The sequence below is a fragment of the Candidatus Dormiibacterota bacterium genome, from assembly GCA_035635555.1.
In the GTDB taxonomy this organism is placed as follows: domain Bacteria; phylum Acidobacteriota; class Polarisedimenticolia; order Gp22-AA2; family Gp22-AA2; genus Gp22-AA3.
The window spans coordinates 1-56,582 of the sequence record DASQAT010000044.1 but is presented as its reverse complement, the minus strand read 5'-3'; the positions used below and the strand labels follow the sequence as shown (position 1 = coordinate 56,582).

Here is a 56,582-nt window from a genome sequence, read left to right as displayed (position 1 = left end):
CCGTGGGAGATGAACTGCTCCTCCCTGGGGCTGCGGGTCTTGAGGGGCGAAGGGGTGCGGCCATGCCGGGACGCCGGGACCGCCCCGACCGGGCGCCAATACCTGGCGGACTATCTCCTTCCTCTGGCGAAGAGCCGCCCCCTGCGCGGCGCCGTGCGGGAGCGCACCCGGGTTCTGGCCATCAGCCGCGACGCGACTCTCAAAGAGGACCTGCCCGGCAACGACGCGCGCGCCGTCCGGCCGTTCCGCATTCTCGCCGAGCGAGGAGGACGACAGGAGGTCCACGCGGCGGACGTCGTGATCGATGCCTCCGGCACGTGGGGGCAGATGAGACCGCTGGGCGACGGCGGCATTCCCGTCCCGGGAGAGAGCCAGGCGGCGTCGTTCATCGATCGCGGAATCCCGAACTTAGCGAGCCCCCGGGTCGCCGCCCTTTTCGCCGGCCGGACGACTCTCCTTGTGGGAGCCGGTCACTCGGCGGCCACATCCGCGGTCGCCCTGTCGGCGCTCGCCGCGCGGCATCCGCGCACCCGGGTCATCTGGGTCTTCAGGAGCACGCGGCGTCCGCTGTATGCGGGTGTTCCCGGCGAGCTCCTGCCCGCGCGCGGAGCCCTTTGCGCCGAGGCAAGCCGGCTGGCCGCGGGGCGCAACCCGCGATTCGAGGCGTGCCCGGGAAGCGTGGTCGAATCGATCCTCGTGAAGGGCGGGCGGGACCGGGGGCGCCTCGAGGTGTCTCTGCGGGGAGGAGGACGTCGGCGGCGGAAGATCGTCGATCGGATCATCGCCAACGTCGGGTCTACACCGGACTCGTCGATCCACTCCGAGCTCCAGGTCCACCTGTGCTACGCCACCTGCGGGCCAATCAAGCTCGCGGCCGTACTTCTGGGGAAGGGGGACGACTGCCTGGCGCAGCCCGCGCCTTCCGCCGACCTGCTCTCCCATCCCGAGCCGGATTTCTACATCATCGGCAGCAAGAGCTACGGTCGGAATGCGACCTTCCTGCTGCGCGCCGGCCTGGAGCAGGTCGACGCCGTGTTCGCGGGCCTTGCCCGTGGAGCGCGCCCCCTGCAGGACGCCGTCCCGTCGCCCGGGAGGCGTCGGACGGGCAGCTCCGGCGTTTCGGCGACCGGGCCGCGGAATTCGGGCCACCTCCCGGAGACGCGAGCGTGAACGGGGCGCCCGTCCCGGACGGGGGCGTTCCCTCCCACCCGCACGCCCCGATGCTCGCCCTGGACACGCTCTGGCTCTATGTGGCCGGCACGATCTGCAACCTGCGCTGCACGCATTGCTTCATCTCCTGCGCCCCCGACAATCACAGCCACGGCATGATGACGGTCGAGGAGACTCGCCGGCACCTGGACGATGCCAGAGCGCTCGGCGTCCGCGAGTACTACCTCACGGGAGGGGAGCCGTTCATGAATCGCGAGCTCCTGCCCATCCTCGAGGCGACGCTGCGCCAGGGGCCGGCGAACGTGCTGACCAACGGGCTGTTTCTCGATGCGAGCACCTGCCGGGCTCTGCGAGCGATCGCCGACGCTTCGGAATACTCGCTCGACGTCAGGGTGAGCCTGGACGGGTGGGGCCCCGAGGATCACGACCGGATCCGCGGCTCCGGGACGTTCAGGAGGGCCGTCCAGGGGATCCAGACTCTGGCCGCGCACCGTTTCCTTCCGGTCGTGACGGTCACCGAGGCGGCCGTCGGCGTCGGAGGGGGTGAGGGCCGGGCGCGGATGCTGGAGCTGTTGCGTTCTCTGGGTCTGGCGCGGCCCCGTGTCAAGGTGCTGCCGCTCTGGCGGATCGGCGCCGAGGCCGCGAGAGCGCGAGGCTACGAGATGTGGGAGCGTCTGTCGCCGGACACTGTGACACGCGAGGGTCTGGAGGCCCTGCAATGCAGCACGGGGAGGGCGGTGACGACGCGTGGAGTCTACGTCTGCCCGATCCTGGTCGAGGAACCCGGCGCCCGCCTCGGTGCCGGCTTGCGCGAAGCGATCCGGCCCTTCCCGCTCACGCACGGCGCCTGCCACACCTGCTACCTCACGGGCGTCACCTGTCGCACATGACTCAGTCCGGCCTGACCTCGTTCCCGGACAGGGCGGCCTTTTTCGGGGGCGTCTACAACAACTCCCCGGCGCTCGAGGCGGCGATACAGGACGCGCGTCACCGCGGTGCCGAGGTCCTCTTCTGTCTCGGCGATCTGGGAGGATTCGGTCCGCATCCGGAGAGGGTCCCGGCCCTTCTCCGGGAGCACGGCGTGACGGTGATCCAGGGAAATTACGAGGAGTCCGTCGGCCATGACAGAGACGATTGTCAGTGCGGGTACACGGACCCGCGCGACAACCGGTTCGCCCAGATCGCCTACGACTATACCCGGGCGAACACGCCGCGCGCGTTCAAGGAATGGTACCGGGAGCTCCCGCCCACCCACCGGATCGAGATGGGCGGTCGCAGAGTGCTGCTGTGCCACGGGTCGCCCCGCCGCCAGAACGAATTTCTGTGGCAGTCGACGTCCCCCGTGCCGTTTCTCGAGAAGCTGCTTCGCGATCACGGGGCGGACGTCATTCTGTGCACGCACACCGGGCTGCATTGGAGCCGGACCCTGCCCGGGGGTGGGCAGGTGATCAACGTCGGCGCTCTGGGACGGCCGGCCAACGACGGGGCGACGCACGTCTGGTACACCCTCCTGACGGCGGCCCGCACCGGAGCGACCGGCCGGTCGGGTCCCCTGGGCGTCGAGTTCGTCCCGGTCGTGTACGACCACGAACGACTGGCGCGCGACATGCGTGGGGAAGGACTCCCCGAGGAATTCGTGGAGACAATCCTCACGGGGTGGTGGACCACCTGCCTGGAGGTCCTGCCCGCCCGCGAGCGCGAATCCGGGCGCTTCTAATATAGAATCCGCCCCGCCGAACATCAGGGCACCTGAACGGAGGAGATGGATGGCAGAGGCAGCGCGCGCCGGCGGTCACCTCGTCGGATTCGCGCAGACGGCGCGCACGGATCGCTTCTGGGTCGGACCGCTCCTGACGATCCTCGGCCTGGGCGGCTTCGCGGTGTATGCGACGTGGGCCGCGTTCCAGGGGTCGTATTACTCGTACGCTTCGTATATCTCGCCGTTCTATTCACCCCCGCTGTTCATCGATCCGGCCGCCCCCGGCTCCGCCCCTCTCATGCATGCCTGGTTCGGCGCGTGGCCGGGGTGGTGGCCGTCGTTCCTTCCCGCCTCCCCCGCCTTCCTGATCCTCATCTTCCCGGGGGCGTTCCGGGCCACCTGCTACTATTATCGCAAGGCGTACTACCGCTCGTTCTTCGGAACGCCCCCGGGCTGCGCCGTCGGTCCGGTCCGGCGTGGTCGCTACCGGGGGGAGACCGGGCTCCTGGTGGTCCAGAACCTGCACCGCTACGCGCTTTATTTCGCCATCGCGTTCATCTTCATCCTGTACGTCGACGCCTACCAGGCCTTCTTCCGCGACGGGCGGATCGGAGTCGGGGTGGGAAGCGTGGTCCTGCTCGTGAACCCGACGCTCCTGGCGGCCTATACGTTTGGATGCCATTCCTGGCGCCACCTCGTGGGGGGGAGGCTCGACTGCTTCTCCTGCGAACGCGGCGGCCCCGTGCGCCACGGGATCTGGCGGGGCGCGTCGGCGCTCAACGCCCATCACATGCAGTGGGCATGGGTGAGTCTCTTCTGGGTCGCGTTCTCCGACCTGTACGTCCGCCTGCTCTCGATGGGCCTCATTCACGACATCAGCACCTGGGGCTAGCCGATGCTCGACGTGGCCGAGATACAGACCTTCGAGCACGACGTTCTGGTCATCGGCGCCGGCGGGGCGGGTCTGCGCGCCGCGATCGAATGCTCCGCGCGCGGCCTCAGCACCGGCCTGATGTGCAAGTCGCTCCTGGGCAAGGCCCACACCGTCATGGCCGAGGGGGGCGTGGCGGCGGCCCTCGGCAACGTCGACGGACGCGACAACTGGAAGGTGCACTTCCGAGACACCATGCGGGGCGGCAAGTTCCTCAACCAATGGCGCATGGCGGAGCTGCACGCCCGGGAAGCTCCCGACCGGGTGCGCGAGCTGGAGGAATGGGGAGCCGTGTTCGATCGCACCCGGGACGGCCTGATCAGCCAGCGGAATTTCGGCGGGCACCGCTATCCGCGCCTGGCGCACGTCGGTGACCGGACCGGCCTCGAAATCATCCGCACGCTCCAGGACCACGCGGTCCACAAGGGGTTCGGCGTCTACATGGAGTGCGCGGCCCTGCGGCTCCTGCTGGACGGAGGGCGTATCGCCGGTGTCCTGGGCTACTGGCGCGAATCCGGACGCTTCGTCCTGTTCAGGACCCGGGCGATCGTCCTGGCGACCGGCGGGGGAGGGCGGGCCTGGCGGATCACGTCCAACTCCTGGGAGTACTCCGGTGACGGCTATGCCATGGCCTACGAGGCGGGCGCCGATTTGATGGACATGGAGTTCACGCAGTTCCATCCCACCGGCATGGTGTGGCCGCCCTCGGTGCGCGGCATTCTCGTGACCGAGGGCGTGCGCGGGGACGGCGGCGTCCTTCTGAACAGCGCCAGGAAGCGCTTCATGTTCGATTACATCCCGGAGAAATTCGCCTCCGAGACCGCCGCCAGCGAAGAGGAGGCGAACCGCTGGCTCAAGGGAGACAAGACCGCGCGCCGGCCGCCCGAGCTCCTGACGCGCGACGTCGTGGCGCGTGCCATCACGAGGGAGGTCAATGAAGGCCGCGGCTCGCCGCACGGTGGTGTGTTCCTGGACATCGCCTCGCGCGTGCGGGGGGAGACGATCAAGAAGAAGCTCCCCTCCATGTACCATCAGTTCAAGGAGCTCGCCGAGGTGGACATCACGCGCGAGCCGATGGAAGTCGGGCCGACGCTGCACTACTTCATGGGGGGCATCCGTGTCGATTCCGACACCCAGATGTCCACCGTGCCGGGTCTGTTCGCCGCCGGAGAGGCCGCGGCGGGGATGCACGGCGCCAACCGGCTGGGGGGCAACTCGCTCTCCGACCTCCTCGTGTTCGGAAGGCTGTCGGGCATCGGCGCGGCGCAGTATGTCAAGGGTCTCGGGGCCGTGCCGCGGGTCCACGAAGACGAGGTGCGGGCAGCGGTGCGCGGGGCCACGGACATTCTGAATCGCGAGAGCGGCACGAATCCGTACGTCGTGCACGAGCAACTCCAGGAGATCATGGGTCGATACGTCGGGATCGTCCGCGCGGAAAGCGAGCTCCGGACCGCGCTCGAGGAGCTCGAAAAGCTGAAGGCCGAGGCCGCGAAAGTGAAGGCTGCCGGCGCGGCCCAGTACAACGCCGGATGGCACGAGGCGCTCGACCTGAAGTCGCTCCTGATCACCGCGGAGGCGGTCACTCGCGCCGCGCTCGTGAGGCAGGAGAGCAGGGGGGCGCATACCCGCGTCGATTATCCCGGCGAGCGCGACGAGTGGCAGAAGGCGAATGTCGTCGTGCTGAGGGGCGGCGACGGACGCATGGAGACGCGGGTCGTGGACCGGCAGGAGCCGCCGAAGGAGCTGGCCGCGATCGCCTTCGCCAAGATCGAGGACCTGGAGGCCGGACGTGCCTGAGCGCACCTTTCGAGTCTGGCGCGGCACGGCGGCGGGCGGTGCGTTCGTCGAGTATGGCGTGGACGTCGATCCCGGCATGGTCGTCCTGGACGTCCTGCACCGGATCCAGGCGAGACTCGCCAACGACCTGGCAGTGCGGTGGAACTGCAAGGCGGGGAAGTGCGGGTCCTGCAGCATGGAGATCAACGGGAAGCCGAAGCTCGCCTGCATGACGCGCATGAACCAGTACTCCGCCACCGAGATCATCACCGTGCAGCCGATGAAGACCTTCCCGGTCGTCAAGGATCTGGTGACGGACGTCTCCTGGAATTACGAGCAGAACAAGCGGATCCCGCCGTTCCGGCCGCGGCCGGGAGCCACCTCGGGGCCGTACCGCATGATGCAGGAGGACGTGGACCGGGTGCAGGAGTTCCGCAAGTGCATCGAGTGCTACCTGTGCCAGGACGTCTGCCATGTCCTGCGCGACCAGTCGTGCAAGGACGCCTTCGTCGGGCCGCGCTTCATGATTCGACTGGCGTCTCTCGAGATGCACCCGCTCGACACGGACGACAGGATCCCCGCGATCCGACGGGAGTTCGGGTCGGGCCTCTGCAACATCACGCGCTGCTGCACCGAGGTCTGCCCCGAGCACATCCAGATCACCGACAATGGCATCATCCCGCTCAAGGAACGGGTGGCGGACCGCTATTTCGATCCGCTCCTTGGGCTGGTCCGAAAGCTCCTCAGGAGGTAGAGACATGCCGCGAGCCAAGCAGTTGACCGTCCAACTCGCCAACAAGCCCGGGACCCTCTCCCAGGTCGCCCAGTCCCTCGGCAAGGCCCGGGTGAACATGCGCGCCCTGGCGGTTTTCGAGGGACGCGCCAAGATCATCGCCGACGATCCGGCGAAGGGCAGGGAGGCGCTGCAGAAAGAGGGGTTGTACGCTTCGATCGAAGACTGCCTGACCGTGGACATGGCGGACCAGCCCGGCTCGCTCGGAGACATCTGCTCCCGCCTCTCGGGAGCCGGAATCAACATCGACTACGCCTACACCGGCATCACCCAGACGCCCGGCAAGGCGATCGTCGTCATGGTCGTGAGCGATCTGGACAAGGCGGCGAAGATCGTCGGCTGACGGGAAGCCGTCGCGACCCTGCGGCCCTTCGCGGTGAGGCGCCGCCGGATGGTCGCTCAGTCTTCCTGGTATCTCTGCTTCAGCGCCTGGATGACGGCGGGATCGGCGAGGGTCGTCGTGTCGCCGAGGGCGCGGCCCTCGGCGATGTCCTTGAGAAGCCGGCGCATGATCTTCCCCGAACGTGTCTTGGGAAGCTCGGCGGCAAACACGATGTCGTCGGGGCGCGCCAGGGCGCCGATCTTGTGCACGACGTGGGCCTTCAGCTCGGCCACCAGACCGGCCTCGGCGGCGATTCCTTCCTTCAGAGTGACGAACGCGGCCAGCGCCTGGCCCTTGAGGTCGTGGGTCTTGCCCACGACGGCCGCCTCCGCCACCGCGGGATGGTCGACCAGGGCGCTCTCCACCTCCATGGTGCCGATGCGATGACCCGCGACGTTCAGGACATCATCCACGCGTCCGAGGAGCCAGAAGTAGCCCTGACGGTCCCGCTTCGCGCCGTCTCCCGGGAAGTAGGTCTTCGTATTCCACTTGGACCAGTATTGACTCACATAGCGGTCCGGATCCCCGAAAATCGTCTGCAGCATCGCCGGCCAGGGGCGGGTGATCGCCAGATAACCCCCTCCATTCCTCACGACCCGGCCGCGATCATCCAGGACCTCGGCCGAGACGCCGGGGAAGGGGTGGGTCGCGGAGCCGGGCTTGGTCACGGTGATCCCGGGAAGCGGCGTGATCATGATCATGCCGGTCTCCGTCTGCCACCAGGTGTCGACGATCGGGCAGCGCCCGCCGCCGATGGATCTGTGGTACCAGATCCAGGCCTCCGGGTTGATCGGCTCGCCCACGGTGCCGAGAAGCCGCAGCGAGGCAAGATTGAACTTCTCCGGCCACTCGACGCCCCAGCGCATGAAGGCGCGGATCGCCGTCGGCGCCGTGTAGAGGATGGTGACGCCGTATTTCTCGCAGATTTGCCAGAACCGTCCGCGATCAGGCCAGTCCGGGGCGCCCTCGTACATCAGGACCGTCGCGCCGTTGGACAGAGGGCCGTAGACCACGTAAGAGTGCCCGGTGACCCAGCCGATATCCGCCGTGCACCAGTAGACGTCCTCCGGCTTCAGGTCGAAGACCATGCGCGTCGTGGTGTGCACGCCGACCATGTATCCGCCGGTGGCGTGCACGATCCCCTTCGGCTTGCCTGTGGTCCCCGAGGTATAGAGAATGTACAGCATGTCCTCGGAGTCCATCGGCTCCGGAGGACAGACGGCGGAGCGACCGCGCATCAGGTCGTGCCACCACTGATCCCGCCCCTCCTTCATCAGCACCGGGAAGCCGCCGCGTCGTACGACCACCACGTGTCGGATGCTGGGCGTGCCGAGGAGCGCCTGATCCGCGAATGTCTTGAGCGGTACCTCGGTGCCGCGGCGGAAGCCGCCGTCGGCCGTCACCAGGACCGTGGCCTTCGCGTCGTTGATGCGTTCCTTGAGGGACTCGGCCGAGAATCCGCCGAACACGACGCTGTGAACCGCTCCGATCCGCGCGCAGGCCAGCATCGCGATCGCCAGCTCCGGCACGAGCGGCATGTAGAGCGTGACCCTGTCCCCCTTCTTCACGCCGAGGTCCTTGAGGACGTTCGCGAAACGGCAGGTCTCGCGGAAGAGTTGCGCATACGTCAGGGTGCGCTCCTCGCCCGGCTCGCCTTCCCAGAGGATCGCGGCCTTGTTCCCTACAGCCGTGCCGATGTGGCGATCGAGGCAATTGACGCTGGCGTTCAGCTTCCCCCCGACGAACCAGCGGGCGCGCGGGGGATTCCAGGCCAGGACCTTCTTCCAGGGTTTGAGCCAGACGATGTCCCTGGCGCAGGCGGCCCAGAATGCCTCGGGATCGCGGTCCGCCTTGCTGTAGAGGGACTTGTCCCGGACGACAGCACTCCGCCTGAATGCGGCGGCGGGACGGAACACCCTCTCCTCGCGGAGCAGGACGTCGATGCTGGACTCGGCCCTGGAATCCGGGGTCTTGCGCGGCACCGTGCACCTCGCCGTGGGAGTGTCGAAGCAGGGGCGAGACTATAGCCAATGCGGATCCGGAGTGTCAAACCCGCGCGGCGCTCGCCGAAGCCGGGTCGCCGCGCATTTGGTAGGATCACGCGCCGGAAGAGGACGATCATTCCGTCGCGGGAGGTCACGTGACCGTGCTGAACTACCTGATCTCGCGGGCGCTGCCGTTCGTGCCGCGCCCCGTCGTGAGGACCTTCTCCCTGCGCTACATCGCCGGCGATTCCCTCGAGGAGGCGGTGCGCGTGCTGCGCGTGCTGAACGGCGCGGGCTGCATGGCGACGCTGGACGTCCTCGGCGAGGAGGTGGACCGGCGCGATCTCGCGGATGCGGCGGTGAGAGAGTACCAGCGCGCCCTGAGCGTCATCCATCATGAAAGGCTCGACTCGAACGTCTCGATCAAGCTGACCCAGCTGGGCCTCAAGATTGATTTCGAGTTCTGCCTCGCGAATGTCCGTGCGCTCGTCCGGGCGGCAAGCGATCAGGGGAACTTCGTGCGGATCGACATGGAGGACTCGAGCTGCACGACACCGACGCTCGATCTGTATCGGAGGTTGAGGGGGGAGGGGCTCGACAACGTGGGGGTGGTCCTGCAGGCGTGCCTGCGACGAACTCTCGAGGACGCCCGGAGTCTGCCGGGGGGCTCCAATGTCCGGCTCTGCAAGGGGATCTACGTCGAGCCCAGGACGATCGCCTATCGAAACCGGGGGGTCGTCAACAAGAATTACGCGCGCGTTCTCGAGGACATGATCGAGCGCGGGCATTATGTGGGAATCGCCACGCATGACGAGGATCTGGTCTGGGAGGCCATCCGTCTCATCGACGAGAAGCGTCTGGCGCGCGACCGCTACGAATTCCAGATGCTCCTGGGGGTGGACGAAGAGCTGCGCGGTCTCATCCGAAAAGCCGGCCACCGCATGCGCGTGTACGTTCCCTACGGTCCGCACTGGTATGCCTACTCGGTGCGGCGCCTGAAGGAGAACCCGAGCATCGCGGGTTACGTCGTCGCCAACCTGCTCGGACGGCGCGCCGGGGCCCCCTGAGACCCCGGGTGCCGCCACGCGGGACGCGGGCGACCCCGATCCCGCCCGGACCTCACGCGATCCGGCGATCGCGGTCGTCGGTGGTGTTCTTCCCGAGCTCGGGTGGGTGGGTGGTCCCTTCGCGTCCCGGACGCAGCGGGGCCGCCTGCGCGAAGGTGATGGTGACTTCGGTCCCCTGGTGCGGCGCGCTCTTGATCGTGATGTCGGCCCCGATGATGTCGAGCATCTGCCGGGCGGCCCAGAGTCCGAGCCCCACGCCCTTCTTCTCCGGCTTGGTCGTGAAGAACGGCTCGAACACCTGCTTCATGTGCTCCGGGCGTATGCCGATCCCCGAATCCCGCACACGCGCGATCACACGCTCCCCCTGGTGCGCCGTCTCGACGACGATCGTGCCCCCCCCGAAGGGCATCGCCTCCACCGCGTTGACGATGATGTTGAACAGAGCCTGGTGCACGCGCATCGCCGACCCCATCACCGGCGGCACCACGGCATAGCGTTCCTCGAAGACGATCTTCTTCTCGGAGGCGCGTCGCCGGCAGAGCAGGATCGATTCATGCAGCAGGATATTGGCGCTGAACGGGGCCCGCCCCGGCTTGGTGAGAGCATAACCGGCCAGGTGGCGCAGGGTTTCGTGGAGGGTCTCGCCCCTGCTCCCGAGCCCCGCCACCCGCTCCCGCAGCGCGTCCGGGAGACCGCTGTCGACGGCGAGCGTCTTGAGTCCGTCCAGGAGACCCTGGAGCGGCTCCCTCATCTGGTGCGCGACGATCTCGAGGTAGGCGCTCAGGGATCGGTAGGTTTCGTTCGCCATGATATGGTCCTGGCTGAACCGGAGCTCCTCCTGCACATCCAGGAGGAGCCGAACATGCTCTTTGTCGCGGCGGCGATAGGCGACGAGGACGCCGAGCGCGTAGGCGGCGATCAGCACGGTGGCGCAGGCCAGCTGTTTCAGCGCCGGCGATTCGGACGAGGGGAGGATCCGGACGGCCAGGGCCAGGACTGCGCCGGCCAAAGCACCGCCGAGCGCCGCGCCGGAGATCCAGGGGGACCGGTTTCTGGGCATGCTCGGTTCAGTCCGTGCCCGACCCGGTCGGCTTGAGCGCCGCCCTGGCGGCGTTGATGGCGGCCATGCGCGCGCCGTTCTTGTTGGGTCCGGGGAGCGCCTCGTACTTCAGATCGACCACCGGCCGGCCGCCCGCGATGTGCTCCTCGAGGATGCGCAGCGCCTTGTCCGGCGTCACGCCGCCGTACCAGACATTCTCGGGGTACACGACGACCATCGGGCCGTTGCCGCACTGGTTGAAGCAGCCCGCCTTGTTGACTCTGATCTTCCCCTTCAGGCCGCGCGCGGCGACCCCCTCCTTGAGCAGGCGGTGCACCTCCGCGGATCCATCGAACGGACAATACTCCCCGTGGGTGCAGACAAACACGTGACACTCGTATGGAGGCATGCGCGCTTTCTCCCGCCAGGCCGCAAAGTACCACATCGGGCGCGGGGGAAACAATCCGCCCGGCCCGCAGGGTAAGGCGGTAAACTGCGCCGGGACGGAGAGCGGGCCCTCCGCTGCACGTCCGGGAGGTGGACGGTGGACGTGCGGACGCGGGCGCTCGAGACCCTGAGGACGCGGGGGACAGTCCCCGTCTTCCCTCTGCCGGATCTCGTCTTCTTCCCGCACGCCTCCCTGCCGCTGCACATCTTCGAGCCGCGCTACAGGCAGATGACCGAGGACGCCCTCGGGGGGGACCGGCTGATCGCCATGGCGCTCCTGAAGCCGGGCTGGGAGCGGGGATTTGACGGAAGCCCCGAAATCTTCCCGATGGCGTGCGCGGGTATCATCGAGGAGGAGGCGCGACTGCCGGACGGAAGGTTCAACATCCGCCTGCGCGGAGTGGCTCGGGTCGAGGTCCTGTCCTTCGAGAGGGACAGCCCCTACCGCGTCGCGCGAGTGCGTGTCCTCGACGACCGGAACGAGGTGGACGGTCCCGGTGTCGTGGAAGACAAGAAACGTCTGTTCGCCTCGTGCGCCGGACTCCTCCAGGAGATCTCCGGGCGCGTTTCCCAGCCCCTGGCCTTCGACAGCGATATCCCCTTCGCGGCGGTGGTCAACACGCTCTGCCAGAGTCTGGCCATGGAACTGCCGCTCAAGATGGCGCTGCTCGGCCTCGACGATGTGCGGGAGCGCTGCCGGCTGCTGATCCGGGTGCTGGAGGAGCGCTGGCGCGATATCGCGCTGAGTCAGGCCGCCCGCCGGGATCCGGACGGCGAAGACGTTCACTGACGGCATGCGTCCGGGCGGCAGTCGCCCGGTCGTCGCCTGCGTCCGTCTGGGGAGACTCAGATCTCCGTCACGCCCCGAAGGGCGGCGATGGTCAAGACGACCTCTCCGATCTTGTTGTTCGGCGTGGAGGCGCCCGCGGTGAGACCGAGCACGACCGGCCCGTTCGGGAGCCAGTCGCGGGTGGTGACCTCGGACGGGCTGCCGAAGGGCTTGTGACGGATCATCCCGGTCCCGAGGATGCAGGACGCGTCCTGGATGTGGTAGGTCGGGACGGTCCTGGACGCGAGAGCGGCGAGGTGGGTGGTATTGCTGCTGTTGTACCCGCCGATCACCACCATGAGGTCGGGGTTTCCGGCGATCAGCTCGAGGACGGAATCCTGGCGGTCCTGCGTGGCGCTGCAGATCGTGTCGAAGGCGCGGAAGCGCTCCGGAATCTCCCCCGCGCCGTGGCGGTCCGCGAGCGCCGCCCGGATCATCTCCTGGATTTCGAGGGATTCCGAGGAGAGCATGGTCGTCTGGTTCGCGAGGCCGATGCGACCCAGATGAACGTCGGGGTCGAACCCGGGGGAACAGGCGGCGGAGAAACGGGCGAGAAACGCGGATCGATCCCCCCCGTTCCGGATGTAGTCGCAGACGAGCGACGCCTCGGCGCGGTCGCGGACCACCAGGTGACGCCCCCCCGGGTACTGGGTCGTGCGGGAGGCTGTGGCCCGGGTCTCCTCGTGCGCGTACTTGCCGTGGATCACGGCCGTGAATCCCGTGGCCGAAAAGCGGTCGACGTTCTTCCAGACGTTCAGCACCGATCCGCAGGTCGTGTCGACCAGGACACAGCCGGTCGCCTTGAGACGGGCCATCTCCTCGACGGTCACGCCGAACGCGGGCAGGATGACGACGTCCTCGGAACGGACGGCTTCGAACCCGGGGCCGCCCCCTTCCGGGTCCCGCAGGAACCGGATCCCCATCTCCTTCAGGCGGGCGTTGACGTGCGGGTTGTGGATGATCTCTCCGACCAGGTAGATTGCTCGATCGGGAAACCGCCTGCGGGTCTCGTAGGCGTATTCGACGGCGCGATCGACCCCGTAACAGAAGCCGAACTCGCGGGCCAGGAGGAAGGTCACGGCGCCGGTCTGCAGGCGGTAACCCGAGGCCTTGAGCTTCTCCACGATGCCGCTGTGGTAGTCGGCCCGCAACTCGGGGCGAATCGCCTCCTTGAGGCCGAATCCACGCTGGTAATATTCCATCTCGTCCATCCGTCGCATCCTCGATTCTACACGATACACGGGTCCGTCAATTTTCGGCGATTCTCTCCGGGCAGGAGGCGACGTTCATATCGCTGCCGCGCAGGAAATTCACCAGGGTGATATGGAAGGCGCGCGCCGTTTCGATGGCCAGCGTGGTCGGCCCGGAAATGGCGCAGACGATCGGAATGCCCGCGACCGCCGCCTTCTGGAGGATCTCGAAGGACGTCCGTCCCGAGACCATGAGGATGGCGTCGTCCGCGCGCGATCCGTCGAGCGCGGTGCGCCCGACAACCTTGTCCACCGCGTTGTGCCGCCCGACGTCCTCGCGGCACACCCGCAGTCGGCCGTCCGGGGCGAACAGACCCGACGCGTGCAAGGCGCCGGTGCGCCCGAAGCTCTCCTGGGCGGCGAGAAGGCGATCCGGGAGCGATTCCAGGACCTCGCGCCGCACACGCAGATCGGTGGCCAGGGGCGTGGCCCGGGTGGCCAGCGCTTCGATGGACGCCTTGCCGCACAGGCCGCAGGCGGCGCTCGCCACGAGATTGCGCCGGAGCCTATGGGCGTCGAAGACGACCCCCGGGGCCAGGGAGATCTCGACGATGTTCAGCTCCATGTCCCCCTCGGCGCGGCACTGCCGCATCGTCCCGATGGCGTCGATCGAACGCACCACCCCTTCCGTCAGGCAGAAGCCGGCCGCCAGCTCCAGGTCGTGACCGGGGGTCCGCATGATCACAGCCAGGCTCTCGCCGTCGATGCGGATCTCCAGGGGCTCCTCGACCACGACCCAGTCGGAGGCTTCGCGTGTTAGTCCCCCCCGGATCTTCCAGAGCGTGCTGCGTTCGACCGCGCCGCGTGACATGCCCACATTCTAGGTGCCGGGCGGGGGATTGGGAAGGGCGGGCCCCGCAGGGCATGCCGGTCCGGGGCGGCGCTGCGGCCGCGCCGCGCCCCCTCGCGCAGGCCGCACTTTGATCTTGACAGGGACAAGGGCTTCTGCAAAGGTATGCCGTCTTTTCCAAGTCTCTCAGTTCCGGAGGGCGGCACGGCGTAGGCGGCGCGGGCCGCGCTGTGCGTGGGGGGAGCGATGCGAAGTCCGTTCATGTGGAGAGGGGGGCTCGTCGCGTGCGCGGCGGCCGCGATCCTGGCGGCACCTGCCTGGGCGCAGAATCGCGAGAAGTCCTGGGAGGTGACCCCCGAGCTGGGATGGATCTTCTATGGGAACCCGCATCTGGGCGATGGCACGACGGACCAGACCCTCACCTCGGGGGCGACCATCACGAGGACAGTGGACGTCGTGACCTCGGACATCCAGGACAGCCTCTCCTACGGGTTTCGCTTCGGCTACAACTGGACCAAGAAGCAGATGGTCGAGTTCGGCTTCGGCGGAACCGCGACCACCGGAACGTTCTTCGTGCACAAGAGGGTCTACGACGTCACCGCCGGACCGCCCGGCACACTGACGACCGATCAGCGCAAGCAGGAGGACGTCAGCATCGATCTCATCGTCGCTCACGTCAACTACGTCCACAACTTCTTCCTGCAGCACCGCGGCAAGGTCGTGGCCTTCGCCACCGGCGGCGTCGGTCTGATCAACTCGAGCATCTTCGGCCAGACGGCCGATCCCGATCTCCAGCAGCCGCTCGATCAGCTGGTCGGGGACGAAAACACCTTCATGTACAACTACGGCGGCGGCATGCGTTTCTTCGGGGGTGAGAAGGCGGCATTCCGCATCGACGCGCGCCAGGTGCGCTACAGCTCGGGTTCCCGCGGCAACCAGGACCACATCGAGATCGGCCTCGCGCTGACGATCATCCTCGGCGGAGCCTAGACCCGCGCCTCAGTCCGCCGCCGTCTCAGGCAGGGCGGCGTCGATCTCCTCGATCAGCACGATGTTGTCCGAGATACAGACGACGGCCACGACCGCCGTGATCAGGTTCATCGCCAGGGCGATCAGGGCCAGGAGGGCGTGCATCCAGCGCGGGAGGGCGTGTGTGTGGGCGCCCCCCCCCACGATGAAGGCGGCCATGGTGACCAGGGGCGTGAACGTCAGCCAGGGAAACAGGCGCGCCTTCAAGCGCCGGGTGCGCTCCACCAGCGACGCGGCGAGCCCGTAGCGCTGCACGACCTTCTTGATGCGGCTGCCGGTCCCGACGAAGTAGAAGAGGGTCATGGTCTGGGTGAACAGGACGACGACGATTCCGAACAGCGCGAAGCGGATGTGAGCGGAGGCCGCCAGGCTCCCCATGGAGGTGCGGTATCCCTCGTACGTCACGAATCCGATCAGAATCACGCTCCCCAGGAACAGGAATCCGAGGATGCGCGCGATCGGCACGTTGTGCAGCATGGATCACGCCACCCAGCGCGGCAGCCGGTGCTTCAGCAGCGCATCGATCCCGAGGGCGCGCCCCGCGGCGGTCGCGTAGATCGTGACGAGCAGCAGGGTGAACACCGCCGGCTGCTCGGTGCTCAGGATCGGCGCGCCGCTCGCGAACAGAAAATTGAGGCACAGAAAGAGGCCGCCCAGGGCCGCCAGCCGGCAGGCGCAGCCGAGCAGGAGCAGGCTCCCGACGACGATCTCCCCCAGCGTGACGAAGTGCGCGAACAGGGAGGCGTGGGGGATCGCCACCTTCTGCAGAAAGGGGACGTAGAAGTGGTAGGCAGGCCCCTCGGCCCACTTGCTCAGGGTTTCGTGAAGGCCCGCTCCGCCGAACCCGCCCGTGAACTTCGCCAGGCCGTACTTCAGGAAGAAGTACCCTGTGTACAGCCTGACAGGGAGAGCGGCCAGGGGCGAGCTGTAGTCCTCGATCCGTCCCTTCAGGAATCCCATCGTCCTCCCTCAGGCCGTCGCGGCCGCCGTAAGAGACAGCCATCCTACAATGAAGCCTGCTGCATGGATGCACCGGAGGTTGCAGGGAGAAGTGGACCGCCCGGAGGGGGCGTGGGACAATTCAACTATTGGAGACGGGCAGACGGGTGCCCGCCTCCGATTCCCCCGCCGTGCGGGCCGAAGGCTCGCACGGCTTCCTTGTTCATGGAGACACGCGCCTCCCTTCCCGGCGGGGGGCGGGAGAAGCGGCCGCGCCCGGGGCCGCGAAGACCCGCGGATGGAGCCGCCGGGCGACCTCTTCGATGCCGGACACGACCTCGGGACCCGGCTGCTCGATCGACTCACTCACCACGAACAACCTTCCGGATCTCACCGCCGGCACCCTTGACCAGGCCGGCTCCGCGCGCAGTCGATCGAGGACGGCCCGATTCTGCTGCGTGGTCAGGATGGCTTCGGGGGCGCGCATGATCGCCGATTCGACGTCGAACGTGGGGTAGGCAGCCGCGGCGTCGGACGTGATCGACGTACCGCCGGCGCGCGCCAGCGCGTCGGTCAGGAAGGACGAACGCCCGGGGACGACCAGCGGATCGCCCCAGACCACGAACAGCACCCTGACGGGCCGGTCCAAGGCGATGCCGGACGCGACGGTCGAAAGCCGCGACCTGAGATCGGCTACGAGGACCCGTCCACGCTCCGGTTCATCGATGAGGCGCCCGAGATCGAGGAGGGAGCGGAGCACGCTCTCGACATCGGGTGTGTGAATCGTGTAGAGCGGCAGGCCTATCGAGGCCGCCTCCCGGGCCAAGGAGGGGTCGTTCCCGCTCGTGGTGGCGACCAGGACATCGGGACCGAGACCGCGGATCGTCTCGAGGCTTGGATTCAGCATGCCTCCGATGCGAGCGACCGGCGCGTCACCGGCCGGCAGGACGCAAAAGTCGGTCACGCCCACGAGACGATCCCGCGCGCCCAGCGCCAGTAGCGAGCTGGTCACGCTCGGCGCCAGAGACACGATGCGCCGTGGGCGCGGGGGCAGCCGGACCGTGCGCCCCAGCCCGTCCGTGAGGATGCGTGTCTCCGCCCCGGGCTGCCTTCGATCGCACCCGGGAAGAAGTCCGCCGGCGAGCACGGCGCACAGGAGGACAACAGGCGGAACGTGCCGGTGCGGGCAGTCGGATCGACGCTCGAGCATGTCAGGACGTTCTCCGCGGGGCCTCCCGCCGCCCTCCGAAACGCAAGGCCGGCCACTCTAGAGCGCCGACCGGCGGCTGTCAAGAAACCTCCTCGCCGGTCCAGATGAAAATGCGCTCGGCCTGCCACGGCGCGGCCGCCCGTCGGAAAATTGACACCTTCGTCCGAGACGACCGATCGACAGGCCTCCCCCGTGTCGCGGCGACCGTCCGGCGGCGGCCGGCGCCTTGAATTGCCCATCTCAGGACCTTAAGTTTGCGCGGGTGAACGCAGGTCATGCCTCCTTCCAGGAGGTCCGACGGGGAGTCGGAACCAGATGGATTCCGTCAGCGCGGCTTTGGCGACCCTCCGCGGGGTGCCGCCATGGGGATGGGGCTGCGGCATCCTGGGGGCCATCTTCCTCGGCTGGCTCCTGGGACGGATGGGCGGGGGATCGCGATCCGTGCGCCGCCCCGTCCGTTCCGATGGAGACGTCTCGGCGCTGCGCGACTTGAAATCCACCGCGGCCCGCCTGGAGGCCGAGAACACCGCGCTGTCGAGCTTCTTCCTCCTGCTCCCCGACTTCACCAAGGAGATCAATTCGCACATGGAGCGGCGCGCGATCGCCCCGCTGCTCACCAAGATCTCCGAGCGCCTGTTCGCCCCAGGTCAGGTCCTGCTCTTCCTCTTGGACGAGCGCGTCGATACGCTGATCCTGCACCAGCAGCGGGGTCTGGCGGAGGACGTCAAGCTCGGTTTCCAGGTGAAGTTGGGCGAGGGTCGCATCGGATGGGTGGCGCAGCACAAGGTCCCCATGGACACCAACGATTTCATCAGGGAGATGCGCCAGTCGGGGGCGAGCCTCGATGTCCCGGCCCACTTCCGTTTCAAGACCGAGCTGTGCGCGCCGATGGTGCACGAAGGACGCGTGTCCGGCGTCATCAGTGTCGGCGGGATCACGAAGCACTACAAGTACGAGAAGACCCTGCTGAACCTCATCGCCGACCTGGGCAGCATCGCGCTGCACAACAACGCGCTGTTCTCGCAGGTCCAGGAGATGGCGAACTCGGACGGTCTGACCAAGCTCTTCAACAAGCGTTTCTTCATGAGCCGCCTGTCGGACGAAATTCTCAAGGCGGAGAAGGGGCACTATCCGTTTTCGCTGTTCATCTTCGACCTGGATCACTTCAAGCATTACAACGACACGCAGGGGCACCAGGCGGGGGACGAGGTCCTCAAGTTCACGGGGCAGATCCTGCGCGACATGGTTCGGCCGGACGATACGCCGGCGCGCTACGGCGGCGAGGAGTTCATCGTCATCCTGCCGCAGACGCCCAAGGACGGGGCTATGGTCGCGGCGGAACGGATCCGCGCCAGGGTCGCCGAACACCCGTACGCCAACCGGGAGAGCCAGCCGCTCAAGATCGTGTCCCTGAGCGGCGGGGTCGCCACGTTCCCCGACGACGGTCGCAACGGCCCGGACCTCATCGCGGCCGCCGACGCAGCGCTGTACCGCGCCAAGCAGGCGGGACGGAACCGGGTCCTCCGCGCGGAGACGAAATACTTCTCCGACGGTTCCGAAGACGCGTACTACAACGTGAACAACGGCTGAGACCGCCCCCCCCATGCAGAGTCGCCGCAGGAAACTGGTGAAGGACCTCAAGCAGAGAGGGGAGCTCGCGGGCAGGAGCACCGCCGGGGCCCTCACGGACCTGCTGTACGACGAGCTGACCGATCTGCCGACGGTCCCGCTCCTCCTCGGTCGCATCCGCCGTCTGCTGAAGGAGTCGCACCATCTCGGCCTGCTCTCCATCAGCGTGCTCCAGAACGAGCGCGGAGAGCAGACGCTGGGCTGGCAGGGATACGAATCGCTGGTACGCAGCGTCGCGGCCTTCCTGCTCGAGATCAAGAAGGTTGCGCTCCGGCGGGACGACTACGTGTCCGAGGTGATGATCAGCGGCAACGCGTTCGTGATTCTCCTGTCGCCGCCGCGCGGCAGGCAGGGAGTCGCGTACCCGGACATCGACAAGGTGCGCCGCCGCGTCGCGGCCAGGCTGGAGCGCTTCGTGCGGGATGGCCTTCCGGCCGACGTGCAGGAAACGTTTGGACTCTACGTCGGCTGCACCGTCCTGGTGCAGAACGCCACGGTGCGCTTCGAGCGCCTGGTGTACTCGGCCCTGGAGCAGGCGTTCACCGATTCGCTCCAGCAGCGCAAGAAGGAGCAGCACGACGCCTCCCTGAAGCTGAAGATGATTCTGAAGACGGAGGCGATCCACCCGGTGTACCAGCCGGTCGTCGACCTGCTGGAGAAGCGAATCGTCGGGTTCGAGGCGCTGACCCGTGTCTCGCCTGAGGCCTTCGCCGGGCCGGACCAGCTGTTCAAGGCGGCCTATGACAACGACTCGGTGTGGAAGCTCGAGCGGCTCTGCCGTGAGCGGGCTATCCGCTCGGCGCGCGGCCTCGACGACGAGCAGCTCCTGTTCCTGAACATGGAGCCCGACTCGATTCACGATCCCGCGCTGCGCTCGGAAGCCACCTTCGCGCTCCTGCGCGACTCGAATCTCAAGCCGTCGCAGGTCGTGCTGGAGATGACCGAGCATTCCGCCGTCCGCGATTTCACCTCACTGCGCCAGCTCCTGAGCTATCTCCAGTTCCACGGATTCCGGCTGGCCGTGGACGACGTGGGCTCGGGATACTCGGGGCTGAAATCGATCGCCGAGATCAAACCAGACTTCATCAAGATCGACATGGCGCTGATCCGCGACATCCACCTGCACCCGATCAAGCAGGACCTCACCGGGACGATCGCCCGATTCTCGACCAGCTCCGGGATCACGTTGATCGCCGAGGGCGTCGAGACGGTCGAGGAGCTGCGCTGTCTCCAATCGATCGGGGTGCGCTACGCGCAGGGGTACCTGTTCGCACGGCCGGGCGCGCCCTTCCCGAAGGCCGACCTCAGCGCCCTCGAGGATTAGGACCCCGAAAGAAGGAGAGCCGCTTCATGATTACCGAAGCGGCTCTGTTCAGGTGTGAGTTGTGTGGTTCCGGTGACGTACCTCAGCCCTCGCGGGCTGGTTAGAGAAAGGCAACGAGCACTAGACCGCCCGCTTCTCCTGCACCCGCGTCTGGGACCAGGCCCCCATGATCAGGCACGTCTTGGCGGTCTCGACCTCGATCCACTGGTGATAGACCTTTCTGCGGGTCGGGTCGATCTGGTATGAAACGTTCGCGTAGCTGAAGTCGACCATTCCGTTCGAAATCCTGGTGGACTGCTTCTTGCCGAGTGCGGCTTTCTTCTTCCTCATCCCGGGCGTCCTCCCGAAGGTTGTTTATCCAGAGAAGCAATAATCCTGCCAGGTTTTTGCAATCCGGTCCGACGTATCATGATGTATAACATCACCGTAACCTCATGTAAAACAGTCTGTTGCAGGCTGCGATTGGGAGGGAGTCACCCTCCGTGGCGCTCCGCCCGGGCCGAAAATTTCCCTACTCGGCCACTCTGACGCATTTGTTTGTTGACAGAAATGCGCCAAAGTGACAGACTTCGACGTCGCTCGAGGTTCCCTGTGCTCGTCCACGGCAAGCAGATCCTGCTGATCGATCCGGCCCAGCGCTTCGAAGTGGAGCTCATGCTCCGGGGGCTGGGGATGGACGTGCGCTCGGTCGCGACACCCGCCGCAGCGCTCGATCTTGCGGCACGGGAGGATTTCGACATGGCGCTCCTGGATTCGTCGCTGGTCGGGGACGGAGACGAGGACGTCGTGGCCCGGCTCCGCGCCCACACGTCCATCCCGTCGATCCTGGTGCTCACGACCGAAGACGCCGTGCGACGCGCCATCCACGCCCTCGAGCACGGCGCCGACGACTACCTGGTGCGTCCCCTGGAGAAGGCCGAGGTCCGTTCCCGGCTGGAGCGCATCTTGGAGTGGCGGCACGCGGGCGACCGCGCCATTCATTTTCAGAACGAGCTGAGCCGCAAGTATCTCGTCGGTAATCTGGTGAGCCGGTCGGCGGGGATGCGCCGGGTGCGGGACCAGATCCTTCAGGTGGCCGTGGCACGCAGCACGGTCCTCATTCTCGGCGAAAGCGGCGTGGGGAAGGAGCTCGTGGCCAAGGCCATCCATTTCAACTCGCCCCGGCGGGAGGCCCCCTTCATCGCGATCAACTGCTCGGCCATCCCCGTCAATCTCATCGAGAGCGAGCTGTTCGGGCACGAGCGGGGCGCGTTCACGGGCGCGGTCGGGCGGCAGAAGGGAAAGTTCGAGCTCGCCGACGGCGGAACCATCTTCCTCGACGAGGTCGGCGACATGGATCTGCTCACGCAGGCCAAGCTCCTGCGCGTTCTGGAGGAGAGAGAGTTCATGCGCGTGGGCGGCAGCCGTGAGCTGCGCGTCGACGTGCGCGTGCTGGCCGCGACCAACACCGACCTGGAGGACCTGATCCGTCGCGGCCGGTTCCGCGACGATCTCTACTTCCGGCTCAAGGTCATCACCATCCGCGTGCCGCCCCTGCGCGAGCGTCAGGAGGACATCCCCGAGCTGGCGCGGGTGCTGCTGGAGCAGGTCCGGCGCGACAACGGACTGCGCGCGCGGCGCCTCACCGCGAAGGCGGTGCGCCGCCTGCAGCGCCATCCCTGGCCCGGCAACGTGCGGGAGCTGAAGAATGTGCTGGAGAGCACGGCCATCACGCACCCCGGGGACGCCATCCGCGAGAGCGACCTGCCGGCCGGCGTGCGCGGCGACACGAGTTCCGAGACCGTGCGTGCCCGCCCGCGGGTCGGAACCACCCTGCGTGAGATGGAGCGCGAGCACATCCGCCGGACGCTGCATCATCATGACGGCAACCGCACGCACGCGGCCCGCAGCCTGCACATAGGCCTGCGGACGCTGCAGCGCAAGATCCGGACCTACGGTCTCCGCGTTCCCGGTCGTCGCGGGCGGAAACCGGGCCCGGCAGCGGCCGCAGTCAGAGCCTGACCGAAACCCCCAGCCCGTCCCGGTCGAGAAGAGGCAGGATCTCGCCGTTCGCGATCTGCAGGCCTCCCTCGGCGACGTCGTCGGCGATGTCCAGATGCCCATCGAGATCGGCGCGCTCGACGTTGGAGGCGGCCAGGGCGAAATGCAGGGCGGCCGCGATGCCGATGCGGGACTCATCCATGCATCCGATCATGCCTCCGATCCCGGCGGCCCGCGTGACGCGCGCGATGTCGAGCGCTTCGCAGAGGCCGCCGGATTTCATCAGTTTGATGTTCACCAGATCGGCGGCGCGCGCCTCCGCCAGGCGGCGCGCGTCGGCCGCGCCGAGGACCGACTCGTCCGCCATGATCGGCAATTCGAACTCGTCGGTGAGGCGGCGCAGGAGGGAGAGGTCGGCGGCGGCCGTCGGCTGTTCGATGAGCTCGAGCGACCCGGGGGGAAGCCCCGCAAGGAAATGGCGGGCCGCATCCTCGGAGTATCCCTGGTTGGCGTCCGCGCGCAGAAGGATCCCCGGACCCAGCGCTTCGCGCAGCAGGCGCACGGTTCCGAGGTCGTCCTTCCAGTCCTCGCCGATCTTCAGCTTGAGGATTCGGAATCCCGCGGCCACGTGCCGCCTGGCGCGTTCGAGCGTCGGCCGCGGCTCGTCGATCCCGAGGGTGATGCTGGTCGGAAGGCGATCCCGCTTCATCCCGAGGACGCGCGCCAGCGGGACGCGCGCGCGGAGCCCGGCGAGATCGAAGAGCGCCATCTCGCAGGCTGCGCGGGCGGCCGGCGACGAGGGGGCCGCCTCGAGAGCGCGGCGCGCGAAGTCGGAGGGATCGGCGGCGTCGGACATGCGGAGGAGCGGGACGAGGCGGTCGTCCAGAGCGTGCCGTGCGGCGGCGGGTGTCTCGCGTGTGACCTCCTCCGCCGGTGCGGCGCAGCCGAACCCGGTGCGCCCGTCGGACGTGTCGACCTTGACGATGATGTTCTCGGCGATCGAGTAGGAATGGCCGGCGATGCGGTAACCCTCGACCAGCCGGAAGGGAATCGGGATCACCTCGACGCGGGCGACGCGGATCATCCCGGCAGGCGCGGGAACCGGCGATGGAGCTCCTCAATGATCGGCTCCACCCCGTCACGGAGCGCGTCGCAGCACGGAATTCCGTACCGCGCGCGGCAGGCCGCCGCCTGCGTCCGCACCTCCTCGGGCGCCAGGCCCTCGTGGTTCAGAGCGATCGCTACGACCGGCTTGCCGCTGAGCAGTTGGATGACCGTCATCTCCTTCTCGACACCCGCCAGCGGGAACTCGGGAAAGCCGTCGTAGTGCACGCGCGCCGGGGCATGCTGCAGCACGATACCGTCGGGCCGGGCCCCCGCCAGGATCTCGAAGCCGCCGGGGTAGGCGGGGTGGGTCAGGCATCCCTGGCCCTCGATGACGATGACATCGGGCTTCTCCTCGCGAAACGCGCGCAGCACCTGGTGCTCGATCTCGCCGCTGACGAAGTCGTTCACCAGGCTGTCCAGGATCAGACCGTAGCGCACGCCTTGCATCCAGGAGGTCTGGCCGGTCCCGACCAGGACGGCTCTCATCCCCCGTGAACGGAGACCCTGAACCAGTCGGACGGAGGTCGTCCGCTTGCCGACACCGGAATCGGTTCCGAGCACGGCGACGCGGATCGAGGCGACGTCCAGGATCCGCCCGGTGAAGGCGTGCATGTCCCCGCTCGGGGGAGTGCGCCGGACGTCGCGGATCCGGGCGCCGCTCGTCCGGGCCAGGGAGGAGAATTCCGGATCATCGCCGAGGAGTTCGTGCAGGCCGGAGTCGACGTTGATGCCGCGTGTCAGCGCCCTGGCGATCGTCGGGCGAAGCCTGTCCGGCAGGACCCCGCCGTGGGTGGCGACGCCCACGACCAGATAATCGGGCCGGCGACCCGCCGCACGGATCGCCTCCTCGAGGTCCAGGACGATCGGGATCCCGGCAGGCGTGCCGTCGAGGACATCGCCCGCGTCCCGGCCCGCCAGGCTTCCGTCGATGACGGCCAGGACCCGGTAACGCTCCGTGTGGCGCACCAATCCGTGCGCAGTTTTCCCCTCGGTCGTCCCGAAACCGCCGTCGCAGAGAACCACCGCAGTGCCGTCGCCGATCGTGTCCGTCATGATCGCCGGGACTGTAGCACAGGTGGATCGCACGCGCGGCCGCGTCCTTGACGCCCTTTCGAGGCTTGCCCTAAGATGGCCGCATGGTCACGGGTTTCAACACGGACGTCCAGCACCAGGGCAAGACCTTCCACGTCCAGACCGAAGACAAGGGCCAGCAGAATCCGATCATCGAGACCTTGATCTATGTGGGGGGAGAGATCCTGGCGGCGCGCCGCACATCGTATGCCGATCTTCTCGTCAAGGGCATCGACGAAAAGGAGATCGCCGAGCGGATCGAGACGCAGCACAACCGCATGATTCTCGACATCCGCGAAGGCAAGTACGACAGCAAGCAGATCCGCCCCTTCGGCGAGGGGATCATCTCCCACAAGAGCTTCGATGAGGTCGTCATGGACTGGCTCCTGTCGCAGGCGGCCACGGAGCGGATTGCCCTGAGGATGACGGGATCGGACGGATTCGTCGAGGGCGAGACGGCCCGTCTGGCCCTTTTCGTGGGTCGTTCCTCGACCGGTCAGGGCGTCGGCGGGGCGAAGGTGAGGGTGAAGCTGATCAGCACAGTCGACAAGCCGAAGACGCTCGTGGAGGGCGCAACCGATGACGCGGGGCAGGTGTCGCTCTCCTGTCCGCTGCCCCTGCTCGAGGAGGGGACCGCGGCGCTGATCATCCAGGCCTCCTCCGGAAAGGAGAGCGCGGAGATCAAGCAGGTGATCAAGAAGCCGGCACGCAAGGCCGCGGGGTGAGCGGGGCGCGTGACCATCATTCTCAACGGGGAGGATCGCGAGGCGGCGCCGGACATCACGGTCCTGGCTCTCCTGGAATCACTGGGCGTGGCACCGGGGAGGGTGGCGGTGGAATTGAACGGTGACGTCCTGCGGCGCGCGGACTTCGTCCGCAGCACCCTGCGAGACGGGGATCGGGTGGAGTTCGTGCAGTTCGTCGGGGGCGGATAACGACCGTGCAGACCGGGACCCTCACCATCGCGGGGCGAAGCTATCCGTCGCGTCTGATCGTAGGCACGGGGAAGTACCCGGACTTCGATGTCATGCGGCGCGCGATCGAGGCGTCCGGCGCCTCGATGGTCACGGTCGCCGTGAGGCGCGTGGATCTGTCGCGGAGAGGCGGAGAGTCGCTGCTCGACTACATCGACTCCGCCCGCATCACCCTCCTGCCCAACACGGCGGGGTGTTTCACCGCGGAGGAGGCCGTGCGCACCGCGCGTCTCGGGCGTGAGGCCGGTCTTTCGGACTTGGTGAAACTCGAGGTCATCGGCGACGAGAGGACCCTGTTCCCCGACAACGAGGGTCTGCTCCTGGCCACCCGGATTCTCGTCAAGGAAGGGTTTGCGGTCCTGCCGTACACGAACGACGACCTGGTGGTTGCGAAGCGTCTGCGCGACGCGGGCGCGGCGGCGGTGATGCCGCTGGCGGCGCCGATAGGCTCGGGTCTCGGGATCCAGAACCCCGCAAATCTCAGGATCCTCCTCGAGGAGATCAGGGACGTGCCGGTGATCGTGGACGCCGGGGTAGGAACGGCCTCGGACGCCGCCATCGTGATGGAGACCGGCGCCGACGGGGTCCTGATGAACACCGGGATCGCCGGCGCGGACGATCCTGTGAAAATGGCCCGCGCCATGCGGCTGGCGGTCGAGGCCGGCCGGCTCGCCTTCGAGGCCGGCCGGATCCCGAAGAAACTCCACGCCCGGGCGAGCAGCCCGCTCCAGGGGATCGTTCGCTGACCGCAGGAACCGCCTCTCAGGAACGGCGTCTCTCACGCACCGCGGCCCGCGCCTCTTTCTCCTGGTCCCTCTCCTTGATCGCCTGGCGCTTGTCCCAGAGCTTCTTCCCCCTGGCCAGCGCGATCTCGACCTTCACCCGGCCCTTCGACAGGTAGAGGCGCAACGGGACCAGCGTCTGGCCGCCGGAGCGCGTCTCCTGCGCCAGCCTGAGGATTTCGCGGCGATGCAGGAGGAGCTTGCGCGGGCGCAGCGGATCGTGATTGGCGTACCCGCCGTGCGAATAGGGGGAGATGTGACAGTTGTGCAGGTAGACCTCGCGTCCGTCGACCCGCGCGAAGGCGTCCTTGAGGTTCGCCTTCCCCTCGCGCAGCGCCTTCACCTCCGTCCCGAGCAGCGCCAGGCCGGCCTCATGGCGCTCCCCGATGAAATAGGCGTGGAACGCATGGCGGTTCGACGCCAGCACGCGACCGGCCGGATCCTTGTCCTTCCCGCGGCTCACTCCTCCTCCCGATCGCGCAGGATCATGCGATAGAGGTCGCGACGCGAGAGACCCGTCTCCCGCGCCACGCGCCGCATCGCCTCCTTGCGATCCACGCCGGACTCGATCAGGAGGCGCACCCGGCGGCCGGGCCCCTCGCGGGGTCGGGCTTCCGGCCCGACCGGGGCCGCGGCGGCGGAGGGGGATGGGCCCGCCCCGGCCAGCAGGAACGCTATCTCTCCCCGGGCCTCGCGTCCCTCGAACGCCGCGATCAGCGTACGGACCGTGCCGGCGACGAACTCCTCGTGCACCTTGGTCATCTCTCTCCCCAGGAGCGCGCCGCGATCACCCAGGATCTCGAGAGCGTCCGTGAGCGTCGCGACGACGCGTCGGGGCGACTCGAAGAACAGCAGGGGACGCGGCTCGGCGCGCAAGGACTCGAGGGCTCTCCGCCGTTCACCCTTGCGGTGGGGCAGGAAGCCGATGAACGTGAAGGGGCCCGGGTCGAGGCCGCTGACCGAGAGGAGGGCCGTGATCGCCGAGGCGCCCGGGATCGGAACGAGGACGTGGCCCGCGCTCCGGGCGGCGTTCACGAGGCGCGCTCCTGGATCGGAAATTCCCGGAGTCCCGCCATCGCTCACCAGGGACACCCGACCACCACGACCGAGCGTCTCGAGAAGGTCCGGAAGGCGGCGCATCTCGTTGAACTTGTGATAACTCACGAGCCGTGTCGTGAGTCCGTGCCTCGACAACAGGGTCCTGGAGCGGCGCGTGTCCTCGCACGCGATGAGATCGCTCGCGGCGAAGGCCTCGACGGCCCGTGGAGACAGATCGTCCAGATTGCCGATCGGGGTGCCGACGACATAGAGCGTCCCCCGCGCCCCTCGCTCGGAGCCCATCAACCTATCTTCCCCAGTCGCGTGGATACAGGAAGTCGATCCCGACGGTGCGCGGCGAGACCTTCGCGATGAGCGGCGTCCGCCGCTTGAACTGCGTCGCGCTGATGCGCCTGGTGATGCGCCGGACCATCGGACGCGCGAACCCGAGAGCCATGGCCTCCTGAGGCGACGCGCGCCGGTCGACCAGGAGATGAAGGAGCCGGTCGACCTCCACGTAGGGGGCCCCGATATCCTGCTCGTCCGATTGGCCGGGCCACAGGTCGGCGGTCGCGGTCTTGAGGACGATGTGGCCGGGCACGCCGAGGTGCAGCGCCAGCCCCCGGACCTGGGTCTTGTACAGGTCCCCGAGCGGATTGATCCCGCAGGCCAGGTCACCGAAGATCGTTCCGTACCCCAGGAGCAGCTCGGTCTTGTTGCTCGTGCCCACGACCAGCGCCCGCTCGCGGGCCGAAAGATCGTAGAGCACCGCCATCCGCTCGCGCGCCATCTTGTTGCCGCGCCGGAGCGCCGACGCCCGTCTCTGTCGCTCGAAGTAGGCGTCGATCATCGGCGTGATCGCAAGCCGCACGCTCCTCGTCCCGAGGAGGCGGACCATGAGGCGGGCGTCGCTCAGGCTGTCCGGACTCGACGTGCGGTAGGGGAGGAGGGCGCAGACGACGTTCCCGGCCCCCAGCGCCCGCACGGCCAGAGCCGCCGTGGCGGCGGAGTCGACACCGCCCGAAAGCCCCAGGACGGCGCGCGAGAATCCCGCCTTGCGGGTCTCCCGCCGGATGAAATCGGCCAGCAGCGCGGCGGCGGTCGAAGCCTCGAAGTCGAGGTCGGCCGGGATATCGAACGTCCGTTGCTCGTTTCGCGCCCTCATTGCGAGAGCCTAAGTCCGCGACGGGAGACCTGTCAACGACGCCCGCCCGCCTTTGCGTAGGGCGCGCCGGATGCGGCTTGCAGGCCCGCTGTGCGGCCGGTATAATCCGCGGGTCGGAACGATGGACGGGCGCAGCACCGGCATCCAAGGCGAAGGACCGAGCGATGATCCAGGCGACACAATTGCGTTCCGGCATGGCGATCCTCCACGAAGGAAACCTGTGCCGCATCCTGAGCGTCCAGCACATCACACCCGGAAACTGGCGCGGCATGGTGCAGGCCAAGCTCCGCAACTTGAAGTCCGGAAACAGCTTCGAGTACCGCTTTCGTTCGGAGGATCGCGTCGAGAAGGCGGACCTGGAGGAGCACGAGATGGAGTTCCTGTACGCCTCCGGGGACGACTTCCATTTCATGAACACCGACACCTACGACCAGGTCGCCATCACCCGGCAGGATCTCGGGCAGGTGGTCGACTACCTGGTTCCAAACACCAAGGTCCTGGTGGAGTTCTACGAGCACCGGCCCGTCGGGGTCGAACTTCCGATCACCGTCGACCTGAAGGTGGTCGAGACCCAGCCGGGGATGAAGGGGGCGACGGCCTCCAACAGCGGCAAGCCGGCCGTTCTCGAGACCGGGCTCCAGGTCAGCGTGCCGCAGTTCATCGACGTGGGTGACGTCGTGCGCATCGATACGGCCGAAGGGAAGTATCTCGAGCGGGCGAAGTGATCCGTGGGGGCCGTTCTCCGGCTGGCCCGTTTCCGCGACGGCCGCCTGACCTTCTTCGCTCTCCTCGACGACGACGGGCGGGCGCGCCCGATCCAGGGGGATCCGTTCGCAGACGATCCGTTCCTTCTTCCGGAACGCGCCGCGCGGGAGAGCGTGCCGGTCGCCGGGTGGGAGCCCCTGCCGCCGTGCGCGCCGTCGAAGATCGTCGGGGTCGGGCGCAATTACCGGGATCACATCGCCGAGCTCGGCCACGACGCACCCGAAAAGCCGCTGCTCTTCCTGAAACCGCCGTCGTCCATCCTGCCGACGGGCGGAACCATTCTCCTGCCCGCGGCCGGCGGACGCGTCGATTTCGAAGGTGAGCTGGGCGTCGTCATCGGTCGCAGGGCACGGCACGTTCCGGCATCGCGCGCGCTCGACTACGTGCTCGGATACACGTGCGTCAACGACGTCACCGCCCGGGATCTCCAGAAGTCGGATGTCCAGTTCACAAGGGCCAAGGGGTTCGACACGTTCTGCCCCTGCGGGCCGGTCATCGCCATCGGCCTGCGCCCGGACGATCTGGCCGTGGAGACGTTCGTCAACGGCCGGCGGCGCCAGTCGTCCCCGGTATCCCGCATGATCTTCGGCGTCGCCGAGCTCGTTTGCTTCGTGTCCGGAGTCATGACTCTCCTGCCCGGAGATCTCCTCGCCACCGGGACCCCCGAAGGCGTGGGGCCCCTCCACCCGGATGATGAAGTGACCGTATCCATCGATCGGATCGGACGTCTCACCAACAGGGTGGAGGCGGATCGGTCGGCCCCATGAGCCACGGCGCGGGGACCGCGGACGCGTCCCCCGGCCAGGAGAAGAACACGGTGGCGTCCTTGGGCACCGACGCTCCCGTCGGGGCGCGCCCCTGGGTCCGGGAAGCGAGGGCGTGAGGCGCGCCGCCGCGATCGCCGCCGCGATCCTGCTCATCGGCGCGCTGTATCTCCTGGCGGGCAGGCGCGCCGCGGGCGAAGCCGGCCTGCCCCTCGACGATGCCTGGATACACGCCCGCCTCGCCCGGAGCCTGGCCCAGGGCCGGGGGTTCGGTTTCAATCCAGGAGAGCATTCGGCTGCGTCCAGCGCTCCCCTCTGGACCCTGCTCCTCGCCGTGCCGGCCGCAGCCGGCCTGCCGTTTCCGTGGGCGGCCTACCTGGTCGGCATCGGGACGACGGCGGCCCTGGCGGCGGTCGCTTATCGACTTGCCGCGAGGGTCACGAGTGACCGCGAGGCGGGGCTCCTGTGCGGCCTCCTGATTGTGGGGACCCATCCCTTCCCCTGGGCGGGCCTGTCCGGGATGGAAACGAATCTCGCCGCCACCCTCGTCCTGGGAACCATCCTCGCGGCGTTCGACGGTCGGACCCGCGCATCTCTTGGGTTCGCGGCCGCCGCCGGGATGGTACGGCCCGAGCTCGCGGCGCTGCCGACGTTCGTTCTGGTGGACTCGCTGCTCCGGATGCGTCCGTTCTCGAAGGCCGCGGCGCTTGGGTCGACGCTGGGTTGCGCGGGGGCGTCGTTCGCCCCGTTCCTGCTCGATCGGATGCTCACCGGGCTGTGGCTTCCCGGCTCGTTCCAGGCGAAGGTCGGCCGCCATGGCGTCCTGTCGGCGGTGCTCGAGGGGCGGACGGACCTGGTGCCGGGTATCGTGGTTTCGAATCCCTCTCTTTATCTCGTCCCGCTCCTCGCGGCGCTGCTGCGTGACAATGGGGCGCTCCTCCTTCTCGCGCCGATCGGGTTCCGGCGCTTCCTGGAGCGGCGGCCCGGCACGCACCTGCCCTGGATGATCGGGCTTCTGCTGCCCTCCGTGATGGCGATCGCGGCCCCCTTTGGGGGGCCCCTGTTCCACGAGCAGCGTTACATCGCTCCGATCGTCGCCACGATGGTCGTCTCGGGCGGCATCGGTCTGTTCGCCCTCCCGGGACGCCTGTCGGGGCGGGGCATCAGGCGCGCGACCATCGGGGTCATCGTGGCGCTCTCCGCCTGGGGGACCTGGACCGGAATGGACCGCTACGCGAGGGAAGTGAAGAATATCACCGACATGCAGATGCACATCGGGCGCTGGCTCAGGGAGAGGCCCGGAGGACCGGGCACGATCGCCACCAACGACATCGGCGCCATCGGCTACGCCACGGAGGCGCCGATCCTCGACCTGACCGGTCTCGCTTCGCCGGAGATCATTCCCTATCTGCGGCCGGCGATCCCCGCCGCGGCGGGCCGCGGCTGGAACGGGGCCAGCGAGGCCGGTCTTCTCGAGTTCCTGCGGGCGCGCAAACCCGATTACGTCGTCCTCTTCCCGTCCTGGTATCCCAGCCGCTTCTTCCAGGACGCCCTCGGCGAGGCGATCCTTCGTGTGGACCTCGAAGACAACCTGATCTGCGGAGACCGGACGATGATCGTGTACTGTCCCGGCTGGGGAGCGGGGGTGCCCTGGAAGGACGCGACTTCAGGAGACTGACGCGGCCGCCCGCTCCCGGTCGATCGACAGGAAGCCCGGGGCCAGGCGGCGCACCCGGGACCGGGTCTGAGGATCGCCGGGGTCGAGCAGGTGGGCGCGGACGAAGGACGCGGCGGCCTCATCACGACGCCTCATCCTGAGCAGGGCGCCGCCGAGGAGGCTGTGCGCCAGGTGGAAGGCCGGCGCGATCTCGGCGGCCGCCCGGAAGTGCCCGGAGGCCTCCGCCAGTTTCCTCCGGCGCAGAGACAGGGTTCCGAGGCGCATGCGTGCCCACAGGGAGCGCGGGTTGTCGCGCAGGATCGCCAGGTACTCCGCTCCCGCCCGGCCCCAGGCGCCGCGGCGCTGCCAGTATTCCCCGGCCGAAAGACGCAGGGCGTAGCAGTCGCCCACGACGGCGCGCTGTCGATCGAAATCGTCCGGGCCGTAGGCCGCCTGGCGCCCCGTCCGCCGCAGCGCGGCCGCCAGCGTTCGCACCGAGCGACGGGTCCAGGGGTCCTCGCGGACGTAGTACGCCTCGCCCCGCTCCCGCGCCCAGTAGTCGTCCCCCAGTCCGAAGCGGGTCTTCGCCTCCTCGTACAGCGCCGTGCCCGGGTAGACGGTCATGGGTGAGACCAGGCCGTCGTGCGGGCGGATCTCCTCGATGAGCCGGAGTGTGGCGGCGAGATCGTCGTCGGTCTCCGAGTCGATCCCGGTGATCAGGTAGATCGACAGACCGAGCCCGACGCGGCGCGTCGCCAGGGCCGCGGCCCGCACCTGCTCGAGGGTGATCCCCTTGTTGAGCCTCTCGAGCATCCGCGGCGAACCCGATTCCACGCCGTACTGGATGTGCGTGCACCCCGCGCGCCGCATCCAGACCAGGCGCTCCTCGTCCACGGCGTTCACACGCGACTGGCAGTCCCACAGCAGATCGATCTTCTGCTCGATGAGCATCCTGCAGAAGTCGACGACGCGCTTCTTGTGGACCGTGAACGTGTCGTCACGCACGGAGACGTACACGACACCGTGCCGCTCGCGCAGCAGGCGCACCTCCTCGACCATGCTCGCGGCCGATCGGAATCGCAGGCCGCGGCCCCAGAAATCGGGGGAGGAGCAGAAGGTGCAGGCCGCCGGGCAGCCGCGCGACGTGATGATGAACTCGAACTGAGTCACCGGATCCACGCCGATCGTGGCCGGATCTACGGCGGGATGCGGCAGCCGATCGAGGTCGGCGATGACCGGCCTGTCGGGTGTGTCGAGGCATTCCTTCCCCGGGGTTGCGGTCGGCAGGGCGCACGTGGGGACATCCGGCTTCCCGTCTGCTTTGTCCGGAGATCGGAAGGTGATGCCGGGTATCCCGGTCAGGCGAGGGTTCGGGTCCCCGCGCTCGCGCGCCCGCACCAGGTCGAGCATCGTCTCCTCCCCTTCGCCGCGCACCACCACGTCGATCTGCGGATAGCCCAGGAGGAGATGATGCGGCAGGTGGGTGGCGTGCGGCCCGCCCGCCACGATGAAGCATGAGGGAACGGCCTTGCGCGCCAGCGCGGCCAGCCGCATCGCCTCGTGGCGGTTGAAGGTGAACACCGAGACTCCGAGGACATCCGGACGCTCCTCCTTCAGGAAGCGCTCGGTCCTCTTCCAGGACCAGGCGCTGCAGTTGAGGATCCGGGAGTCGTAGCCGCGGGAGCGCAGGAGGGCGTTGATGTATCCCAGGCCCAGGGGAGTGAAGCGCGAATAGAACTCCATTCTCCCGAGATCGTGACACCGGTAGGCGAGGACGATCTTCACGCGGTCCTCCGCGGCCGGCCCGGCGCCGGAAGCGTCAGCAGCCTCTCGATCTCGCGAGCCAGGACCGGCAGGCGCTCGTCGCGCAGCAGGGGATAGAACGTGCGCGCCCGGCGCAGGGTGGAGCGCTCGAGGTCGCAGACCACCAGCCCGTCCTCGAGACTCGGTCCCTCGGCGAGACACTCGCCGAGCGGATCGATGACGCACGAGCCACCCGCGAAGTTCACCCCGTCCTCGAAACCCACGCGGTTGACGTACGCGACGAACAGGGTCTGCATCTGAGCCGTCACCCTCGCCAGGTTCCTCCAGGTCGCCTGACCGATCGAGCCACCCTGCCTCCCGATCGCCTCGGTGGGTCCGGCCGACAGCACCAGCAGGCAATCCGCGCCGTCCTGCGCGAGGACCAGCGCGGAGGAGGGGTGCCAGAAGTCTTCGCAGATGAGCATTCCCATCCGGCCGAACGGCGTGGGAAACGCCTCGATGCGGTCGCCGGCGGCGAAGAATCGTCCCTCGTCGAACATGCCGTAGGTCGGCAAGTAGACTTTGCGATGGACGTGGCGCACCCGCCCGCCGGCGAGGAACAGGGCGCTGTTGTGAAAGCGATGACCCGTGGATTCCTCGACCAGTCCGACGACCATCGCGATCCGCCGGCTCGTCTCGAGCAGCGGCCGGATGGGCTCCGGTCGATCGAGGGACACCGCCACGTCGGCCACCAGGTCCTGGAGCAGATATCCCGTCAGGCTGAGCTCTGGAAAGACGAGCAGATCGGCCCCCCTGGAAATCGCCTGCCTTGCCCACGCGACGTGCCGCGACATGTTCGCTTCGACGTCACCGAGGATCGGCTCCATCTGCGCCAGGGCGATGCGCGCCCGTGCGCTCGAACCGCGTCGTGCGCTTCGCCGCGCCATGCCATTTCCTCCGCCTCGAGCTTAGCGTGAAGGTGCGGATCGTAGCACAGGGGGGTCCGGGAAACAATGCAAGTGTCCCATTTTCTTTACTTTGGCCACGCCATCTGTTAGGATGACTGGGCTTTTTGCATCTCGTTCGATGGGCCGGGAGCGCGATGATCCGCAGACCCGCCGTGGCCGGGCAGTTCTATCCGGCCGACCCGCAGAGTCTCAAAAACGAACTGGTCACCCTGACGCAGGGCAAGTTTCCTCCCGCGGAGCCGCGCGGTGTGGCTTTGATGGTCCCGCACGCCGGATACATGTACTCGGGCCGCGTGGCGGGGGAGACATACACGGCCGCGCGGCTGGCCCGACGGGTCCTCATCCTCTGCCCGAATCACACGGGAGAGGGCGAGGCGCTGGCGATCAACGACGAGGGGGAATGGGACACTCCGCTCGGACCCGTGCCCGTCGATTCATCCCTGGCGCGGGGTGTTCTCGAGGGCTGCCGTGAGGTGCGTGTCGACTCGGCGGCGCATCGACGCGAGCACTCTCTCGAAGTCCATCTGCCATTCCTGCAGTACCTGGTGGGGAACGTCACGTTCGTGCCGGTGTGCGTCGGGACCCACCATCTCGAAACCCTCCTCGACCTCGGGAGGGGGCTTGCGTCCGCGATCGAGGGGGCGGGCGGGGACGTCCTGCTGATCGTCAGCAGCGACATGTCCCACTATGTGCCGGCGACCGTGGCTGCGCGGCAGGATCATAAGGCGATCGAGCGTGTCCTGGCCCTCGATCCCGAGGGACTGCACCGCGTCGTCCTGGAGGAGGACATCAGCATGTGCGGGGTCGCCCCCGCGGTCGCGGGGCTGGAAGCGGCGCGCCGCATCGGAGCCCGGGAGGCGCGTCTCGTCGCCTATTCCCATTCGGGAGAGACGACCGGGGATCACCGCTCGGTCGTCGGCTACGCCGGCGTCGCCGTCACCTGATCGCATGCCCGCCCCCCCCAAGATCGCCATCGGGCTCCTTCTCGCGGCTACCCTCTGCGGGGCCGCCGTCGCGCGGCAGGAACCCTCCGCCACCCCCACCCCGGCGCCACCCGAGCGGCAGCGGAAGTTCGTGGGGGAGGGACCGGGCGGCAAGGCCCTCGAGATCGCCGCCGGCCCGGGCTCGATCATCGGGAAGGACGAGCTCATCCTCAAGGAATACGTCGACATCAAGTACGGTGATACCCGGCTGCAGGCGGACTACGTCCGCTATCTGCCGTCCACCAAGGATGTGACGGCTCTGGGCAACGTCATCCTCGACCAGGGGACGTCGCGGCTGACCGCCGAACGACTCACGTACAACCTGGACACTGAAACGGGAGTCTTCTACACGGCCCGGGGGTACGCGGAGCCGTCGTACTACTTCGAGGCCGACCGGGTCGAGAAGATCTCCAAGGACGAGATGGTCCTGTACGACGCGACCTTCACGGCCTGCACCCAGCCGGTGCCTTACTGGAGCTTCAAGATCGAACGGGCGCTGATCCGGCAGGACAATTACGCCTACCTGCACAATCCGAGGTTCAAGATAGGGCACGTCATCGTGTTCTACTCGCCGTACCTCGTCTGGCCGGTGAAATCGGACCGCGCCTCCGGTCTGCTGTTCCCCGAGTTCGGGTTTTCGCGTCGCTCGGGCACCATCCTCAGCAACGCCCTCTACTGGGCCATCCGCCGCAACATGGACGCGACCCTCTATCTCGATTACATGTCGCTGGCGGGGCTCGGCACGGGACTGGAATACCGCTACATGCCGAGCGAGAACGGCCGCGGCTACTTCACCGGTTACTTCATCCGCGACCAGATCGCCAAAGAGGAGGACATCCAGGGGATTCCCACCAATCGCTGGGTGATCAATTACGGTCACAACCAGGTCTTCGGCCAGGGCTGGAAGCTGGTCGCGACCGCCAACTTCATCAGCGATTTCGACTACTATCGGGATTTCGAGCGGGACCTGCGCCTCTCCACCAACCCCCAGGCGGTGAGCAACCTCTTCATGACCCGGACCTGGGGGTTCTATTCACTCAACCTCCGGAGCGAGCGCCGGGAACAGCTGGTCAACGTGGCGGTCGACCCCGCGTTCGACGGACCGTTCTCCCAGACGCAGGAGGAGACGATCACGCGCTGGATCCAGCCGGGGATCGAGCTCCGCGGTCGCCGGCAGCGGCTCGGCACCCTGCCCTTCTTCCTCACTCTCGAGTCGTCGGCGGATCTCTTCGACAAAGGGACCCCGGGCACGGGCTATGGTCGGTTCGATGTATTCCCGGTGCTGTCGTCGCAGCTTTCGCCAGTGCCCTGGCTCGACGTGAACGCGAGCTTCGGCGTCCGCGATACTTATTACACCAAGAGCCAGCGCGGCGACCTCGGCTGCGACAACATCCCGAACACGGGGGACTTCGGCGAGGGGAACGGGATCGTCGACTCGGAGCGCGACCAGAACCTGAACGGCGTGTTCGACGCCGCGGATGATCTCGGTTGCGACAATCTTCCCGGGACTCTCGACTTCGGCGAAGGAAACAACGTCTTCGATCACGAGAACACGATCATCAGCGATCAGCCGTTCGACCGGCGCATCTACCAGGGGGGGCTGACGCTGATCGGGCCGAAGCTCAGCCGCGTCTTCGACCGTCCGAACTCGAAATTCTCGCCGCAGTACAAGAACACCATCGAGCCGCAGATCACCTACACCTACCTGTCGAGGGTCGCCGATCCGGATCGGGTGATCCCGTTCGACCAGATCGACGCCATCGGGGGCAACGCCAATCTGGCGACGTACGCGGTCGTGAGCAGGCTGTTCGCCAAGCGTCCGATCAGCGGGACGGAGCAGATGAGCGCCCTGTACGGTCCCGCGAATTCGACCTTCGTCGGGGGCGGCCGCATCGATCCGTACGCCAAGACCCGGGAGCTCCTGCAGCGCAAGCAGCAGGAGCAGCAGCAGGCGGGCGGCGGGAGCCAGGCGTCGAAGGAGGAAGACGAAGAGAAGAAACGCCTGAGCACCGTCGAGATCGCATCGCTCGAGATCAGCCAGGACTATTCTTTCCTCGGGCCTCTCAGCGTGTCGTCGGCGCTGGGGTCGGCGTTCACGCCGCTGCAGAGCAACTTCGGGCCGGTGCAGGCCACGCTGCGCGTCAACCCGTCCCTGCACACGAGCGTCGACATGCGCAGCTCGTATGATATTCTCTTCCGCCAGATCCGCGAGGCGAGCCTCAGCGCCAACCTGCGCAGCCTCAAGCGCGGGTTCCTCGATGTGACCTGGTCCAGCATCCGGGACCTCGAATCGCGCGCCCTGTTCGAGCAGGGGCAGGGTTTCGCGCAGCCGTTCAACCGCAGCCAGATCGGTGTGCAGGGAGAAACGAGCTTCTGGGGCCGCAAGCTTCTCCTCGGCGTGCAGACGAACTATGAACTGGGAGACATTCAGGCGGGCGAGCCTCGCCTGCGCGACCAGCGCTACCGGTTCGGCTACAACACGCAGTGCTGCGGGTTCCAGCTCGAGGTCCTCAACCGCAATTTCGTCGGCTCCAGCCAGCGTGAGTTCCGCTTCCTGATCAATCTCAAGGGTGTGGGGAACGTGATCGATTTCCAGTCGGGTTCGGCGGGCGCGCTGCCGGGGACGTTCCCGGGGATCGCGCCGTGAGCGCCGACCGTGCGCTCGTGCGCCTGGTCCTCGGCGCGGGCGGGATGCTGGGGAGAGCCGTCACCGAAGCGCTGGAGGAGGCGTATCCCGGCACGATCGCCGCGACCCGTGCCGAGGCCGATGTGACGGACGGCTTCCGGCTGGAAGCCGAAGTCGAGAGACTTCGGCCGGACGTGGTCATCAACTGCGCGGCGTACACCGACGTCGACGGCTGCGAGATCGACCGGGACCGCGCGCGGCGTGTGAACGCGGAGGGGGCCGGGAACGTCGCGATGGCGGCCGCCGCGACCGGCTCCCGGGTCGTCCAGGTGAGCACCGACTTCGTATTCGACGGCCGCCGCGGCGTTCCCTACACCGAAGACGATCCACCGGCTCCCCTGTCGGAGTATGGCCGCAGCAAGCTGGACGGGGAGCGGCGTGTCGCGGCGGCGACATCCGAGCACCTGATCGTGCGGACGTCCTGGCTGTATGGCCTCGGGCGTAGCAACTTCGTGGACTCCATCCGGACGCGCGCCGCGAACGGCGGCACGCTCCGTGTCGTGAACGACCAGTTCGGCTCGCCGACGTACGCGGTGGACCTCGCGCGCGCTCTCCTCCTCCTGATCGACCGCAACGCCAGGGGCCTGGTTCATTTCGCCAACGCGGGCGTCTGCTCGCGATACGATCTGGCGCGGGAGATCCTCGCCGCCGGCGGGTCCGGTACCGGCGAGCTCAAGGCGATCACGACCGGGGAGGCCGGGCGGATCGCCGTCCGGCCGGCCTATTCCGCGCTCGACACCTCGCTCTACAGCCGCCTGACGGGGCAAAGCCCGCGCGCCTGGCAGGAGGCGCTCCGCGACTACCTGGCCGCGGAACCGCGGCGCTCGGGGGGTCCATGAGGGTCCTGATCACCGGTGCGACCGGTTATCTCGGTGCCCACGTCGCCGCGCGTCTCGTATCGGCGGGTCATGCCGTCAGGGCGCTCGTGCGACCGGGCCGCGGGGCGAGCGTGCCGGCCGGCTGCGTTCCGGTCGAAGGCGACATCCTGGAGCCCGCATCCCTCGACCGGGCGCTCGACGGGTGCGACGCGCTCGTGCACATGGCCGCGCTCGTCAAGATGTGGGTGCGGGATCGGCGCGAGTTCGACCGCGTGAACGTGGAGGGGGTCGCGGCGGTCCTGCGCGCCGCGGAACAACGGCACGTGCGGCGCATGCTCTACACTTCGACGATTGGGGCGCTTGGACCGACCGGCCCGGATCCCCGCGACGAGTCCTTCGAGCGCGACGAGTTCCGCTTCCGCACGGAGTACGAGCGCACCAAGTGGGTCGCCGATCGCCTGGTGCGCGATCGGGTGCGGGAGGGGCTCCCGGTGACGACGGTCTATCCCGGGGTGGTCTATGGCCCAGGGGCCATGACGCAGGGGAACCTGCTCGGCCGGGTGTTCATGGATTACCTCGGCGGTCGGCTGAAGGCCCGCCTCGGAGGCGCCCCGGCCCGCATCTGTTACGCCTATGCCGACGACGTCGCCGAGGGTCACAGGCTCGCGCTGGAAAAGGGAGCACCCGGGAGAGGCTACATCCTGGGAGGGGAGAACGTCAGCCAGGACGAGCTGTTCGCCCTGCTGCACGCGCTGACCGGACGGCGCCCTCCGCGCCTCGCGATCCCCTTCTGGGCGGCCGAGACCGCCGGCCGCCTGCTGCGGGCCTGGGCACGTCTGACGGACCGGCCGCCGGACATCACGGACGGGGCCATCGCGACCTTTCGTCACTCCTGGGTCTACTCGAGCGAGCGCGCGGTCCGCGAGCTGGGCTACCAGATCACGCCGCTGCGCGAGGGTCTCCGGAGCACGATCGAAGCGCTGCGTTCCGGTTCGGTCTCCCCGGAAGCGTCGGCGCGGCAGGGGCGATGACGGCACAGGGTGAGACGGCGCGCAGGGTCGTGCATTTCGCCATGGGGGGGCTGGCCTTCCTGCTTCCCTATCTCACTCCCATGCAGGCCGCCTGCGCCGCCGGAGCGGCGGTCCTCTTCAACCTGTTCCTCCTGCCGCATGTCGGTCCCTCGCTGTTCAGGCGCGGCGAGCGCGAGTCTCCCTGGCGTTCCGGTGTCGTCATCTATCCGGCGACGGTCCTCCTGCTCGTGCTTCTCTTCCACCGCCACATGGAGATTGCGGGCGCGGCGTGGGCGATCCTGGCGGCGGGGGACAGCGCCGCGGGCTGGATCGGCCGCCGCTTCGGCCGCACGCCGATCCCCTGGAATCGATCCAAGACGATGGAGGGGTCGTGCGCGTTCGCCGTCGCGGCCTTCGCCTTCTCCTGGGCGGTCCTCGTCTGGATGGGGCGGAGACCGCTGGAGGCGGCTCTCCTCGCGGCGACGGCGTCGGTGTTCGCCGCCTTCATGGAGTCGCTCCCGTGGCGTCTGGACGACAATCTCACGGTGCCGATCCTGTCGGCCGTTTTCCTGGCCGGCCTGGAGCGGGTCGAGCTCGAGCGTCTGGTCCAGGCGGCCCCCGCGTTGTGGCGGTCGCTTCTCCTGGGTGTCGTGTGCAACCTCATCCTGGCCCTCGTGTTCCGTGGAAGCGGCGCGGTCGACCGATCGGGGATGATCGCCGGCTTCCTGGTCGGCGTTCTGACGTTCACGTTCGCCTCCTGGAGAGGATTTCTGGTCCTGATCGCCTTCTTCGTCCTCGGCAGCGCCTCGACGCGCCTCGGGCTGCGCCGCAAGCAGCGGCTCGGAATCGCGCAGGAGAAGAAGGGGGCGCGATCCGCGCGGCACGCCCTTGCGAACTGCGGCGTCGCCGTCTATCTGGCGTTCCTGATCGCGGCCGCCGCGTCGCCGGACGTCTTCCGTCTGGCCTTCGTCTGCGCCTACGCGACGGCCGCGTTCGACACCGTGAGCAGCGAGATCGGCCGGGCCTACGGCGGCCGCCCGGTCCTGATCACCACGCTACGGAGAGTCCCCGCCGGAACCAACGGCGGGGTGTCCTGGCTCGGCACGTGGACCGGCCTCGCCGCGTCCGCCGTCGTGTGCGGAGTCGCGGTCGCGGCGGGTTTCCTGGAGGGACGCTTCAGTGGTGTCGTGCTGGCCGCGGCGTTCATCGGATCGACGGCCGACTCGGTCCTGGGAGCCACGCTCGAGAGCCGCGGGCTCATGGACAACGAGGCGGTGAATTTCTCCAACACCCTGGTCGGCTCGCTGAGCGGGATCGGTCTCCTGGCGCTGCTCTGAACCAGGCCGCCGGGTGCCCCGCTCCCGGACGGCATCGCACGATCATGCGGGTCCCCGGGGAACTTCCGGGCGGGCCGGGCTGTCTCAGGTCGGGGGCGGTCTTCCTAATGAGCACGATGGCGCGAGCGCGTGGCAGGCTGTGGCGGATGGGCCGGGGCTCGAAGGTCGACCCGGGTGATGGGCCGGGCGCCGCGACCCCCGGGTCCGCCCCGGAGACCGGCGATGGCCGTCTGATCTCGAAGGCGACGGGAGGGGATCGCGAGGCCTTCGACCTTCTCGTCGAGCGTCACCTGCCCCGCGTCTGGGCCGTGGTCTGGCGGATCCTGCGCCACAACGAGGACACCGAGGACGTCGTGCAGGAAGTCTTCCTCGCGGCGTACCAGGGACTGGAGGGCTACCGGGGCGAGGCGAAGTTCTCGACCTGGCTGCACCGGATCGCGGTGACGCGCGCCCTGAATCACCTCGACCGCAAGGAGGAGAAGATGCGGCGCGCCTTCCGAAACCTGGAGGACGACAGCCACCTGCTCGAGGCGGCCCCCGAGGCCGCGGGCTCATGGATCATGCGGGGATCTCCGTCGCCTCTCCAGGCCCTGGAGGCCGACGATCTCATGCGACGTCTCGCGGCCTGCCTGTCGCGGCTGCCGGCGGCGTGGCGCGCGGTCCTGACGCTGCGGGACGTGGACGCCCGTTCCTATGAAGAGATCGCGGCGCTCGCCGGTCTGGCGCTCGGGACGGTCCGCTCGCGCCTGGCGCGGGCCCGCGTGGCGCTCCGACAGTGTGTCGCGGGGGAGGGTCCGTGAGCGATCGGAGGAATGTCCATCCGCGCGAGCTGCTGTCCGCCTACCTGGACGGCGAGCTCCCGCAGACCGAACGTGCCGAGGTCGAGGCGCATGTCGCCGGCTGCTCGTCCTGCGAGGCCCTCCTGGACGACTTCCGGGCGATGGCGGCGATAGCGACACGGGAGGAGCCGCCTCCGGTCCCGACCGATTTGCGGTCGCGCATCCGCCTCAAGGTCGGACTCGCGGGAGCCGGCAGGACACGGCAACGCCGGTTCCGCCTCGAGTACTCCCGCATGGGGATCGCCGCCGCCGCCGTCATCGTCCTGGCGATCGGTCTGTGGGCGACGAGATGGGACACTGCGCCCCCGCAGACACCGCTCATCGATCGACCGACGGCCCCGGATACCCTCGGCGGAAGCGAGCGCGCCGGGGTCGGGAAGGAGCCGCGGGACGAGCTGGACGAATCGTTGAAGGCGCTCGGCTATGTCGGGAATGGATCGCGGCAGAGGGACGATTCGGCTCCTTCCGCCACGGGTCGGAACAGCAGGATGCAGGAGACGGCGGCTCCGTCCGGAGCACCGGCGCCCGTGATCGCCGGGGGCGTCCGAGAAAGGGAGCCGATCGAGCGGCGACAGGCGAAGCCTGAGCGCGAGCCTGCCGCGCCTGCGGCGGGATTCGCCCCCGCCGCGGCCGGCGTCGCGGAGGGGCGTGGGGCACGCCAGGACGTGCTTGAGGATCACAAGGTGGTCGCAAGGACACAGGCGGAGGCTCCCCTGGCCTCCCCGCGGTCCGAGGCAACATCACGTGGGCAGGTCCTGCTGCTGGAGTCCACCGGGTACCGGGTGTCCGCACATCAGGACGGCACGGTGGTCCTGTCGGCCGTAGGGTACACCTGCGCGGTGCGGCAGGACGCACCATCCGTCGATCCCGATATCGCTGCGCTCTTCGCGCTGGCTTCAACCGCCGGAGAGACGGCGGGCTCCCCGTCCACGGCGCGCCGGGGCACGACTGTCGTCCGGCTGCTGAAGCCGCGAAACGCGGAGGAAGAATCTGCCGGCGAGGCCCCCGGGGTCGACCTGCCCGGCGCGCAGGGAGTCGCGATCGAGACAGGACTCCGCACACTGCTGCGGGACAAGTATCTGCCGCTCATGGAACGCCGGTGCGGGACGGTGCCGCGGATCGTCCGCTCCCCCTGAGTGCCCCCGGCCCGTCGGGCCCGCGATTTGTGCGGCGTCGGGGCGGCGAGTATCCTACGCGCGGCGCATGTGCGGGATAGCAGTGACCAGGGTCAGGAGCTTCGCCTCGCGGGCGCGGCTCTACTTCGCATTGACCCGGCCTTTCACCCTGCTTCCTCCGACCTTTGGCGTCGTGTCGGGCGCCCTGACCGCGTTCGGCTCCGCGCACAATCCCGATCCTGAACGACACTTCACGACGTCGGTCCTGGCGATGATCCTCCTCGGTTCGGTCACCGCCGCATTCCTGAATGCCGCGAGCAACGTCATCAATCAGTACCACGACCTGGAGATCGACCGTCGCAACAAGCCGCAGAGGCCGCTGCCCTCGGGGAGGATCTCGACCGGGGCCGGTCTGCGCTTCGCGTTCCTCCTGTACATCGTGGCTCTCCTGCCCACCTGGCTCATCGTCGACTACCCGCGCGCCACCTTCTGGGAGAAGGCCGGAGCGCCCCTTGCGGAGCACCAGTGCTTCTTCATCTACCTCGCGGGTCTCGTGCTCACTCTGATGTACTCCGACCCGGTCTGGGGGCGGACGAAGCGGTTCGGCATCTGGGCCAATCTCACCATCGCCGTGCCGCGCGGTTGTCTCCTCAAGGTGGCGGGCTGGTCCATGGTCGCGAGCGTGATTCACGTGGAGCCCTGGTACATCGGATCGGTCTTCCTGCTGTTCCTGCTGGGGGCCACCTCGAGCAAGGACTTCTCCGACATGGAGGGAGACGCCGCCCACGGTTGCCTCACGCTGCCGATCCGGCTGGGGGTGGAGAAGGCCGCGCGCTTCGTCGCACCGTTCTTCTGCCTGCCGTGGCTCCTGATCCCGATCGGCGTGTGGCTCCCCGATCCGTTCGGTTCGGGCCCGGTTCTGACAGGGGACCGCACCCTGCTGACCCTCCTGGGACTGGCGCTCGCGGGCTGGGGGGCCTGGACGGCCCGGCTCATCCTGCGCGACCCGGCGGCTCTGGCGAGATCGGAGAACCATCCGTCCTGGACGCACATGTATCTCATGATGATGTTCGCCCAGGTCGGGTTCGCCATCGCCTACCTTGCTTGACCCCCGTGGTTCCGCGGCCCGTTCCGGCAGGGGGCTGCTCCTGGTGCTCCTGGCGGGCGCCGCCTGGACCTGCGCCGAAGCGGTCACGACGGCCGGGCCCGCCGACACCGTCGTCGTCCTGTCCATCGACGGCATGCGCTGGGACTACCCCGCCCGGGCCGGGGCGCCGACCCTCGCGCGCCTGGCCAGGGAGGGAGCGTCCTGCGGGGCGCTGCTGCCGCCGTTCCCCTCCTCGACTTTTCCGGCCCACGCCAGCCTCGCGACCGGGGTCTTCCCCGACAGGCACGGTATCGTCAACAACGAATTCATCGACCGCAGGCGCGGGCTCTATCGCCGGGATGACGATGCCACGTGGCTCCTGGCCGAGCCGATCTGGGTGACCGCGGAGCGCCAGGGGGTGCGCACCGCCGTGTTCCATTGGGTTTTCTCCTACACGCCGTGGCGGGGTATCGCCGCGACACGCCGCATTCCGTATTCCGCGGAGACGACCGACCGGGACAAGATCGAGCGGATCACTCGATGGCTGTCGCTGCGCGGGGAGGACCGGCCTCGGCTGATCCTGTCCTACCTGCACGGACCGGACGCAGCGGGTCACGCCGATGGTCCCGAGTCGGGCGCCGTGCTCGAGAGCGTGCGTCGGACCGACGGTCTGGTGGCGCGTCTGTTGCGGGCCCTCGAGCGAGCGCCGAAATCGGCGCTGATCGTCGTCTCGGATCACGGCATGGCGGGCGTCTCGCGCGTATTGAGAACTCGGGACCTGCTCGGGCGGGGTGAGTCGCGCCCCGTCCGCGCCGTTTCCACGGGGGCCGTCTGCAACGTCTACTGCCCGGACCTCCGTTCCTGCGGCGCCGCCGAGTCCGCGCTGACGGAAGTTCCCGGAATGACCGTCTACAGGAAGGGATCGCTGCCCGGAGGGTTACGCTACCGGCAGCCCGAGCGCACAGGCGATCTCGTGGCCATCGCCCCGCCCGGGACGTACTTCGCGGACGGTCGCGGAGACGAGAAGCCGGTGCGGGGCATGCATGGGTATCCTCCCGAGCAGAGCGAGATGCAGGGGATCTTCTACGCCTGGGGAGCGGGGGTGAGGCGTGGCGCCCGGTGCGATCGTCTTCGAGCCGTGGACGTGGCCCCGCTCGTCTGCAGACTTCTCGGCATCAGGTGTCCCGAGGAGATCGACGGCAGGGTGCCGGAGGATCTGCTCGAACCATGGAGCGACATCACTCCGGTCGGCTGCGGGGCCCGGGCGGAGCCGCATCGCGCGAATCCCCCCCGGCCGGGGCCGCGTCGTCCGGATGCTGGTCCGGACACGCCGCCCCGGAGTACCGCGCCACCCTGACGCGCGCCGGGCGCAGGAGCGTGGCGCCGAGCATGTATCCTCGGCCGCTTTCCTCGAGGATCAGAGTGTCGCGCGCGGGATCGTCCGTCTCCTGCACCGAGACCGCTTCGGCCACGGCGGGGTCGAAGCGCTGTCCCACCAGGTCGAGCCCCTGAACTCCCTCGGACGCGAGGGTCTGGAGGAGATGATCACGGATGAGCGTGACGCCGGACAAGAGGCCGCCGGCACCCGGGGATCCGGCGCCGACCGCGATCGCCCGGTCGAGGTCATCGAGGACCCCGAGCACCTTGCGCATCATCTCGACGCGCGCGATCTCGACCCGGCGCTCCAGATCGCGCGCCAGGCGCACCCGGAAGGCCTCGCGCTCCTCCTCGATCCGGCGGTAGGCCGCGCTGATCTCCCGCGCCCGGCGCTCCGCCTCCTCGGTGCGGACCTTCAGCTCCTCGACGACCGAGGGGTAGCGAGGCTCCAAGGCCGCCGAGGTCTCGTCCTGGAAGACCGGACGTCGATCGATGACCGAGAATGCCTTATCCTGGCTGTCGTCCCGCGTGTCTCCTGATCTGCCGTGTTCTTTCATGATCGATTCCAATGGGCGAACCCGGCGGCGTCCGGCCGGCCGTCAGTGCCCCGTAAGACGTCGGATGCGCTCGCGGATCGGCGGATGCGTGCTGAAGAGGTTCGCCAGCGCCTCGCCCGTGAACGGCTTGACGATGAACAGGTGACTGGAGGCCGGCGCCGCGGTCAGCATCGGGATCCGTCGGCTGGCGTCCTCGAGCTTCTGCAGCGCATGGGCGAGCCCGTACGGGTTGTGCGTGAGCTCCGCCCCGCTCGCGTCGGCCTGGTACTCGCGGGCGCGCGACACGGCGAGCTGGATGAGGGTCGCCGCGATCGGAGCCAGGATGATCCCGGCGAGCAGGGCAATCGGGTTGGAGCCCTGGCGGTCGTCGCGCTGACCGCCTCCGAATATCGCCGCCCAGCGGGCCATGTTGGCGATCACCATGATCGTCGCCGCGAGGGTCGCCGCGATCGAGCCGATCAGGATGTCGCGATTCTTGACGTGCGACAGCTCGTGCGCCAGGACCCCCTCGAGCTCCTCGGCGTTCAGGATGCGCAGGATTCCATGCGTCACGGCGACGGCCGCGTGGTTCGGGTCGCGTCCCGTGGCGAACGCGTTCGGGGCCTCCTCGGGAAGGACGTAGACGCGCGGCATGGGTATCCCGGCGCGCGCGGTGAGACGCTCCAGGATCTCGTACAGCTCGGGCGCCTGCTCCCGGCCGACCGGTTGGGCGCGGTGCAGCGCCAGGACGATGCGGTCGGAGAACCAGTAGGAAAAGAAGTTCATGAGGGCCGCCACTCCCAGGGCGATGTACATCCCGTTCGCTCCGCCGAACAGGCCGCCCATGGCCACGATCAGAGCGGACAGCAGCCCCAGGAGGAATGCCGTCTTCAAGGCGTTCATCGGATGTATCGTCTCCTCGTCGCGCGCCACCGGTGCGTCCGGTGCCGGCGTCGCATTGTAACCCGCCCGGCGGCGGGGGCCCATCCCACCGGCGTCACTTCACCTCGATGCGGATGGCCTTGGCCTTCGACTCCTGCCTCTTCGGCAGGATGACTTCCAGGACGCCGTTCTTCTGCGTGGCCCGGATCCCGGCCTGGTCGACGTTCGTCGGCAGGCCGAAGGAGCGGACGAAGGTGCCGTGGGGACGTTCCGCCCGGTGCATGTCCTCGGGGCGGAGGTCCCCTGAAAGCCTTCTCCGCCCCCGGATCACGAGTGTTCCGCCCTCCACTCTCATCTCGATGTCGTCCTGATCCACACCCGGGAGATCGGCGCGGAGCACGATCGTCTCCGCGTTCTCGAAGATATCCACCGGCGGAGTCCACTGACCCGCCTGCAGATCCTCCTGTCCCTGTGGCGCGGACATCCCTTCCTGAAACAGACGGTTGACGCGGTCCTGGAGGGTCCACACATCACGATAGGGGTCCCACTTGACGACGGTCATGCTCTCCTCCTCGCGATTTCAGGATTCGTCCGGTCCGATCGGGAGCGCCGTCAGCGGGCGCGTCTCCCGGTCGTGGCGACCGGCTCCTGCTTTCTGATTTTTTCGAACACCACCTCGTTCACTGGGCCTCCTGCAGCGCCTCCTGGGAACGGACAGTCAACTTGTCGAGGTTCATGCTCTGCTGCAATCTCCTTCAGTCATGATTAATGGGATGCTCAGTATAAACATTGAGTGTATCATTGTCAAATAATTTGATATACAATATCTATTTTATTATCAATAACTTAGAAAGTATTCATGCAGGCGCACGCCCATCCTCTTCCAGGAACTCCCGGAACATGTCCAGGCAGAGGCGTGTGTGGGTGAGGAACAGATGGTGTCCTGTCCCGCGCACCGTGCGCAGGCGCATGTGGGGGTAGAGAGCCGGTAGGGGACGCACATGGTCGAGCGGTGCGACGGAGTCCTGCTCGCCATGGATCAGGAGCGTGGGCAGGGGAGCGACCTCGGGCAGGATCCGATCGACCTGGTAGCTCAAGAGACAATGTTCCAGAGTCGAGGTGAGCGACTTGAAGGTGAACTTGTGGCTGTCGATGACCACCGACCAGGGAAATCGCAGCATATACCTCAGCGTGAGCTCCAGGCCGGTGCGTTTCATCTGGGCAATCGTTTCCCCCAGAGAGTGTTCGTTGAGAAGGCGCCGGTAATGGGGGGAGCCGCGCCAGAAGAGGGCGTGCGCCGTCGCAGGCTCGCTGAAGCGTGGAAGGCTCAGCAGGATCATGCGCTTCACGTGCGACCCGTGGAGCGCGGCGTACTCCAGGGCGATCAGGCCGCCGAGAGAGTGACCGACGATGGTCAGCGGGTGTCCGGCGAGATCGATCTCCTCCACAAGACTGCGCACGCTGTCGCGGAACACGGGCAGGGTGTACTCGAGGTAGGGCTTGGGAGACAAGCCGAACCCGAGGAGATCGGGGAGCACCAGCCTGTAATCCTGCTCGAGCGGCCGCACCTTCTTCTGCCAGTACCGCCTGGAGCCCGTGATGCCGTGCAGGAACAGCAGGACGGGCCCGCGGGGATTGCCGGTCGAGACGTAGTGGAGGGCGTTCGGCGGTCTCATGTCACGCAGCACGGGTCGGCACGTTCGACCGCGCGGGCGCGCGATCATATCATGTCGAAGCGACCGCGCTCCGCCTTGATCTCCTCGGGGGCCGTGGCCTATCATCAGCCCCTCTGACGAGCGAACCGTTCCGCGCAGGACCTCCCCCTCATAGCCCCGGCGACGGCGGTCCGACGCTCCCGGATCTTCTTCCTCCGCCGCCGGAGGACGTGACAGGAAGGAGGACGTCATGCTGGAGTCCCTGCAGAAGACCGATCCCGAAGTGGCCGTGGCTCTCGCCGCCGAGGTCGCCCGGCAGGACGAAACCCTGGTCCTGATCGCCTCCGAAAACTTCGCCTCGCGCGCCGTGCTGGAAGCGATGGGATCCGTGTTCACGAACAAGTATGCGGAGGGGTATCCCGGACGCCGCTACTACGGTGGATGCGAGCACTCCGACACGGTCGAGCGGCTGGCCATCGACAGGGCCAGGGCGATTTTCGGCGCGGAGCACGCCAACGTCCAGCCGCATTCGGGTTCGCAGGCGAACATGGCGGTGTACCTCGCCATGCTCAAACCGGGCGACGTCATCCTGGGGATGGATCTCTCGCACGGCGGACATCTGACTCACGGCCATCCCCTGAATTTCTCCGGGCGATACTTCAAGATCATCCCCTACGGTGTCAGCCGTGAGACGGAGCTACTGGACTACGACCAGATGGAGCGTCTGGCCCGGGAACACCGGCCCCGCCTGATCGTCGCGGGGGCGAGCGCCTACGCGCGGATCATCGACTACCCCCGCATCCGCCGCATTGCAGACGACACCGGAGCCCTTCTGATGGCCGACATCGCCCACGTGGCGGGTCTGGTCGCGGCGGGGGTGCATCCGAATCCGGTGCCCTACGCCGATTTCGTGACCACCACCACGCACAAGACCCTGCGCGGTCCGCGCGGGGCGGTCATCCTCTGCCGCGAGCGCTTCGCGAAAGAGATCGACAGCGCCGTGTTCCCGGGGACACAGGGTGGGCCCCTCGTGCACATGATCGCGGCCAAGGCGGTGGCGTTCAAGGAGGCGATGTCCGAGGAGTTCAAGCGTGATCAGAAGCGGACCGTGGAGAACGCCGTGAGACTGGCGGCGCTTCTCGCGGCCGGCGGTCTTCGAGTCGTCTCGGGCGGCACGGACACCCACCTGTTCCTCCTGGATCTGCGGACGAGGAAACTGACGGGACGCGCGGTCGAGCAGAGACTGGACAGGGTGGGCATCGCCCTCAACAAGAACACCATTCCGTTCGATCCGGAGAAGCCGCTGATCGGCAGCGGTGTGCGGATCGGCACGCCCGCCGTGACCACGCGGGGGATGGGGCCCTCCCAGATGGACGAGATCGCCCGGCTGATCCTCGATGCGCTCGAACGGGAACCGGACGCGCGCGACATCGAGTCCCTGCGGGGCCGCGTCGCGGGGCTCTGCCGATCCTTCCCCATCTATGGCTGGCTGCCGCGCCCGGCGGCCGAGCGCGGCGCCGGTCGGGAGCGCCCGTCCTGACGTCCCGCCGCGCGATCCGGCCGCTCCCGATCCTCCTCGATCGGACCGGCGTCCCGCGGAGAGTCGTGGGCGGGGGGCGCGTGGCGGAGAGGACGCCGAGGATTCCTCCCGAGGCGGAGGAGGCCGAGGCATGACGGATCGTCCCGATCCCGGGCGCGCCCTCTATCTCGTCGACGGAAGCAACAACCTGTACCGGGCGTTCTACGCCATACGAGGTCTGAGCACCAGCAAGGGTCTCCCGACCAACGCCATCTTCGGCTTCACGTCGATGCTGCGCAAACTCCTGCGCGAGCACGCGCCGCGACGCCTCGGGGTGGCCTTCGACCTTGCGGAGCCGACGTTCCGGCACAAGGCGTTCGCCGACTACAAGGCGAACCGCCCCGAGACACCCGCCGATCTCGTCGTGCAGATCCCGTACGTGAAGAAGGTGTGCGAGGTTCTGGGGGTCCCCGTGCTCGAGCTCTCCGGGTTCGAAGCGGACGACCTCATCGCGACGCTCGCCGATCGCGGCCGCAAGGCCGGCCTCGAGGTCGTCATCGTGGCCACCGACAAGGACCTTCTGCAGCTCGTGGGAGACGGCGTCAGGGTCTTCAATCCCGTGAGCGAACAGTTTCTCGACAGCGGGGGTGTCGAGCGCGTGTTCGGGGTTCGACCCGATCAGGTGCGGGACGTGCTGGCGCTCTGCGGCGATTCATCCGACAACATCCCGGGCGTTCCCGGAATCGGGGAGAAGGGGGCCAGGGATCTGATCCGCCAGTACGGCGATCTCGAATCCGTCCTGCTCGCGGCCCCGGCCATCTCCCGGAAGACTTATCGGGAAGGCCTGCTGGCGAACGCCGACGTCGCCCGCCTGAGCCGCGACCTGGCCACTCTGCGTTACGACGCCCCGCTGTCGTTCGATCCCGATCGATTGAGAGTCGGCGCGCCCGACCAGGAGGCGGCGCGACAGCTCTTCCAGGACCTCGAGTTTGGAGCGCTCGCGCGGGAGTTTGCGGCTCCCGTGGTGACCCCGGAGGCGCGTCACACGGTCGTCCGGGATACCCCGGACCTGGAGCGGGCGGTGGAGCGATTGCGGGCGTCGGGGCGGTTCGCCTTCAATGTGGAGAGGGACCACGCCGAGCCGATGCGGGCCGGAATCGTGGGAATCGCCCTGGCCGGCGTCGGCGGTGAGAGCTTCTACGTTCCGGTGGCGCAACGCCACCTCGGCGATCCCCCCCCGCTCGACCAGGCGACCGTCCTGAACCGCCTGCGTCCCCTGTTCGAGAGGCGGGGTCCGCGGCGCGAGGCCCACAACGTCAAGAGCGATCTGATCCTGCTCCGGCGTTTGGGCTGGGATCCGCCGACCGTCGAGTTCGACACCATGCTGGCCAGCTACCTCCTCGACGCCTCGCGGCGCAGCCATGACCTCGAGGCGGTCGCCCGGGACGTCGCCGGGTTCGAGGTCCCCTCCTACGAAGCGGTGCTCGGCTCGGGCGCCAGGAGCGTCCCGCTCGCCGATATCGGCGTGGAGCGGGCCGCGGCCCTGGTCTGCGGGCGCGTCGCCGCCGTGCTGGCCGTCCGCGACCGTCTGGAGACGGGCATGAGGGAGGAGGGGCTGCTGGCGCTGTTCAACGACCTGGAGCTTCCCCTGGCGTACGTCCTGGCGGAGATGGAGGTCGCCGGCGTGCGCGTCGACACCGGCTTCCTCGCTTCGCTGTCGCGCGAGTGGGAGACTCAGCTGGCCCGCTTGACCTCCGAGATCCACGCTCTCGCGGGGAGGGAGTTCAACATCAACTCGCCCCGCCAGCTGGGGGAGATCCTGTTCGACGGTCTGAAACTGACCCCCGGGCGCAGGACCCAGAGGACGCGGTCGTTCTCCACCGGCGTGGAGGTCCTCGAGGAGCTGGCGGAGGAGCACGAGCTGCCGCGCCGGATCCTGGAATACAGGAGCCTGCAGAAGCTCAAGTCGACCTACGTCGACAGCCTGCCCGGCCTGATCAACGCGGACACGGGCCGCGTCCATACGTCCTTCAACCAGGCGGTCGCCGCCACCGGCCGTCTGAGCAGCAGCGATCCGAATCTTCAGAACATCCCGGTGCGCACGGAGCAGGGGCGGCAGATCCGCAGGGCCTTCGTCACGGATCGCGGTCATGTGCTCCTGTCCGCGGATTACTCGCAGATCGAGCTGCGTGTGCTCGCCCACCTGTGCGGCGATCCGGCCCTGGTGAACGCCTTTCGGACGAACGAGGACATTCACCGCCGCACGGCGGCGGAAGTCTTCGGCGTGATGCCCGATCTGGTGAGCGACGAGATGCGCCGGCGCGCCAAGGTCGTGAACTTCGGAATCATCTACGGCATGGGCGCCCAGCGTCTGGCGCGCGAGCAGGGGATACCGGTCAAGGAGGCGGAGGGCTTCATCGAGGCTTACTTCCAGCGTCTGCCCCGCGTGAAGGAGTACATCGACACCACGATCGCGGCGGTGGAATCGGAGGGGCGCGTCAGGACCCTGCTCGGGCGGGTACGCCACTTCCCGGAGATCAAAGGCACGGATCGGAACGCCCGCCAGCAGGCGCTCCGCGCCGCCGTGAACACGACCATCCAGGGCACGGCGGCGGATCTCATCAAGCTCGCGATGGTGGCGCTGGCCCGGCGTCTCAAGGAGGCGGGGAGCGGCGCGCGCATGACGCTTCAAGTCCATGACGAGCTGGTCCTGGAGGTACCGGAGACGGAGGTTCCCGCCGTGTCCCGCATCGTGCGCGACGTGATGGAGGGCGTCCACGAGCTGCGCGTCCCTCTGGTCGCCGATCTCAAGATTGGGCCGAACTGGCTGGACATGACGAAGGTCGAATCCAAAGATTGAAATCGGCCCGGTGGCGGCGTCGGGCCGCCGCCGCGTCCATTGCGCCTCCCCATTTCGTAACCTACATTGCCGTTGCGGCGGCGACGTGTGGCCGTCGAAATCTCCGGAACGGACACATGCCCGAGGCGACCCACATCCTGATTGTTGATGACGACCGGACGATACGGGACCTGCTGAACGAAGGGCTGTCCGACAGCGGTTACCGCTGCGACACCGCCTGCGACGGACTCGAAGGCCTCAGGAAGGTCCAGACGAACGGATTCGAGCTGGTCGTGAGCGACATCGACATGCCGGAAATGGACGGGGTCCACCTGCTCCAGGAGATCAAGAAGATCCGCCCGGACACCGAGATCATCATGCTGACGGGCATCGTGGACGTCGAGACTGCCATCCAGTCGATGCGCCTGGGGGCCTGCGACTACCTCACCAAGCCCTTCAATCTCGCCGAGGTTCGGATCACGGTGGAGAGGGCCCTGGAGAAGCAGCGCCTGCTGCGGGAGAATCGGGAGTATCAGAGGACGCTCGAGATCAAGGTCGCGGCCCGCACGGCCGAGCTGCTCGGCAAGAAGCGGGAGGTGGAGGATCTCCTGTCGCGTCTGCAGTCCTCCTATCAGACGACCCTCGAGGCCCTGGCGTCGGCGCTCGACACACGCGACACGGAGACGCTGGGCCATTCCCTGCGGGTGGCCTCGTACACGGTGGCCGTGGCGCGCCGGATGGGCGTGGGGGAGCCGGACCTGACGGACATCTACCGCGGCGCGCTGCTGCACGACGTGGGGAAAATCGGCGTCCCGGACGCAATCCTCCGAAAGCCGGGCAAGCTGACCCCGGAGGAATGGGTCGAGATGCGCCGGCATCCGGAGATCGGTCATCGCATCCTGCAGGGGATCAAGTTCCTGGAAGGGGCGCGCGAGATTGTTCTCAGCCATCAGGAAACGTACGACGGGTCGGGCTATCCGCGGGGTCTGAAGGGGAAGGAAATCCCGCTGGGGGCCCGCATCTTCGCCGTGGTCGACACGCTGGACGCCATGACATCGGACCGCCCGTACCGCAAGGCCCTGCCGTACGAGGCGGCGCGCGCCGAGATCCTCAAGTATTCCGGCACGCAATTCGATCCGGACGTCGTGCAGGCCTTCCTGGACATTCGGGACGGGGAGTGGAACGAGATCCAGCGCCGGGTCATGCAGGACATCCTGGTCCGGGGGCAGTCCCGGCTGTAGGCCGGCGGGGGCGCGCCGCCTCCGGTTCTACGGGGGCGACGCCGCGGCCTTCTGGACAAGAAGGGCGAGGTCGTGCTCGAGCGTCGTCTGCGGCGTCTCGACGATGCGACCGACCTCGCGCCCATCGGCGCGCAGGATGAAGGTGGGCACTCGCTCGATGGCGCCCCTCCTGACCAGACGCGCCGGCTCCTTCTTGGTCCGGTCGATGCCGTAGTACCGGACTTTCAGGCGCGCCGGGGAGGCTCGATCGAGAATCCGGAGGAAGCGCGGGACCTCCCGGCGGCTGTCGGAGCACCAGCCTCCGAAATACACGTCAAGCCTGGCCTTGAGCGGTGTCGTGGCGATCACCCGGATGTCCGCCTCGGCCGGTTCGTAGGCCTCGCGGTTCGTCCGCCACTCCGGCGAGATCGACAGGATGGCCTCCGGCCCGACGCGGCCGAGGAGGACCTCCTGCGCCGGCGTCGCGCCGGCCGCGGCCAGCAGGAACACGATCGTCAACACCCGTCGTGCCGTTCTCGACATGCAGGCTCCCGGCGAGCATCATCCGGGGAGTGCCCGGGTTTGTCAACCGTCCTGCTTTGCTTGACGACCCGATCCCCGTCTGTTAAATTGACTTGGTCCTGATCCTCTGGAGGTTCCCGTCCGTGAACAGAAAACGAACCGCCGTCATGGCCGCCGCGCTGGCGGCCACGGTCTCGATAGTTGTCGCGGGGGCACCGTCGAACCAGGTGCCGAAGGACGACACCGCTGCGACGGGGAGGCAGTCCGGCGTCGCGGGGGACCCGATGCTCGCGCGCATCCTGCAGGCTTTCGACAAGGCCCAGCGCGAGACCGGCACCCTCGTGGCCTCGTTCACCGAGAAGAAGGAACTCAAGCTCCTGGCGCGGCCCGTGTTGTCGCGCGGCGAGTTCTATTACAACCGGCCCAACCAGGTCCGCTGGGAGTACCTCGACCCGGACCGCAAGGTGTTCGTGATCACGGAGGACATGTACATCGCCTATTACCCGGCGCTCAAGAGGGCGGAGGAGGTGCCGATCAAGAAATTCGTCGGGAAGCGCCTGTTCCGGTTCCTGGGGGTCGGGCAGTCTATCGACGAGCTGGGGAAGTACTACGAATTCCGGCTGGCTCCGCAAAGCGATCTGAAGGACACGTACCTTCTTGTCCTGGTTCCACGCAAGAAGAAACTGGCCGAGCGTGTGGCCGAGATGAAGATCTGGGTCGACACCACGACCTTCCTGCCGCGCCAGCTGCAGTACGTCGAGTCCGACGGTGACTCGACCCTCCTGGCCTTCCAGGACATCCGCACGAACGTCGAAGTCGCCGCCAGCCGGTTTCACCTCGACCTGCCCAAGGACGTGGTGGTCTCGGAGTCCTTCAACGGCTTCTCGCTCGGCGAGCAGAGCTTCTAGCAAAAAAAGAGCCCCTCGAATTGCGAGGGGCTCGTGTCGTTCAGAGCGATCGCGGTCCGGACAGGCACCGGTCGGACGGCCGCCAGGGGCGGCCGGGGCGATCAGTACATGTCGCCGCCGCCCATGCGCGGACCCGGTGGTGCCGGCTTCTCCTTCTCCGGAACCTCGGAGACGAGCGCCTCGGTGGTCAGCATCAGACCCGCGATGCTGGCCGCGTTCTGCAGGGCCGTGCGGCAGACCTTGGTCGGGTCGATGATCCCCGCCTCGAACATGTCCACCCACTTTCCGGTGTACGCGTCGAAGCCGACCACCGGTTTCTCCTTCTCCTTCGCCTGCTGGACGACGATCGAGCCTTCGTAGCCGGCGTTGATGGCGATCTGCCGGATCGGCTCCTCCAGGGCCCGGCGGACGATGTTGATGCCGGTCTGGACGTCTTCCTGCTTCTCCTTGAGCCTCTCGAGCGCCGGGATGGCGCGCACCAGGGCGATGCCGCCGCCGGGGACGATCCCCTCCTCGACGGCCGCCTTGGTGGCGTGCATGGCATCCTCGACCCGGGACTTCTTCTCCTTCATCTCGGTCTCGGTGGCCGCGCCGACCTTGATGATGGCGACGCCGCCGACCAGCTTCGCGAGCCTCTCCTGCAGTTTCTCGCGATCGTAGTCGGAGGTGGTCTCCTCGATCTGGGTCCGGATCTGCTTCACGCGGCCTTCGATGTCCGAGCGCTTCCCCTTACCCTCGACGATGGTCGTGTTGTCCTTGTCGGCGGTGATCTTCTTGGCCTGCCCGAGGTCCTCGATCTTCACGTTCTCCAGCTTGATGCCGAGGTCCTCGGTGATGCACTTGCCGCCGGTGAGAATGGCGATGTCCTCGAGCATCGCCTTGCGCCGGTCACCGAACCCCGGCGCCTTCACCGCGCACACCTGCAGCGTGCCGCGCAGCTTGTTGA

The 56,582-nt window shown here is 67.9% G+C and carries 54 protein-coding genes (1 of these 54 running past the window's edge); 32 read left to right on the top strand and 22 right to left on the bottom strand.

Features of this window, described 5'->3' with window-relative positions; genetic code table 11:
* The 7 genes in view from VEW47_12565 to VEW47_12535 are tightly spaced (at most 49 nt apart) and all read left to right on the top strand, a layout consistent with a single transcriptional unit that may run on beyond the window.
* Positions 1–1,170 carry the 3' portion of an NAD(P)-binding domain-containing protein gene (locus VEW47_12565; protein HYS06018.1) on the top strand. The gene continues 144 nt to the left of window position 1, outside the view, so 1,170 of the gene's 1,314 nt are visible here — the last part of the coding sequence; its start codon lies off the left edge, out of view; it ends in the stop codon at positions 1,168–1,170.
* Entirely contained in the window at positions 1,167–2,060 is an 894-nt protein-coding gene (locus tag VEW47_12560; GenBank protein ID HYS06017.1) for a radical SAM protein, read from the top strand. The genes VEW47_12565 and VEW47_12560 overlap by 4 nt, the downstream gene beginning before the upstream one ends.
* Positions 2,057–2,887 (top strand): metallophosphoesterase family protein, encoded by an 831-nt coding sequence (locus VEW47_12555; protein HYS06016.1) that lies wholly within the window; start codon positions 2,057–2,059, stop codon positions 2,885–2,887. The genes VEW47_12560 and VEW47_12555 overlap by 4 nt, the downstream gene beginning before the upstream one ends.
* 49 nt (positions 2,888–2,936) lie before the next feature.
* Positions 2,937–3,761 carry a succinate dehydrogenase gene (locus VEW47_12550; GenBank protein HYS06015.1) on the top strand — a complete coding sequence of 275 codons (825 nt, stop codon included), beginning with the start codon at positions 2,937–2,939 and terminating at the stop codon, positions 3,759–3,761.
* A gap of 3 nt (positions 3,762–3,764) precedes the next feature.
* Positions 3,765–5,597 (top strand): fumarate reductase/succinate dehydrogenase flavoprotein subunit, encoded by a 1,833-nt coding sequence (locus VEW47_12545; protein HYS06014.1) that lies wholly within the window; start codon positions 3,765–3,767, stop codon positions 5,595–5,597.
* Positions 5,590–6,330 (top strand): succinate dehydrogenase/fumarate reductase iron-sulfur subunit, encoded by a 741-nt coding sequence (locus VEW47_12540; GenBank protein HYS06013.1) that lies wholly within the window; start codon positions 5,590–5,592, stop codon positions 6,328–6,330. Before VEW47_12545 ends, VEW47_12540 begins: the two co-directional genes overlap by 8 nt.
* Before the next feature lie 4 nt (positions 6,331–6,334).
* Positions 6,335–6,712 carry an ACT domain-containing protein gene (locus VEW47_12535; protein HYS06012.1) on the top strand — a complete coding sequence of 126 codons (378 nt, stop codon included), beginning with the start codon at positions 6,335–6,337 and terminating at the stop codon, positions 6,710–6,712.
* 56 nt (positions 6,713–6,768) lie between these two features.
* Here the strand turns inward: VEW47_12535 and acs are convergent, their stop codons facing one another.
* Positions 6,769–8,733: an acetate--CoA ligase gene (gene acs / locus VEW47_12530; protein HYS06011.1), complete on the bottom strand. Its 1,965-nt coding sequence runs from the start codon at positions 8,731–8,733 to the stop codon at positions 6,769–6,771.
* A gap of 158 nt (positions 8,734–8,891) precedes the next feature.
* Between acs and VEW47_12525 the strand changes: the two genes are divergently transcribed.
* Entirely contained in the window at positions 8,892–9,803 is a 912-nt protein-coding gene (locus tag VEW47_12525) for a proline dehydrogenase family protein (protein HYS06010.1), read from the top strand.
* A 52-nt stretch (positions 9,804–9,855) separates the two neighbouring features.
* On the opposite strand, the gene VEW47_12520 is transcribed toward VEW47_12525, so the two are convergent.
* Together VEW47_12520 and VEW47_12515 are read right to left on the bottom strand one after the other, a co-directional pair.
* The gene (locus tag VEW47_12520) at positions 9,856–10,863 is read right to left on the bottom strand and encodes a HAMP domain-containing sensor histidine kinase (protein ID HYS06009.1); all 1,008 of its coding nucleotides are present in this window, start codon (positions 10,861–10,863) and stop codon (positions 9,856–9,858) included.
* A 7-nt stretch (positions 10,864–10,870) separates the two neighbouring features.
* Positions 10,871–11,251 (bottom strand): (2Fe-2S) ferredoxin domain-containing protein, encoded by a 381-nt coding sequence (locus VEW47_12515; GenBank protein ID HYS06008.1) that lies wholly within the window; start codon positions 11,249–11,251, stop codon positions 10,871–10,873.
* 135 nt (positions 11,252–11,386) lie between these two features.
* On the opposite strand from VEW47_12515, the gene VEW47_12510 reads away from it, so the two are divergent.
* Entirely contained in the window at positions 11,387–12,079 is a 693-nt protein-coding gene (locus tag VEW47_12510) for an LON peptidase substrate-binding domain-containing protein (protein HYS06007.1), read from the top strand.
* A 56-nt stretch (positions 12,080–12,135) separates the two neighbouring features.
* Here the strand turns inward: VEW47_12510 and VEW47_12505 are convergent, their stop codons facing one another.
* On the bottom strand, positions 12,136–13,329 hold the full coding sequence (locus VEW47_12505; GenBank protein ID HYS06006.1) for a 4-hydroxy-3-methylbut-2-enyl diphosphate reductase: 1,194 nt from the start codon (positions 13,327–13,329) through the stop codon (positions 12,136–12,138).
* Positions 13,330–13,366: 37 nt separating this feature from the next.
* Positions 13,367–14,179 carry a formate dehydrogenase accessory sulfurtransferase FdhD gene (gene fdhD / locus VEW47_12500; protein ID HYS06005.1) on the bottom strand — a complete coding sequence of 271 codons (813 nt, stop codon included), beginning with the start codon at positions 14,177–14,179 and terminating at the stop codon, positions 13,367–13,369.
* A 225-nt stretch (positions 14,180–14,404) separates the two neighbouring features.
* Between fdhD and VEW47_12495 the strand changes: the two genes are divergently transcribed.
* Complete coding sequence (locus tag VEW47_12495; GenBank protein HYS06004.1) at positions 14,405–15,148, top strand: outer membrane beta-barrel protein; 744 nt, start codon at positions 14,405–14,407, stop codon at positions 15,146–15,148.
* 9 nt (positions 15,149–15,157) lie between these two features.
* Here VEW47_12495 and VEW47_12490 read toward each other — a convergent pair whose 3' ends face one another.
* The 3 genes from VEW47_12490 to VEW47_12480 all read right to left on the bottom strand — a co-directional run bounded on the left by VEW47_12490 (position 15,158) and on the right by VEW47_12480 (position 17,336).
* Positions 15,158–15,664 carry a hypothetical protein gene (locus VEW47_12490; GenBank protein ID HYS06003.1) on the bottom strand — a complete coding sequence of 169 codons (507 nt, stop codon included), beginning with the start codon at positions 15,662–15,664 and terminating at the stop codon, positions 15,158–15,160.
* A gap of 3 nt (positions 15,665–15,667) precedes the next feature.
* Positions 15,668–16,147 (bottom strand): DoxX family protein, encoded by a 480-nt coding sequence (locus VEW47_12485; GenBank protein ID HYS06002.1) that lies wholly within the window; start codon positions 16,145–16,147, stop codon positions 15,668–15,670.
* A 202-nt stretch (positions 16,148–16,349) separates the two neighbouring features.
* The gene (locus tag VEW47_12480) at positions 16,350–17,336 is read right to left on the bottom strand and encodes a helical backbone metal receptor (protein HYS06001.1); all 987 of its coding nucleotides are present in this window, start codon (positions 17,334–17,336) and stop codon (positions 16,350–16,352) included.
* Positions 17,337–17,651: 315 nt separating this feature from the next.
* On the opposite strand from VEW47_12480, the gene VEW47_12475 reads away from it, so the two are divergent.
* Positions 17,652–18,926, top strand: coding sequence for a sensor domain-containing diguanylate cyclase (locus VEW47_12475; GenBank protein HYS06000.1), 1,275 nt, complete (start codon positions 17,652–17,654; stop codon positions 18,924–18,926).
* 13 nt (positions 18,927–18,939) lie between these two features.
* On the top strand, positions 18,940–20,289 hold the full coding sequence (locus VEW47_12470) for an EAL domain-containing protein (GenBank protein HYS05999.1): 1,350 nt from the start codon (positions 18,940–18,942) through the stop codon (positions 20,287–20,289).
* Between the two features lie 120 nt (positions 20,290–20,409).
* Here the strand turns inward: VEW47_12470 and VEW47_12465 are convergent, their stop codons facing one another.
* Positions 20,410–20,619 carry a hypothetical protein gene (locus VEW47_12465; GenBank protein ID HYS05998.1) on the bottom strand — a complete coding sequence of 70 codons (210 nt, stop codon included), beginning with the start codon at positions 20,617–20,619 and terminating at the stop codon, positions 20,410–20,412.
* A gap of 261 nt (positions 20,620–20,880) precedes the next feature.
* On the opposite strand from VEW47_12465, the gene VEW47_12460 reads away from it, so the two are divergent.
* Positions 20,881–22,290 (top strand): sigma-54 dependent transcriptional regulator, encoded by a 1,410-nt coding sequence (locus VEW47_12460; GenBank protein ID HYS05997.1) that lies wholly within the window; start codon positions 20,881–20,883, stop codon positions 22,288–22,290.
* Here the strand turns inward: VEW47_12460 and VEW47_12455 are convergent.
* Positions 22,280–23,353 carry an enolase C-terminal domain-like protein gene (locus tag VEW47_12455; protein ID HYS05996.1) on the bottom strand — a complete coding sequence of 358 codons (1,074 nt, stop codon included), beginning with the start codon at positions 23,351–23,353 and terminating at the stop codon, positions 22,280–22,282. The two genes, VEW47_12460 and VEW47_12455, sit on opposite strands and share 11 nt — an antisense overlap.
* Entirely contained in the window at positions 23,350–24,429 is a 1,080-nt protein-coding gene (locus VEW47_12450) for a DUF1611 domain-containing protein (GenBank protein ID HYS05995.1), read from the bottom strand. The genes VEW47_12455 and VEW47_12450 overlap by 4 nt, the downstream gene beginning before the upstream one ends.
* A gap of 83 nt (positions 24,430–24,512) precedes the next feature.
* On the opposite strand from VEW47_12450, the gene VEW47_12445 reads away from it, so the two are divergent.
* The 3 genes from VEW47_12445 to VEW47_12435 are packed head-to-tail and all read left to right on the top strand — an operon-like array spanning position 24,513 to position 26,167.
* Positions 24,513–25,172, top strand: a complete 660-nt coding sequence (locus VEW47_12445) for a hypothetical protein (GenBank protein HYS05994.1) — start codon at positions 24,513–24,515, stop codon at positions 25,170–25,172.
* Positions 25,173–25,181: 9 nt separating this feature from the next.
* On the top strand, positions 25,182–25,382 hold the full coding sequence (gene thiS / locus VEW47_12440) for a sulfur carrier protein ThiS (protein HYS05993.1): 201 nt from the start codon (positions 25,182–25,184) through the stop codon (positions 25,380–25,382).
* Between the two features lie 5 nt (positions 25,383–25,387).
* Positions 25,388–26,167 (top strand): thiazole synthase, encoded by a 780-nt coding sequence (locus VEW47_12435; GenBank protein HYS05992.1) that lies wholly within the window; start codon positions 25,388–25,390, stop codon positions 26,165–26,167.
* Between the two features lie 16 nt (positions 26,168–26,183).
* Here VEW47_12435 and smpB read toward each other — a convergent pair whose 3' ends face one another.
* From smpB to VEW47_12420, 3 genes are read right to left on the bottom strand one after another with little or no spacing between them, the layout of a single operon-like run.
* On the bottom strand, positions 26,184–26,666 hold the full coding sequence (smpB, locus tag VEW47_12430; GenBank protein HYS05991.1) for an SsrA-binding protein SmpB: 483 nt from the start codon (positions 26,664–26,666) through the stop codon (positions 26,184–26,186).
* Positions 26,663–27,544, bottom strand: coding sequence for a 16S rRNA (cytidine(1402)-2'-O)-methyltransferase (gene rsmI / locus VEW47_12425; GenBank protein HYS05990.1), 882 nt, complete (start codon positions 27,542–27,544; stop codon positions 26,663–26,665). Before rsmI ends, smpB begins: the two co-directional genes overlap by 4 nt.
* 4 nt (positions 27,545–27,548) lie before the next feature.
* A complete protein-coding gene (locus VEW47_12420) occupies positions 27,549–28,406 on the bottom strand; it encodes an NAD+ synthase (protein HYS05989.1) in 858 nt (285 codons plus the stop codon).
* A 164-nt stretch (positions 28,407–28,570) separates the two neighbouring features.
* Here VEW47_12420 and efp point away from each other — a divergent pair, with 164 nt between their 5' ends.
* The 3 genes from efp (at position 28,571) to VEW47_12405 (ending at position 31,613) form a co-directional block, all read left to right on the top strand.
* Positions 28,571–29,131 carry an elongation factor P gene (efp, locus tag VEW47_12415; GenBank protein ID HYS05988.1) on the top strand — a complete coding sequence of 187 codons (561 nt, stop codon included), beginning with the start codon at positions 28,571–28,573 and terminating at the stop codon, positions 29,129–29,131.
* A gap of 3 nt (positions 29,132–29,134) precedes the next feature.
* Complete coding sequence (locus tag VEW47_12410) at positions 29,135–29,938, top strand: fumarylacetoacetate hydrolase family protein (GenBank protein HYS05987.1); 804 nt, start codon at positions 29,135–29,137, stop codon at positions 29,936–29,938.
* Positions 29,939–30,050: 112 nt separating this feature from the next.
* Positions 30,051–31,613 carry a hypothetical protein gene (locus tag VEW47_12405; protein ID HYS05986.1) on the top strand — a complete coding sequence of 521 codons (1,563 nt, stop codon included), beginning with the start codon at positions 30,051–30,053 and terminating at the stop codon, positions 31,611–31,613.
* Here VEW47_12405 and VEW47_12400 read toward each other — a convergent pair.
* Positions 31,602–33,377: a radical SAM protein gene (locus VEW47_12400; GenBank protein HYS05985.1), complete on the bottom strand. Its 1,776-nt coding sequence runs from the start codon at positions 33,375–33,377 to the stop codon at positions 31,602–31,604. The genes VEW47_12405 and VEW47_12400 overlap by 12 nt on opposite strands.
* Entirely contained in the window at positions 33,374–34,282 is a 909-nt protein-coding gene (locus VEW47_12395; GenBank protein ID HYS05984.1) for a nitrilase-related carbon-nitrogen hydrolase, read from the bottom strand. Before VEW47_12395 ends, VEW47_12400 begins: the two co-directional genes overlap by 4 nt.
* 155 nt (positions 34,283–34,437) lie before the next feature.
* On the opposite strand from VEW47_12395, the gene amrB reads away from it, so the two are divergent.
* From amrB to VEW47_12350, 9 genes are all read left to right on the top strand, one after another.
* A complete protein-coding gene (amrB, locus tag VEW47_12390; GenBank protein ID HYS05983.1) occupies positions 34,438–35,247 on the top strand; it encodes an AmmeMemoRadiSam system protein B in 810 nt (269 codons plus the stop codon).
* 4 nt (positions 35,248–35,251) lie between these two features.
* Positions 35,252–37,933 carry an LPS assembly protein LptD gene (gene lptD / locus VEW47_12385; GenBank protein ID HYS05982.1) on the top strand — a complete coding sequence of 894 codons (2,682 nt, stop codon included), beginning with the start codon at positions 35,252–35,254 and terminating at the stop codon, positions 37,931–37,933.
* Positions 37,930–38,811, top strand: coding sequence for a dTDP-4-dehydrorhamnose reductase (gene rfbD, locus VEW47_12380; protein ID HYS05981.1), 882 nt, complete (start codon positions 37,930–37,932; stop codon positions 38,809–38,811). The genes lptD and rfbD overlap by 4 nt, the downstream gene beginning before the upstream one ends.
* Positions 38,808–39,821 (top strand): NAD-dependent epimerase/dehydratase family protein, encoded by a 1,014-nt coding sequence (locus tag VEW47_12375; GenBank protein ID HYS05980.1) that lies wholly within the window; start codon positions 38,808–38,810, stop codon positions 39,819–39,821. Before rfbD ends, VEW47_12375 begins: the two co-directional genes overlap by 4 nt.
* Positions 39,818–41,137, top strand: coding sequence for a DUF92 domain-containing protein (locus VEW47_12370; GenBank protein HYS05979.1), 1,320 nt, complete (start codon positions 39,818–39,820; stop codon positions 41,135–41,137). The genes VEW47_12375 and VEW47_12370 overlap by 4 nt, the downstream gene beginning before the upstream one ends.
* A 116-nt stretch (positions 41,138–41,253) precedes the next feature.
* The gene (locus VEW47_12365; protein HYS05978.1) at positions 41,254–41,937 is read left to right on the top strand and encodes a sigma-70 family RNA polymerase sigma factor; all 684 of its coding nucleotides are present in this window, start codon (positions 41,254–41,256) and stop codon (positions 41,935–41,937) included.
* Positions 41,934–43,112, top strand: coding sequence for an anti-sigma factor (locus VEW47_12360; GenBank protein ID HYS05977.1), 1,179 nt, complete (start codon positions 41,934–41,936; stop codon positions 43,110–43,112). The genes VEW47_12365 and VEW47_12360 overlap by 4 nt, the downstream gene beginning before the upstream one ends.
* A gap of 82 nt (positions 43,113–43,194) precedes the next feature.
* Positions 43,195–44,199 (top strand): UbiA family prenyltransferase, encoded by a 1,005-nt coding sequence (locus VEW47_12355; protein HYS05976.1) that lies wholly within the window; start codon positions 43,195–43,197, stop codon positions 44,197–44,199.
* Positions 44,192–45,535, top strand: coding sequence for an ectonucleotide pyrophosphatase/phosphodiesterase (locus tag VEW47_12350; protein HYS05975.1), 1,344 nt, complete (start codon positions 44,192–44,194; stop codon positions 45,533–45,535). Before VEW47_12355 ends, VEW47_12350 begins: the two co-directional genes overlap by 8 nt.
* On the opposite strand, the gene VEW47_12345 is transcribed toward VEW47_12350, so the two are convergent.
* From VEW47_12345 to VEW47_12330, 4 genes are all read right to left on the bottom strand, one after another.
* The gene (locus VEW47_12345; protein HYS05974.1) at positions 45,417–46,112 is read right to left on the bottom strand and encodes a nucleotide exchange factor GrpE; all 696 of its coding nucleotides are present in this window, start codon (positions 46,110–46,112) and stop codon (positions 45,417–45,419) included. The two genes, VEW47_12350 and VEW47_12345, sit on opposite strands and share 119 nt — an antisense overlap.
* A gap of 42 nt (positions 46,113–46,154) precedes the next feature.
* Positions 46,155–46,994, bottom strand: coding sequence for a zinc metalloprotease HtpX (gene htpX / locus VEW47_12340; GenBank protein ID HYS05973.1), 840 nt, complete (start codon positions 46,992–46,994; stop codon positions 46,155–46,157).
* A gap of 94 nt (positions 46,995–47,088) precedes the next feature.
* Positions 47,089–47,535 (bottom strand): Hsp20/alpha crystallin family protein, encoded by a 447-nt coding sequence (locus VEW47_12335; GenBank protein ID HYS05972.1) that lies wholly within the window; start codon positions 47,533–47,535, stop codon positions 47,089–47,091.
* A 295-nt stretch (positions 47,536–47,830) separates the two neighbouring features.
* On the bottom strand, positions 47,831–48,649 hold the full coding sequence (locus tag VEW47_12330; protein HYS05971.1) for an alpha/beta hydrolase: 819 nt from the start codon (positions 48,647–48,649) through the stop codon (positions 47,831–47,833).
* A 229-nt stretch (positions 48,650–48,878) separates the two neighbouring features.
* Between VEW47_12330 and glyA the strand changes: the two genes are divergently transcribed.
* The 3 genes from glyA (at position 48,879) to VEW47_12315 (ending at position 54,227) form a co-directional block, all read left to right on the top strand.
* Positions 48,879–50,168 (top strand): serine hydroxymethyltransferase, encoded by a 1,290-nt coding sequence (glyA, locus tag VEW47_12325; protein HYS05970.1) that lies wholly within the window; start codon positions 48,879–48,881, stop codon positions 50,166–50,168.
* Between the two features lie 130 nt (positions 50,169–50,298).
* Positions 50,299–53,007 (top strand): DNA polymerase I, encoded by a 2,709-nt coding sequence (polA, locus tag VEW47_12320; protein HYS05969.1) that lies wholly within the window; start codon positions 50,299–50,301, stop codon positions 53,005–53,007.
* Positions 53,008–53,123: 116 nt separating this feature from the next.
* A complete protein-coding gene (locus VEW47_12315) occupies positions 53,124–54,227 on the top strand; it encodes an HD domain-containing phosphohydrolase (GenBank protein ID HYS05968.1) in 1,104 nt (367 codons plus the stop codon).
* Positions 54,228–54,254: 27 nt separating this feature from the next.
* Here the strand turns inward: VEW47_12315 and VEW47_12310 are convergent, their stop codons facing one another.
* Positions 54,255–54,749 (bottom strand): thioredoxin family protein, encoded by a 495-nt coding sequence (locus VEW47_12310; GenBank protein HYS05967.1) that lies wholly within the window; start codon positions 54,747–54,749, stop codon positions 54,255–54,257.
* Between the two features lie 122 nt (positions 54,750–54,871).
* On the opposite strand from VEW47_12310, the gene VEW47_12305 reads away from it, so the two are divergent.
* A complete protein-coding gene (locus VEW47_12305) occupies positions 54,872–55,636 on the top strand; it encodes an outer membrane lipoprotein carrier protein LolA (GenBank protein ID HYS05966.1) in 765 nt (254 codons plus the stop codon).
* A gap of 101 nt (positions 55,637–55,737) precedes the next feature.
* Here the strand turns inward: VEW47_12305 and groEL are convergent.
* Positions 55,738–56,582, bottom strand: an 845-nt coding sequence (gene groEL, locus VEW47_12300; protein ID HYS05965.1) for a chaperonin GroEL, incomplete at its 5' end; no start/stop codon positions are given.

Bases quoted from the DNA above. Each gene is read 5' to 3' on its own strand.
- VEW47_12555 (HYS06016.1), top strand. From the start codon at position 2,057: ATGACTCAGTCCGGCCTGACCTCGTTCCCGGACAGGGCGGCCTTTTTC.
- VEW47_12550 (HYS06015.1), top strand. From the start codon at position 2,937: ATGGCAGAGGCAGCGCGCGCCGGCGGTCACCTCGTCGGATTCGCGCAG.
- VEW47_12545 (HYS06014.1), top strand. From the start codon at position 3,765: ATGCTCGACGTGGCCGAGATACAGACCTTCGAGCACGACGTTCTGGTC.
- VEW47_12535 (HYS06012.1), top strand. From the start codon at position 6,335: ATGCCGCGAGCCAAGCAGTTGACCGTCCAACTCGCCAACAAGCCCGGG.
- VEW47_12520 (HYS06009.1), bottom strand. From the start codon at position 10,863: ATGCCCAGAAACCGGTCCCCCTGGATCTCCGGCGCGGCGCTCGGCGGT.
- VEW47_12515 (HYS06008.1), bottom strand. From the start codon at position 11,251: ATGCCTCCATACGAGTGTCACGTGTTTGTCTGCACCCACGGGGAGTAT.
- VEW47_12505 (HYS06006.1), bottom strand. From the start codon at position 13,329: ATGGACGAGATGGAATATTACCAGCGTGGATTCGGCCTCAAGGAGGCG.
- fdhD (HYS06005.1), bottom strand. From the start codon at position 14,179: ATGTCACGCGGCGCGGTCGAACGCAGCACGCTCTGGAAGATCCGGGGG.
- VEW47_12495 (HYS06004.1), top strand. From the start codon at position 14,405: ATGCGAAGTCCGTTCATGTGGAGAGGGGGGCTCGTCGCGTGCGCGGCG.
- VEW47_12490 (HYS06003.1), bottom strand. From the start codon at position 15,664: ATGCTGCACAACGTGCCGATCGCGCGCATCCTCGGATTCCTGTTCCTG.
- VEW47_12485 (HYS06002.1), bottom strand. From the start codon at position 16,147: ATGGGATTCCTGAAGGGACGGATCGAGGACTACAGCTCGCCCCTGGCC.
- VEW47_12480 (HYS06001.1), bottom strand. From the start codon at position 17,336: ATGCTCGAGCGTCGATCCGACTGCCCGCACCGGCACGTTCCGCCTGTT.
- VEW47_12475 (HYS06000.1), top strand. From the start codon at position 17,652: ATGGATTCCGTCAGCGCGGCTTTGGCGACCCTCCGCGGGGTGCCGCCA.
- VEW47_12470 (HYS05999.1), top strand. From the start codon at position 18,940: ATGCAGAGTCGCCGCAGGAAACTGGTGAAGGACCTCAAGCAGAGAGGG.
- VEW47_12465 (HYS05998.1), bottom strand. From the start codon at position 20,619: ATGAGGAAGAAGAAAGCCGCACTCGGCAAGAAGCAGTCCACCAGGATT.
- VEW47_12455 (HYS05996.1), bottom strand. From the start codon at position 23,353: ATGATCCGCGTCGCCCGCGTCGAGGTGATCCCGATTCCCTTCCGGCTG.
- VEW47_12450 (HYS05995.1), bottom strand. From the start codon at position 24,429: ATGACGGACACGATCGGCGACGGCACTGCGGTGGTTCTCTGCGACGGC.
- VEW47_12445 (HYS05994.1), top strand. From the start codon at position 24,513: ATGGTCACGGGTTTCAACACGGACGTCCAGCACCAGGGCAAGACCTTC.
- rsmI (HYS05990.1), bottom strand. From the start codon at position 27,544: ATGGGCTCCGAGCGAGGGGCGCGGGGGACGCTCTATGTCGTCGGCACC.
- VEW47_12420 (HYS05989.1), bottom strand. From the start codon at position 28,406: ATGAGGGCGCGAAACGAGCAACGGACGTTCGATATCCCGGCCGACCTC.
- efp (HYS05988.1), top strand. From the start codon at position 28,571: ATGATCCAGGCGACACAATTGCGTTCCGGCATGGCGATCCTCCACGAA.
- VEW47_12395 (HYS05984.1), bottom strand. From the start codon at position 34,282: ATGGCGCGGCGAAGCGCACGACGCGGTTCGAGCGCACGGGCGCGCATC.
- amrB (HYS05983.1), top strand. From the start codon at position 34,438: ATGATCCGCAGACCCGCCGTGGCCGGGCAGTTCTATCCGGCCGACCCG.
- lptD (HYS05982.1), top strand. From the start codon at position 35,252: ATGCCCGCCCCCCCCAAGATCGCCATCGGGCTCCTTCTCGCGGCTACC.
- VEW47_12375 (HYS05980.1), top strand. From the start codon at position 38,808: ATGAGGGTCCTGATCACCGGTGCGACCGGTTATCTCGGTGCCCACGTC.
- VEW47_12370 (HYS05979.1), top strand. From the start codon at position 39,818: ATGACGGCACAGGGTGAGACGGCGCGCAGGGTCGTGCATTTCGCCATG.
- VEW47_12365 (HYS05978.1), top strand. From the start codon at position 41,254: ATGGCGCGAGCGCGTGGCAGGCTGTGGCGGATGGGCCGGGGCTCGAAG.
- VEW47_12345 (HYS05974.1), bottom strand. From the start codon at position 46,112: ATGAAAGAACACGGCAGATCAGGAGACACGCGGGACGACAGCCAGGAT.
- htpX (HYS05973.1), bottom strand. From the start codon at position 46,994: ATGAACGCCTTGAAGACGGCATTCCTCCTGGGGCTGCTGTCCGCTCTG.
- VEW47_12335 (HYS05972.1), bottom strand. From the start codon at position 47,535: ATGACCGTCGTCAAGTGGGACCCCTATCGTGATGTGTGGACCCTCCAG.
- VEW47_12330 (HYS05971.1), bottom strand. From the start codon at position 48,649: ATGAGACCGCCGAACGCCCTCCACTACGTCTCGACCGGCAATCCCCGC.
- glyA (HYS05970.1), top strand. From the start codon at position 48,879: ATGCTGGAGTCCCTGCAGAAGACCGATCCCGAAGTGGCCGTGGCTCTC.
- polA (HYS05969.1), top strand. From the start codon at position 50,299: ATGACGGATCGTCCCGATCCCGGGCGCGCCCTCTATCTCGTCGACGGA.
- VEW47_12315 (HYS05968.1), top strand. From the start codon at position 53,124: ATGCCCGAGGCGACCCACATCCTGATTGTTGATGACGACCGGACGATA.
- VEW47_12310 (HYS05967.1), bottom strand. From the start codon at position 54,749: ATGTCGAGAACGGCACGACGGGTGTTGACGATCGTGTTCCTGCTGGCC.